The sequence below is a fragment of the Flintibacter porci genome, assembly GCF_041925195.1.
In the GTDB taxonomy this organism is placed as follows: domain Bacteria; phylum Bacillota; class Clostridia; order Oscillospirales; family Oscillospiraceae; genus Lawsonibacter; species Lawsonibacter porci.
Window position 1 is genome coordinate 1 of record NZ_JBHEVB010000017.1, and the last position, 56,196, is coordinate 56,196.

At 57.6% G+C, this 56,196-nt stretch carries 56 protein-coding genes, 1 tRNA gene, 1 other RNA gene, 1 pseudogene and 1 riboswitch (1 of these 60 only partly in view); of the genes and pseudogenes, 23 read left to right on the plus strand and 36 right to left on the minus strand.

The window, feature by feature from the left end:
- Positions 1-100: 100 nt before the first annotated feature.
- Positions 101-1,237: a M20 metallopeptidase family protein gene (locus ACEVJL_RS14215; protein WP_374738218.1), complete on the minus strand. Its 1,137-nt coding sequence runs from the start codon at positions 1,235-1,237 to the stop codon at positions 101-103.
- A 211-nt stretch (positions 1,238-1,448) separates the two neighbouring features.
- Between ACEVJL_RS14215 and ACEVJL_RS14220 the strand changes: the two genes are divergently transcribed.
- The gene (locus ACEVJL_RS14220) at positions 1,449-2,339 is read left to right on the plus strand and encodes a LysR family transcriptional regulator (RefSeq protein WP_325208014.1); all 891 of its coding nucleotides are present in this window, start codon (positions 1,449-1,451) and stop codon (positions 2,337-2,339) included.
- Complete coding sequence (locus ACEVJL_RS14225) at positions 2,326-3,111, plus strand: creatininase family protein (protein ID WP_325208015.1); 786 nt, start codon at positions 2,326-2,328, stop codon at positions 3,109-3,111. The genes ACEVJL_RS14220 and ACEVJL_RS14225 overlap by 14 nt, the downstream gene beginning before the upstream one ends.
- Before the next feature lie 95 nt (positions 3,112-3,206).
- Here the strand turns inward: ACEVJL_RS14225 and yqeC are convergent, their stop codons facing one another.
- Positions 3,207-3,884 (minus strand): selenium cofactor biosynthesis protein YqeC, encoded by a 678-nt coding sequence (gene yqeC / locus ACEVJL_RS14230; protein ID WP_374738219.1) that lies wholly within the window; start codon positions 3,882-3,884, stop codon positions 3,207-3,209.
- Between the two features lie 142 nt (positions 3,885-4,026).
- Here yqeC and yedF point away from each other — a divergent pair, with 142 nt between their 5' ends.
- The 14 genes and pseudogenes from yedF (at position 4,027) to ACEVJL_RS14300 (ending at position 14,037) form a co-directional block, all read left to right on the plus strand.
- Positions 4,027-4,629, plus strand: a complete 603-nt coding sequence (gene yedF, locus ACEVJL_RS14235) for a sulfurtransferase-like selenium metabolism protein YedF (RefSeq protein ID WP_302667641.1) — start codon at positions 4,027-4,029, stop codon at positions 4,627-4,629.
- Positions 4,626-5,759 carry an aminotransferase class V-fold PLP-dependent enzyme gene (locus tag ACEVJL_RS14240; protein ID WP_374738220.1) on the plus strand — a complete coding sequence of 378 codons (1,134 nt, stop codon included), beginning with the start codon at positions 4,626-4,628 and terminating at the stop codon, positions 5,757-5,759. Before yedF ends, ACEVJL_RS14240 begins: the two co-directional genes overlap by 4 nt.
- Entirely contained in the window at positions 5,756-5,983 is a 228-nt protein-coding gene (locus ACEVJL_RS14245) for a putative Se/S carrier protein (protein ID WP_325208018.1), read from the plus strand. The genes ACEVJL_RS14240 and ACEVJL_RS14245 overlap by 4 nt, the downstream gene beginning before the upstream one ends.
- 20 nt (positions 5,984-6,003) lie before the next feature.
- Positions 6,004-6,798 (plus strand): selenium-dependent molybdenum cofactor biosynthesis protein YqeB, encoded by a 795-nt coding sequence (yqeB, locus tag ACEVJL_RS14250; protein WP_374738221.1) that lies wholly within the window; start codon positions 6,004-6,006, stop codon positions 6,796-6,798.
- Positions 6,795-7,841 (plus strand): selenide, water dikinase SelD, encoded by a 1,047-nt coding sequence (gene selD, locus ACEVJL_RS14255; protein ID WP_374738249.1) that lies wholly within the window; start codon positions 6,795-6,797, stop codon positions 7,839-7,841. The genes yqeB and selD overlap by 4 nt, the downstream gene beginning before the upstream one ends.
- A gap of 9 nt (positions 7,842-7,850) precedes the next feature.
- Complete coding sequence (locus ACEVJL_RS14260; protein WP_374738222.1) at positions 7,851-8,858, plus strand: XdhC family protein; 1,008 nt, start codon at positions 7,851-7,853, stop codon at positions 8,856-8,858.
- Between the two features lie 262 nt (positions 8,859-9,120).
- On the plus strand, positions 9,121-9,252 hold the full coding sequence (locus ACEVJL_RS14265; protein ID WP_374738223.1) for a hypothetical protein: 132 nt from the start codon (positions 9,121-9,123) through the stop codon (positions 9,250-9,252).
- Positions 9,242-9,805, plus strand: a pseudogene (locus ACEVJL_RS14270) (RNA polymerase sigma factor); the annotation flags it as partial. The gene ACEVJL_RS14265 and the pseudogene ACEVJL_RS14270, both read left to right, overlap by 11 nt.
- Before the next feature lie 40 nt (positions 9,806-9,845).
- Positions 9,846-11,066, plus strand: a complete 1,221-nt coding sequence (locus tag ACEVJL_RS14275; protein ID WP_374738252.1) for a hypothetical protein — start codon at positions 9,846-9,848, stop codon at positions 11,064-11,066.
- Positions 11,067-11,079: 13 nt separating this feature from the next.
- Complete coding sequence (locus tag ACEVJL_RS14280; RefSeq protein ID WP_374738224.1) at positions 11,080-11,577, plus strand: hypothetical protein; 498 nt, start codon at positions 11,080-11,082, stop codon at positions 11,575-11,577.
- Positions 11,578-11,638: 61 nt separating this feature from the next.
- Positions 11,639-12,076, plus strand: a complete 438-nt coding sequence (locus ACEVJL_RS14285; RefSeq protein ID WP_374738225.1) for a hypothetical protein — start codon at positions 11,639-11,641, stop codon at positions 12,074-12,076.
- Positions 12,031-12,567, plus strand: a complete 537-nt coding sequence (locus ACEVJL_RS14290) for a hypothetical protein (RefSeq protein ID WP_374738226.1) — start codon at positions 12,031-12,033, stop codon at positions 12,565-12,567. Before ACEVJL_RS14285 ends, ACEVJL_RS14290 begins: the two co-directional genes overlap by 46 nt.
- A gap of 21 nt (positions 12,568-12,588) precedes the next feature.
- On the plus strand, positions 12,589-12,822 hold the full coding sequence (locus ACEVJL_RS14295) for a hypothetical protein (protein ID WP_374738227.1): 234 nt from the start codon (positions 12,589-12,591) through the stop codon (positions 12,820-12,822).
- Between the two features lie 12 nt (positions 12,823-12,834).
- Complete coding sequence (locus ACEVJL_RS14300) at positions 12,835-14,037, plus strand: OmpA family protein (RefSeq protein WP_374738228.1); 1,203 nt, start codon at positions 12,835-12,837, stop codon at positions 14,035-14,037.
- A 113-nt stretch (positions 14,038-14,150) separates the two neighbouring features.
- Here ACEVJL_RS14300 and ACEVJL_RS14305 read toward each other — a convergent pair whose 3' ends face one another.
- Positions 14,151-14,789, minus strand: coding sequence for a manganese catalase family protein (locus ACEVJL_RS14305; protein WP_374738229.1), 639 nt, complete (start codon positions 14,787-14,789; stop codon positions 14,151-14,153).
- 1 nt (position 14,790) lies between these two features.
- On the minus strand, positions 14,791-15,438 hold the full coding sequence (locus ACEVJL_RS14310; RefSeq protein ID WP_235396769.1) for a spore coat protein CotJB: 648 nt from the start codon (positions 15,436-15,438) through the stop codon (positions 14,791-14,793).
- A 145-nt stretch (positions 15,439-15,583) separates the two neighbouring features.
- Between ACEVJL_RS14310 and ACEVJL_RS14315 the strand changes: the two genes are divergently transcribed.
- A complete protein-coding gene (locus ACEVJL_RS14315) occupies positions 15,584-16,273 on the plus strand; it encodes an N-acetylmuramoyl-L-alanine amidase (protein WP_325208248.1) in 690 nt (229 codons plus the stop codon).
- A gap of 44 nt (positions 16,274-16,317) precedes the next feature.
- Here the strand turns inward: ACEVJL_RS14315 and ACEVJL_RS14320 are convergent, their stop codons facing one another.
- Entirely contained in the window at positions 16,318-16,665 is a 348-nt protein-coding gene (locus tag ACEVJL_RS14320) for an SdpI family protein (protein WP_325208249.1), read from the minus strand.
- A gap of 189 nt (positions 16,666-16,854) precedes the next feature.
- Here ACEVJL_RS14320 and ACEVJL_RS14325 point away from each other — a divergent pair, with 189 nt between their 5' ends.
- From ACEVJL_RS14325 to ACEVJL_RS14335, 3 genes are all read left to right on the plus strand, one after another.
- Positions 16,855-17,412, plus strand: a complete 558-nt coding sequence (locus ACEVJL_RS14325; protein WP_325208250.1) for an RNA polymerase sigma factor — start codon at positions 16,855-16,857, stop codon at positions 17,410-17,412.
- Entirely contained in the window at positions 17,409-18,938 is a 1,530-nt protein-coding gene (locus ACEVJL_RS14330; protein ID WP_374738230.1) for a hypothetical protein, read from the plus strand. The genes ACEVJL_RS14325 and ACEVJL_RS14330 overlap by 4 nt, the downstream gene beginning before the upstream one ends.
- A gap of 130 nt (positions 18,939-19,068) precedes the next feature.
- Positions 19,069-20,373 carry a Na+/H+ antiporter NhaC family protein gene (locus ACEVJL_RS14335; protein ID WP_374738231.1) on the plus strand — a complete coding sequence of 435 codons (1,305 nt, stop codon included), beginning with the start codon at positions 19,069-19,071 and terminating at the stop codon, positions 20,371-20,373.
- Between the two features lie 56 nt (positions 20,374-20,429).
- On the opposite strand, the gene ACEVJL_RS14340 is transcribed toward ACEVJL_RS14335, so the two are convergent.
- From ACEVJL_RS14340 to murD, 11 genes are all read right to left on the minus strand, one after another.
- On the minus strand, positions 20,430-21,458 hold the full coding sequence (locus ACEVJL_RS14340; protein WP_374738232.1) for a tyrosine-type recombinase/integrase: 1,029 nt from the start codon (positions 21,456-21,458) through the stop codon (positions 20,430-20,432).
- 356 nt (positions 21,459-21,814) lie between these two features.
- The gene (gene radA, locus ACEVJL_RS14345; RefSeq protein WP_325208254.1) at positions 21,815-23,185 is read right to left on the minus strand and encodes a DNA repair protein RadA; all 1,371 of its coding nucleotides are present in this window, start codon (positions 23,183-23,185) and stop codon (positions 21,815-21,817) included.
- A gap of 98 nt (positions 23,186-23,283) precedes the next feature.
- On the minus strand, positions 23,284-24,414 hold the full coding sequence (locus ACEVJL_RS14350; protein ID WP_110440507.1) for a DUF362 domain-containing protein: 1,131 nt from the start codon (positions 24,412-24,414) through the stop codon (positions 23,284-23,286).
- Between the two features lie 31 nt (positions 24,415-24,445).
- Positions 24,446-25,399 carry a DMT family transporter gene (locus ACEVJL_RS14355; protein ID WP_235396728.1) on the minus strand — a complete coding sequence of 318 codons (954 nt, stop codon included), beginning with the start codon at positions 25,397-25,399 and terminating at the stop codon, positions 24,446-24,448.
- A 67-nt stretch (positions 25,400-25,466) separates the two neighbouring features.
- Entirely contained in the window at positions 25,467-27,440 is a 1,974-nt protein-coding gene (gene ligA / locus ACEVJL_RS14360; RefSeq protein WP_374738233.1) for an NAD-dependent DNA ligase LigA, read from the minus strand.
- 16 nt (positions 27,441-27,456) lie between these two features.
- Entirely contained in the window at positions 27,457-28,137 is a 681-nt protein-coding gene (yunB, locus tag ACEVJL_RS14365; RefSeq protein WP_374738234.1) for a sporulation protein YunB, read from the minus strand.
- A gap of 44 nt (positions 28,138-28,181) precedes the next feature.
- Positions 28,182-29,435, minus strand: a complete 1,254-nt coding sequence (locus ACEVJL_RS14370; protein WP_374738235.1) for a methionine gamma-lyase family protein — start codon at positions 29,433-29,435, stop codon at positions 28,182-28,184.
- 26 nt (positions 29,436-29,461) lie between these two features.
- Positions 29,462-30,466: a M42 family metallopeptidase gene (locus tag ACEVJL_RS14375; protein WP_374738236.1), complete on the minus strand. Its 1,005-nt coding sequence runs from the start codon at positions 30,464-30,466 to the stop codon at positions 29,462-29,464.
- Positions 30,467-30,477: 11 nt separating this feature from the next.
- The gene (locus ACEVJL_RS14380; RefSeq protein WP_235396721.1) at positions 30,478-31,500 is read right to left on the minus strand and encodes a M42 family metallopeptidase; all 1,023 of its coding nucleotides are present in this window, start codon (positions 31,498-31,500) and stop codon (positions 30,478-30,480) included.
- Complete coding sequence (locus ACEVJL_RS14385; RefSeq protein WP_374738237.1) at positions 31,497-32,528, minus strand: zinc-binding metallopeptidase family protein; 1,032 nt, start codon at positions 32,526-32,528, stop codon at positions 31,497-31,499. The genes ACEVJL_RS14380 and ACEVJL_RS14385 overlap by 4 nt, the downstream gene beginning before the upstream one ends.
- Before the next feature lie 26 nt (positions 32,529-32,554).
- A complete protein-coding gene (murD, locus tag ACEVJL_RS14390) occupies positions 32,555-33,937 on the minus strand; it encodes a UDP-N-acetylmuramoyl-L-alanine--D-glutamate ligase (protein WP_302668682.1) in 1,383 nt (460 codons plus the stop codon).
- A gap of 199 nt (positions 33,938-34,136) precedes the next feature.
- On the opposite strand from murD, the gene rnpB reads away from it, so the two are divergent.
- An RNA gene (rnpB, locus tag ACEVJL_RS14395) (RNase P RNA component class A) lies at positions 34,137-34,488 on the plus strand.
- Between the two features lie 39 nt (positions 34,489-34,527).
- On the opposite strand, the gene ACEVJL_RS14400 is transcribed toward rnpB, so the two are convergent.
- On the minus strand, positions 34,528-34,917 hold the full coding sequence (locus ACEVJL_RS14400; RefSeq protein ID WP_235396717.1) for a DUF6291 domain-containing protein: 390 nt from the start codon (positions 34,915-34,917) through the stop codon (positions 34,528-34,530).
- Between the two features lie 263 nt (positions 34,918-35,180).
- Here ACEVJL_RS14400 and ACEVJL_RS14405 point away from each other — a divergent pair, with 263 nt between their 5' ends.
- Positions 35,181-35,924, plus strand: coding sequence for a PepSY domain-containing protein (locus ACEVJL_RS14405; RefSeq protein ID WP_374738238.1), 744 nt, complete (start codon positions 35,181-35,183; stop codon positions 35,922-35,924).
- A gap of 169 nt (positions 35,925-36,093) precedes the next feature.
- Here ACEVJL_RS14405 and ACEVJL_RS14410 read toward each other — a convergent pair whose 3' ends face one another.
- From ACEVJL_RS14410 to ACEVJL_RS14430, 5 genes are all read right to left on the minus strand, one after another.
- Positions 36,094-36,819 (minus strand): YebC/PmpR family DNA-binding transcriptional regulator, encoded by a 726-nt coding sequence (locus ACEVJL_RS14410; RefSeq protein WP_008980812.1) that lies wholly within the window; start codon positions 36,817-36,819, stop codon positions 36,094-36,096.
- Between the two features lie 93 nt (positions 36,820-36,912).
- Complete coding sequence (locus ACEVJL_RS14415) at positions 36,913-37,578, minus strand: TIGR03936 family radical SAM-associated protein (RefSeq protein WP_008980811.1); 666 nt, start codon at positions 37,576-37,578, stop codon at positions 36,913-36,915.
- Positions 37,571-39,415 (minus strand): TIGR03960 family B12-binding radical SAM protein, encoded by a 1,845-nt coding sequence (locus ACEVJL_RS14420; protein ID WP_302668684.1) that lies wholly within the window; start codon positions 39,413-39,415, stop codon positions 37,571-37,573. The genes ACEVJL_RS14415 and ACEVJL_RS14420 overlap by 8 nt, the downstream gene beginning before the upstream one ends.
- A 36-nt stretch (positions 39,416-39,451) precedes the next feature.
- Complete coding sequence (locus ACEVJL_RS14425; RefSeq protein ID WP_302670956.1) at positions 39,452-40,015, minus strand: metalloprotease; 564 nt, start codon at positions 40,013-40,015, stop codon at positions 39,452-39,454.
- Between the two features lie 39 nt (positions 40,016-40,054).
- On the minus strand, positions 40,055-41,104 hold the full coding sequence (locus ACEVJL_RS14430; RefSeq protein WP_374738239.1) for a M23 family metallopeptidase: 1,050 nt from the start codon (positions 41,102-41,104) through the stop codon (positions 40,055-40,057).
- Between the two features lie 129 nt (positions 41,105-41,233).
- On the opposite strand from ACEVJL_RS14430, the gene ACEVJL_RS14435 reads away from it, so the two are divergent.
- Positions 41,234-41,309, plus strand: a tRNA-Pro gene (locus ACEVJL_RS14435).
- 66 nt (positions 41,310-41,375) lie between these two features.
- On the opposite strand, the gene ACEVJL_RS14440 is transcribed toward ACEVJL_RS14435, so the two are convergent.
- From ACEVJL_RS14440 to ACEVJL_RS14505, 14 genes are all read right to left on the minus strand, one after another.
- On the minus strand, positions 41,376-42,989 hold the full coding sequence (locus ACEVJL_RS14440) for a recombinase family protein (protein ID WP_374738250.1): 1,614 nt from the start codon (positions 42,987-42,989) through the stop codon (positions 41,376-41,378).
- Between the two features lie 121 nt (positions 42,990-43,110).
- The gene (locus tag ACEVJL_RS14445; protein WP_038259266.1) at positions 43,111-44,220 is read right to left on the minus strand and encodes an ABC transporter ATP-binding protein; all 1,110 of its coding nucleotides are present in this window, start codon (positions 44,218-44,220) and stop codon (positions 43,111-43,113) included.
- 6 nt (positions 44,221-44,226) lie between these two features.
- On the minus strand, positions 44,227-45,240 hold the full coding sequence (locus ACEVJL_RS14450; RefSeq protein WP_235396245.1) for a FecCD family ABC transporter permease: 1,014 nt from the start codon (positions 45,238-45,240) through the stop codon (positions 44,227-44,229).
- A gap of 9 nt (positions 45,241-45,249) precedes the next feature.
- The gene (locus tag ACEVJL_RS14455) at positions 45,250-46,395 is read right to left on the minus strand and encodes an ABC transporter substrate-binding protein (RefSeq protein WP_002596137.1); all 1,146 of its coding nucleotides are present in this window, start codon (positions 46,393-46,395) and stop codon (positions 45,250-45,252) included.
- 1 nt (position 46,396) lies between these two features.
- Positions 46,397-46,942, minus strand: a complete 546-nt coding sequence (locus tag ACEVJL_RS14460) for a hypothetical protein (protein WP_302666156.1) — start codon at positions 46,940-46,942, stop codon at positions 46,397-46,399.
- A 62-nt stretch (positions 46,943-47,004) separates the two neighbouring features.
- Positions 47,005-47,508 carry a hypothetical protein gene (locus ACEVJL_RS14465; protein WP_374738240.1) on the minus strand — a complete coding sequence of 168 codons (504 nt, stop codon included), beginning with the start codon at positions 47,506-47,508 and terminating at the stop codon, positions 47,005-47,007.
- A gap of 15 nt (positions 47,509-47,523) precedes the next feature.
- Complete coding sequence (locus ACEVJL_RS14470) at positions 47,524-48,729, minus strand: sirohydrochlorin cobaltochelatase (RefSeq protein WP_374738241.1); 1,206 nt, start codon at positions 48,727-48,729, stop codon at positions 47,524-47,526.
- A gap of 176 nt (positions 48,730-48,905) precedes the next feature.
- A riboswitch (cobalamin riboswitch) is annotated at positions 48,906-49,112 on the minus strand.
- A gap of 96 nt (positions 49,113-49,208) precedes the next feature.
- Positions 49,209-50,906: a MobQ family relaxase gene (mobQ, locus tag ACEVJL_RS14475; protein WP_374738242.1), complete on the minus strand. Its 1,698-nt coding sequence runs from the start codon at positions 50,904-50,906 to the stop codon at positions 49,209-49,211.
- Between the two features lie 429 nt (positions 50,907-51,335).
- Positions 51,336-51,542 (minus strand): hypothetical protein, encoded by a 207-nt coding sequence (locus ACEVJL_RS14480; protein ID WP_002596142.1) that lies wholly within the window; start codon positions 51,540-51,542, stop codon positions 51,336-51,338.
- A 4-nt stretch (positions 51,543-51,546) separates the two neighbouring features.
- Complete coding sequence (locus ACEVJL_RS14485) at positions 51,547-51,756, minus strand: LLM class flavin-dependent oxidoreductase (RefSeq protein ID WP_425475198.1); 210 nt, start codon at positions 51,754-51,756, stop codon at positions 51,547-51,549.
- Positions 51,757-52,148: 392 nt separating this feature from the next.
- Positions 52,149-53,528 (minus strand): DNA primase family protein, encoded by a 1,380-nt coding sequence (locus tag ACEVJL_RS14490; RefSeq protein WP_374738243.1) that lies wholly within the window; start codon positions 53,526-53,528, stop codon positions 52,149-52,151.
- Positions 53,506-54,126 carry a CHC2 zinc finger domain-containing protein gene (locus ACEVJL_RS14495; protein WP_374738244.1) on the minus strand — a complete coding sequence of 207 codons (621 nt, stop codon included), beginning with the start codon at positions 54,124-54,126 and terminating at the stop codon, positions 53,506-53,508. The genes ACEVJL_RS14490 and ACEVJL_RS14495 overlap by 23 nt, the downstream gene beginning before the upstream one ends.
- A gap of 66 nt (positions 54,127-54,192) precedes the next feature.
- Positions 54,193-56,112, minus strand: a complete 1,920-nt coding sequence (locus ACEVJL_RS14500; RefSeq protein ID WP_374738245.1) for a DUF4368 domain-containing protein — start codon at positions 56,110-56,112, stop codon at positions 54,193-54,195.
- A gap of 1 nt (position 56,113) precedes the next feature.
- Positions 56,114-56,196, minus strand: the end of a protein-coding gene (locus tag ACEVJL_RS14505; RefSeq protein WP_002595096.1) for a transposon-encoded TnpW family protein. Its footprint extends 121 nt past the window's final position; the window shows 83 of its 204 coding nt (coding positions 122-204); the start codon falls outside the window, past its right edge; it ends in the stop codon at positions 56,114-56,116.

A 56,196-nucleotide genomic window follows, 5' to 3' on the forward strand; every position in this document is an offset into this window, starting at 1 on the left:
ACTCACTCCAGCTGGTGGAAGTCTTTTCTCCAGCTTGATTTGTTGCGCTTTTTTGATCTCGCAAACTTTGCGGGATTTTTTTCATTTTAGGACTTGACTTTTATTTGCAGGACTCCTCATCAAAGATTATGTGGGCATTGTGCAGGGGCAGACAGCTCTGATCGGATTGGTTTGCCGTGCCGATCCGGAACATTGCGCCGGGAGCCAGGGTAAGGTAGCGTGCAAAATCTTCCGAGCCCATGGAAGGACGGGGAAGAAACGCGACCCGCTTTTCGCCAAGCTGCGCCTTAGCTGCCCGTTCCAAGATAGAGACTGCCTGGGCATCGCAGTCCAGGGCAGGCATACCGTGTATGTAATCTACCTCACATTCTGCACCCATTGCCTGGGCGCAGCTGTGGCAGATGGTACGGATCCGCTCTTCTACCAAGGGCTGCATATGACCGTTTGCAATGCGAACTGTGCCGCCCATTTGGACCTCATCGGGAATGACGTTGTTTACTGTACCCGCCGACAGGGTGCCGATGGTGATGACCACCGACTCCAGGGGATCGATGGAGCGGGATACAATGGATTGAAGCTGCGTGATGATGTAGGCCGCCGTGACGACAGGGTCGATACTCTTGTGTGGATGGGCCCCGTGACCGCCCTTTCCTTTGACGCGGATATGCAGGGTGTCGGAGGCCGCCATAAAGCTGCCCACGCGCAATCCCACCGAGCCGGCGGGGAGATCGGGCCAGCAGTGGGCGCCCAGAACCAGGTCAGGGGGATAGCGCTCCAGCAATCCGGAATCGATCACCGCTTTGGAGCCCTGACCAGTTTCCTCGGCAGGCTGAAAGAGCAGGATCACTCTGCCGCGCCGGGGCTGCTCCAGGGTGGAGAGGATGCGTGCGCACAGGAGAAGGGCAGAGGTATGGATATCATGTCCGCAGCTGTGGCACACTCCGGAATGTTGTGAGGCAAAGGGCAGAGCCGATTTTTCCTCCATGGGCAGAGCGTCGATGTCTGCGCGGAGAAGAAGGGTTTTTCCCGGTTCCTTTCCCTCCAGAATAGCTGCGGCACCGGTGAGAAGAGAATAATCCTCCATGCAGCGTATGCCGTATTGTTCCAGTGTCTCCCGGATTACCCGGGTTGTGTTTGTTTCCTGCATGGACAGCTCAGGCGACTGATGCAGTTTTCTGCGAAGAGAAATGGCATCGCCTTTGTAGCGGTCAAGCAGATCCTGAATCGGTTGGTTCAAGCAGATTACCCACCTTTCCTGTTTTGCAGAGAGGAAGCTTCCTGCCAAATCAGAAGTCTCCTTTGCAAGAATGGAGCTGTTTTGCTATAATACACAAAATAAGAAGTTCGTGATTCAATAGTAACATGCACTCCGACCAGGAGGGAAATGAAAAAAGCGTGCATCGTAACACGTTTTTTGCATAGCATACGGAAAGATTGGAAGCTATCTTATGGATATTGAAAACATCAAATGTTTCATCAGTCTGGCGGAATGCCTGAATTTTACCAAGGCAGCGGAAAAGGAGCATACCACCCAGACGTCAATGAGCCGAAAGATCAACAGTTTGGAAAGTGAGCTCCATGTCACTTTGTTTCACCGGGACCGGCGCAGTGTAAAGCTGACCAGCGCGGGTACGGAATTTTACACCCAGGCCAAGAAACTGATTGAGTTATACGATCAGTCCGTTCAGACCGTGCAGAACATTCACTGCGGGTTGATCCGGGAACTGAAGATCGGTTTGGGCCTTTATGAGGATGCGTTGATCCAGTCCTATATTGACTCCTACATGGCACAAAATCCTTCTGTACGTGTGAGCTGCCTTCAGTTTCGCTATCATCAGCTGCTGGAACAGTTTCAGGAGAATATGCTGGATATTATCCTGACAAGTGATCAGTTTCTTAATGAATTGCCTCCCGGACAGGCGGAACAGTATCTCATCCATGATGCTCCGTGGATGATCGCCTGGAGCTGCCGCAACCCACTGTGTGAGCAGGAGCGGATTTCCCGGCAGCAGATGAGCGATCAGAACCTGGTCACCATGTATGAGGGCAGCATTTCTCAACTTTTTGACTACTACTGCCGCAACCTGCCGGTGCGCGGTTTTGTTCATGTCAATACGCTGAATACCAAGATCATGCTGGTGCGGGCCAATGTGGGCATCGCGCTGCTGCCCTCGTTTGTCCCTCTGCAGCAGTATCCGGGGGTTTGTTTTCGTCCTCTGGAGGAGGACTATACGCCGCGCAAATTTTATATTCTTTGTAAAAAGGACAATCCAAGCCAGGCGGTACATGATTTTGTGCGAAATTGTGCCAAAAGCCTGTACCCGCATGGCAACGGCTAAGAGAAAAGGAGCGATACTTATTCAAGCCTATATTCGAAACATGACAGGAGAGCAGTATCTGGCGGCCATTGCCAGAGAGCCGTCGGTTATCATTCCCACAGGGTCCTGTGAGATTTATGGTCCCCATCTTCCTATGGGCACGGATCTGCTGGCTGCCCAGGGGATTGCAGAACGCATTGCCCAACGCACCGGGTTTCTGATTGCACCTGCCATAGAAATGGGGGAGTCCAGCGCCTTGAGTGCCTTCCCCTGTACCTTTGCCATGCCCCGCCATATTCTGGAGGATTACCTGGACTTTCTGGTGGGGAAACTGGTGTCCGACGGGGTCAAGCGCATCGTATTTCTCACCGGCCATGCCGGCAACGTAGACACGGTAAGCTATATTGCAAAGAAGTATCTGCATACCCATGGGCTTCAGTCATGTCAGATCGACTGGTGGCGTTTTGCACGCACACACAGCGATGGTATCCTCACCAACACGGGCAGCATGGCCCATGGACATGCCAGCGAGTGCGGCACCAGTGTCATGCTCCATCTCTATCCTGATTTGGTGGATCGCCGGAGTGCCCTTCCAGTCACGGTACCTACCGATGATGCCTTTCCCGATGTGATCCAGTACGCACCATTCTCTGCCAGAACGGAGAATGGGTGTATTGGCGCGGCGGTAGATGCCAGTGCGGAGAAGGGGGCGCAGTTGGTGGAGGTATGTGTAAAGCGTATCCTTGCCTATCTGGAGACTGTGTGGGACATTACTGTGGCCCCAGGCGACTAAAATATATCTGTGCCATTATAACAATTGGCGGAGCAAGGAATTTTCCTTTCTCCGCCAATTACTACATAGGGATCAAGAATCTGCTTAGAGAATTCTCAGGCATCAGGAAGAGGAGAAAGACTCCTTTGATGAAGGCTCCCGGCAAACACCTGGATTCCGCTTCCTTGCAAAGCGCGGGCAAACTGCTCTGCCTGTGCCCAGTCCGACCGGGATTCCACCTGGTTTAAAAATACCTGGCGTGCCAGACCTTCCCAGGCAATGGCCCGGGCGACCAGCTCCGGGGTGACCAGGTCCTGGAGCTGCGCTCCGGTGAGGGTACAAAAGCGCTCCGGGCGGTGGACTGCCTTTGAGATAGGGGCACCGAAGCCTGAGGCGCCCGCCACCAGAATGGTGTGGCTGCTCTCTGGGGGGATCACCGGCTCGTAGGAGGCATGGGCTTTCAGAGGCAGCCGCTTGGAGCCGTCCGCCTCCACCAGCACCCAGGAGGCCAGCTCCCGGAGCAGAGAAAAGGACAGGGCAGGGGCGGTGAGCTTGCCGTCTTTGCCGGGCTGTCCCAGGCACACGACCCGGGAGCGGGCCAGAGCAGCGTTCAGCGCGCCGGCATCTTCCCCGGAAATCAGGGGATACTCCGAAAAGGGGAAGATATGGGTGGTGGTGCACAGAATCACCGGACCGGGCAGCTCCCGGGCCAGGGTGGAGAGTAGGGTGGTTTTGCCGCCGCTGCCAATGACCGACACCACCCCGGGCTTTAGACCGAATATCTGAGAAAACAAAGTGAACTCCCTTCTCCCGCAAGGACCTTCCGTTGACGGTGGGCCTGAAGCTATTATATAATAAACTAAATTTCATCGGAAATTTTCTCTGGTCCCATTATACGGGATCGGGATGAAACATACAAGGCAGGAGGAGAAACGTATGACCATTGATGCAAGAGGAAAGGCCTGTCCCCAGCCCGTGGTGCTGGCCCTGCACGCTCTGGCAGAGCTGAAAGAAGGAGAAAACCTGGAGGTATGGGTGGACAACGACGCGGCGGTGGAGAACTTAAAGCGCATGGCCGCCCAGAAGGGCCGTGCCGCCTCTGTGCAGAAGGAGTCCGACTACTGGCGGGTGATAATTGGTGAAGGAGCCCAGGACGCTCCCCAGAGTGCCCCGCAGCCCAGCTGCGGCTGCACCATCATGGGCGCGGACGCTGTGGTGGCCATCGGCAGCGACACCATGGGCCGGGGGAGCGAAGAACTGGGCCACGCCTTGCTCAAAAGTTTCCTGTATGCGTTGGCTCAGCTGGAGACGCCGCCCCGCACCATGCTGTTTTTTAACGGGGGAGCCAAATGGACGGTGGAGGGCAGCCCCTCTCTGGAGGACCTGCGGGAGCTGGAGAGCCGGGGCACGGAGATCCTTACCTGCGGCACCTGCCTGGACTACTATGGACTAAAGGAGAAGCTGGCGGTGGGAAGTGTCACCAACATGTACCGCATCGCCGAGATCCTCACCCAGGCCGACCGCCTGGTAAACCTGTGATCTACCTCAACAACGCAGCCACCACCCTGCAAAAGCCCCCCTGTGTGGTGCAGGCGGTGGTAGAGGCTATAAACGGACAGGGCAGCTGCGGCCGGGGAAGCTATACCAGCGAGTTGTCCGCAGCCCGCACCATTTTCCATACCCGGGAAGCGCTAGCAAGGATTTTTACTTTCCGCCATCCGGAGCGCGTGGTGTTCACCGCCAACGCGACTCAGGCCCTGAATGCCGCTTTGTGGGGGCTGCTAAACCCTGGTGACCACGTCATCGCCACCGACTGGGATCACAACTCGGTGCTGCGGCCCCTCCACACCCTTGCAAAAGAACGAGGGGTAAAGGTGGATTACCTGTCGGCAGACCGGAAGGGACGGCTGGAGTATGACCAGTTGGAGGGGATCCTGCACCCCAGTACAAAACTGCTGGTGGGCACCCACGCCTCTAACCTGACGGGCAATCTCCTGGATGTGGTGCGCATGTCCGCCTTTGCCCAAAAGCACGGCCTTGTTTTCCTGCTGGACGCTGCCCAGACGGCGGGGAGCACCCCCATTTCCATGGAGGAGATGGGGGTCCATCTGCTGGCCTTTACCGGCCATAAGGGGCTGATGGGGCCTCAGGGTACCGGCGGGCTGTGCGTGGCTCCCGGGGTGGAGCTTTGGCCTTTGCTCTCCGGAGGTACGGGGGTGCGTTCCTTTGAGGAGGAGCAGCCTCAGGAGTACCCGGAGCACCTGGAGGCGGGTACCCTCAACGGCCACGGATTGGCTGGTCTGGGTGCGGCGGTGGACTTCATTCTGGAGACCGGAGTGGAGACCATCCACGCCCATGAGCTTGCATTGACGGAGCGCTTTGTCCGGGGACTCCGGGACATTCCCGGCGTGACCCTCTACGGCGACTTCTCAGGTGACCGTGCCCCGGTGGTGGCCCTCAACCTGGAGGGCTGGGACCCGGCCTCTGCCGCCGATGAGCTTTCGGTGCAGTACGATATCGCCGTGCGGCCCGGCATCCACTGTGCGCCCCGGATGCACCGGGCGCTGGGTACTCAGGACACCGGCTGTCTGCGCTTCTCCTTTGGCTGGTACACCACGGAGGAGGACATCGACGCGGCCCTGGCCGCTTTAAGGGAGATGACACAATGAGAGCAAAGCGACCCACCCTGGTCATCACCTTTCCGACCACTACCGCCGCACTGAGTTGGGAGCGTCATTGTATGGAACAGGACATTCCCGGGCGGCTCATCCCCGTGCCGGTGACTATCACCGCTGACTGCGGGCTGGCCTGGGCCATGCCGCCGGCGGAACGCGGGCGGCTGTCAGAGCTGGATGGGCTGTCTTATTCTGCTCTTTTTGAGATGGAGCTGTAAATCACAAAGGAGAGAAACACATGCTGGTTGTTATTCGCGGCGCGGGGGACATTGCATCGGGCATTGCCCTGCGCCTGTATCGTGCCGGGATTCGTTTGGTGCTCACAGATCTGCCTAACCCCACAGCGGTGCGGCGCACCGTCTGCTTCTCCGAGGCCATCCGTCTGGGGGAGGTGCAGGTGGAGGGCCTCACCGGACGCCTGGCCCACAGCCCCCAGGAGGCCCTGGAGCTGACAAAGCAGGGCATTGTCCCGGTGCTGGCCGACCCGGAGGGGGCGTGCATTGCGGCCCTGAAACCAGATGCAGTGGTGGACGCCATCCTGGCCAAGAAGAACTTGGGCACCCACATGGACATGGCTCCGGCGGTTATCGCCGTGGGGCCGGGCTTTACTGCCGGGGTGGACTGCCACGCAGCGGTGGAGACCATGCGGGGCCACACTCTGGGCCGGGTGCTGTATACCGGCTCTCCCATTCCCAACACCGGCGTGCCGGGGAACATCGGGGGCTATACCGTGGAGCGTGTGCTCCGCGCCCCTGCCAGCGGCGTGTTCAAGCCCTGCCTGGAGATCGGGGCTATGGTGAAAGCGGGCGACGTGGCCGCTCTGGTGGGGGACACGCCAATGCTGTGTACCATCGACGGCTGTCTGCGGGGACTGCTCCAGGACGGCATTGAGGTATATGAGGGCATGAAGTGCGGGGACATTGACCCCCGGTGTAAGCCGGACCACTGCCTGTGCGCCTCGGACAAGGCTTTGGCCGTAGGCGGCGGTGTGCTGGAGGCCCTGCTCCACCTGACCCATGCATTGGAGGGCTGAGAATGGACGAAATCAAACTGACCAAACTGGCCGAGTGCGCCGGATGCGGCGCGAAAGTGGGGGCGGGGGAGCTCAGCAAGCTTCTGGAAGGACTGAAGGTCCGCCAGGACCCCAATCTGCTGGTGGGCTACGACCGCAGCGACGACGCGTCGGTGTACAAGCTCTCCGATGAACTGGCCCTGGTGCAGACTGTAGATTTCTTTCCCCCTATTGCTGACGATCCTTATACCTTCGGGGCCATCGCCGCGGCCAACGCCCTGTCCGACGTGTACGCCATGGGCGGAGAGCCCAAGCTGGCTCTCAACGTGATGGCGGTGCCCGAGGACATGCCCAAGGAGGCGGTTCACGCCATTCTCCGGGGTGGCTACGAGAAGGCCTACGAGGCGGGCGCCATCATCACCGGCGGCCACAGCATCTATGACAAGGAGCCCAAGTACGGCATGGCCGTCACCGGCTTTGTCCATCCCGACAAGCTGCTCACCAATTCCGGTGCCCAGAGCGGGGATGTGCTCATCTACACCAAGCCCGTTGGTATCGGGGTGCTCACTGCCGGTATCAAGGGCGGCCTGACCGACGAGGAGACAAGAACCTTTGCCGAGGGGCTGATGATGACCCTCAACAAGTACGCCCGGGATATTATGGTAAAGTACCGGGTCCATGCCTGCACCGATGTCACCGGCTTCGGCATGCTGGGCCATCTGCTGGAGATGGCCCAGGGGAGCGAGGCGGAGATCCATCTGGATCTATCCGGCATCACCTTCATCCCACAGGCCCTGGAGCTGGCCCGGCTGGGGGTGCTGCCTGCTGGAGTGTACCGCAACCGCCACTTTGCCGAGCAGTGGGTGGAGGCGGGAGAGACCGAGCTGGCCGTTCAGGACCTCCTGTACGACCCCCAGACCTCCGGCGGCCTGATGATGGCCGTCCACCCGGAGAACGCACCGGCTCTGCTGGAAGAGCTGCGGCAGGACAACCGGGTGCCTGCGCCCCAACTGGTGGGCCGGGTGGCTCCCTATCAGGGCGACAAGCGGATCTACTTGCACTAGGAGGAAATCATGACCGATTATACCTTTTTTTCTGCTCTTACAGACTGTATCTGCCAGGGCGGCGCGCCGGTGCTGTGTACCATCGTAGACAGTGCGGGTTCCGCGCCCCGGGGAGCTGGGGCACGGATGGCGCTGCTGTCCAACGGGACCTGGATTGGCACCGTGGGCGGCGGCGCAGTAGAGAACCTAGTCCAGCAGCGGGCTTCTGCTGTGATGGACGGCACAGCCCAGGGCGGCCTGGAACACTACTCCCTGGGGGGCGAGGCCAGCCGGACCGGCATGGTGTGCGGCGGGGCGGTGACGGTGTGTATCCAGACTCTGGGGGAAAAGCAGCTGCCTGACCTGGAGCGCCTGATTGGATTCTTGACAGGTGGAACTCCTTGCCTACTTTTAATTTATAATAATGAGCAAGTATATGACCTTGCGGTCTATGGAGAGGGAGAACTGCCGGAAACGCTGGCCAAGCGTCCTCAGACCGCCCCGCTTTTTGAGGACGGGATGTACACCGAACCCATGGGCCGGGACGGAGTGCTGTATCTCTTCGGCGGCGGCCATGTGGGACAGGCTCTGGTCCCCATGCTCTCTCAAGTAGGGTTCCGGGTGGTGGTCTTTGACAGCCGGGAGGAGATCGCCCAGCCCCAGAACTTCCCCGGCGCGGAACTGGTGGTGCTTGGTTCCTTTGAGAACATCGGGGAGCAGATACAGCTCACCAGCCGGGACTATGCGGTGATCATGTCGCCGGGCCACCAGCACGACCTGGAGGTCCTGTGTCAGGTGCTGGAGCAGCGTCCCTGCTATGTAGGCTGCATGGGCAGTCGCAAAAAGAAAGCCTTTCTGTGGGGAGAACTGGAGCGCCGGGGCTTCTCCCGGGAGCAGATCGAGTCCATCCGTCTTCCCATCGGCCTGGATATTGGCGGAGAGACCCCGGCGGAGATCGCCGTGAGCGTCACCGCTCAGCTTATCCAGGTGCGCGCCGGACGCCTGGGCCACTCCGGCGGAGGGCTGTGCCCGGCATAGCACTGGAAATTTCTAAATATAAAGGAAGCCGCCTGGACGAAGGGTCCAGGCGGCATTTTCTTATCCCTTGAGACACGTGGCAACATGTGCTAGAATAGGAAAAAAGCGGGGATAGCTTTCATCTGTTTTACCGGTCTCAGGTAGAACAAAATTTTTTTGCAAAAAAATAAAAAAGGATGCAACCGGACAGTCTCCGGATTCGTTACATGGGTGTTAGGAACCTGACAATCAGGGAAATCCCTATGAAACGGAGGAAACAGAATTGGAACAGATCATACGGAGAATCATCCGGGCTGCGGTGGAATCCTTCCCCATTGACCGAACGAAAAAAGTAGAGATCCTGCAGAAGCTCACCAAAGAAAACTTACATGGAGGCGAACACCATGAACTGTGATCGGTGCGGAAGACCCATTCCAGAGGGAAATAAAGCCTGTCCTTTCTGCGCGTCTGGAGGGGAGCAAGCGGGAGACGGGCTGGCCGGTTTGGTGGCTCTGGCCCGGGAAGGGAACCAGAATGCCCTGGCTGCCCTGTACGAGAAGACCTACAACGAGGTGTTCTACACCATCAAGTCCATGATCAAGGACGAGGATACGGTCCTGGACATTCTTCAGGATACCTACGTTAAGGCCTTTACCTACTTGGACCGCTTCCAGGGCGACAGCAAGTTTTCTCCCTGGGTGCGGCAGATTGGGGCCAATACGGCCCGGGACTATTTGAAAAAGAAGAAGCCCATGCTCTTTACTGACCTGGTTGCCGGGGAGGAGCCAGACGAGCCGGTGGAGGAGCATTTTGCCGATCTCGATGCCGGGAACCTCCCTGATGAGGTGCTGGACCGGGCGGAGACCACCCGGTTGGTCCGTGAGATCATCGACGGTTTGCCGGAGGACCAGCGGGCGGTCATCGGTATGTACTACTACCAGGAGATGCCGGTAAAGGAGATCGCCGCTGCCCTGGGGGCAGCTGCCAAACGGTCAGATCCTCCAGAATGTGCTGGCAAGCGCCGGTCAGGCCGGAGCGGCTGGAGCTGGTACTGCCTCCGCCACGGGTGCCGGGGCGGCATCCAAGGGCGGAACGGAGGCTGCCGTTGGAGCCAAAGCGGCTGCCAGCGGCCTGGGAGCGGCCAAGCTGGGTCTCATTGCCGTCGCCGCTGTGGCGGTGATCGGCGCAGGCGTGTACGGTGTCAGCCGCCTGTCTCAGCCCACCGCCGGGCCGGGGGAGAACTCCAATTCCTCTGTGAGCGTCTCGGACGGTTCCGCTCCTGTTCAGACCGAGGAGGACCCGGCAGACCAGGCCTTGGAACAGGCTCTGGAGCAGTACCGCCTCATCGTCTCTCAGGCGGACAGCTATTCCTATTCACCCTATCCCGTGACCCCCACCGGCAGCTACCGCTATGCTCTGGTTCAACTGGAGACCGACGACCCGGTGCCCACGCTGCTTCTCTCCCAGGAGGGGGACGATTACAGTGATCGGGTGCGGCTGTTTCAGTACGACCCTGACACCGACCAGGTGATCCAGCCGGAGGAGTCGCTGGAGGAGTACAGCGGGGGCGGCGGCTACGCCTCCGGCCTTTCCCTCCAGGGCGATGGAATGGGACTGCGCTTGACGGAGATATCAGGCGGGACCGGAAGCACCGATATTACTCGGATCACCCTTTCAAATGGCTCCCTGGTGCGGGAGAAACAGTGGTCCGGACGCATGGATGCCATTCCTCAGGAGCTGAGTTTCATAGATATCCCCTGGCATGACATTGCCGATACTGCTGCGCTGGACAGCTGGACGCCGGAGAACGGGACGACTCAGCCGGACGGTTCATCTGATTCATCTGCCGACAATGGGACAGAGGGTGAGCTTCCCACCGACGGAGACCGCATCGTCTTTACCGGAACCATTGATACTTACAGCTATGAAGAAGTCATTGCCCTTCAGGGCTGCCCTGATCCCAACGCTCCCTGGTCTGACCCCAGCCAGACCTTCCACCTCATTGTGCTGGATACTCCCCAGGAGATGGAATTGCAGTCGGGCGATCCGGTGGGTGCTCCAAGAAGCGATACCGTGCGTGTGATCTCAGTTGCCTACGCAGAGGGGCTGGAGCAATATGACGGTCAGCATCTGACCTTCAGCATTGATCCTGAGGCCACCTATTGGCCCAGCGACACCTCCATGCCGGTGGGACAGCCAGGTACACGGGATGTCCACATTTTGGAGTAAAGGAGAGCATAGTATGAACTTTATTGCAAAATTGGTCGGAAAATGTTTTCGATACTTCATGCTGTTTGCCTTGATCCTAATCGGATTTGAAAGCGTAAACGTCTTTTTGGAGGGCCAGGGGAGCTTCTTTGAACTGCTTGCTGCATTGGCCATGCTGTACCTGATCTACAAATTCCTGGTGCCTCTGGCAGAGCGGTTTTTAGTCTTCTTCACCAAGGCGAACGTGGCTCCGCAGCAGCGGCAGGCTCCGCGGAGACGAGTGGGCGTGGTGGAGCGCTTTGCAGACAGCACCGGAAAAGCGGTCGGCGATTGGATCATGGGCTCCAACGCTCCGGTCTCCAGCTCCGGTCCGGATCCCTATCGGGAGGCGAATGAGCGGGCTTGGCGGCAATATCAGGCAAAGGATCGGGCCATCTTCCATGAAAGTCGAGCAAAAACATATGCCGGTACCTATGATGGCTATGTGGCATCCAACCGGGCCAAGCAGGCCAGAGATGATGCCAAACGATAATGATCGGCTGCCCGCAATGGGCGAAGAAATAAGAGAGAATACCGGAAGGGAGAAACACAGTATGACAAAAAAGAATCTGGTATCCCTGGTGCTGGTGTCCGCGCTGCTGCTGACGCTGGCCGCCTGCGGGGAGAAAGCGCCAAGCGGCAGCGGGAGCGGCTCGGGGGCGGAGAGTACATCATCCTCCGGCTCTCAGGCGGAGCAGCCCAAAGTGGCAGAGGTGACCGGGGGAAGCGAGCGGGAGAGTGCCGAGGAGATTCCTCTGGATACCAAGCTGAAAGGTAAGACCGTCCGGGAGGAGACCCAGTGGTTCTCCTTTACCACCGATGAGACAGAAAATGCCACCTATGCCATTACTTTGGTCAATCAGACGCCGGAGACCAGCGACTTGAGACTGAGCGTCTATGATGAAGAAGAAAATCAGCTCAATCAGTATCCGTTGGACGCCGGACAGTGGGGAGGGGCAGCAACCCTCTGCCTGAGACCACCTACTATATGAAGGTCTGGGCCGACAAGGGAGATGTCATCTCCTATTCCCTGATTCTCCGCAGCCAGGAGGGGCAAGAGCCGGAGAACAACGTGGCACAGCCTGGGCCTGAGGCAAAGGACGAGCTGGAGATTTTTGCTGCAACCAACCAGGATGACGCCCAGCTCATCCCCCTGAGCGCCCGGCTGGATGGCAAGGTGAGCCGGGGAGAGGGCCAGTGGTACGCCTTCTCCACCAATTCCGCTGAAAATGCCACCTACCGCCTGACCACCGTGAACATGACCCGGGGAACGGGAGCACTGAATCTGAAGGTCCTTAACCAATATGGAGAGCAAATGCATCAATATACTCTGAATGCGGAACAAAGTGGAAAGGCATCCACCCTGGACCTGGAACTGCCCCCTGACACCACCTATTACATCTATCTCGCGGCGGAGAAGGGTGATACCATCCAATACTCTCTGACAGTCCACGCTCCGGAAGACGGAGCCGTGCAGAGATAACCGGGAAGGGAGAGAAAAAACATGAAAAAGACAGCTGCATGGATACTGGCTGTGACGCTGGTTTTGTCCCTGACCGCCTGCGGTGGGAAAAATGCGTCAGATACCTCGTCCCAGGGAGCGGGCAGCTCCCAACCCACGGAGGACGTTTCAACGCAGGAAAATAATAAGCCGGATAACGGCTCGCTGATTGTGGCAGCAGACGGACTGGAGTCTATGGGTGAGGCCACTGAGATGCTCCGGGGCGGAACCAATTAAAATGAGGCAGTATTGCTGCCCCTGAACACCAAGCTCACCGGAAAGACCACCCAGGATGGCGGCCTGTGGTATGCCTTTACCACCAGCTCCACCGAGAATGCCACCTACCGGATCACCACCGTAAACAAGACCTTGGATACTAGCGATCTCTGCTTGAGTATCTACAATGCCTATGGTGAGAAGATGCACTCGTACACTTTGGATGCCAATCAAGCGGGACGTGCTTCCACGCTGGATCTGGAATTGCCCGCCAGCACTACCTATTACATCTATATCTGGGCGGAAAAGGGAGATATCATCTCCTATTCCCTCATCATCCGGGACCCGGAGGAGCAGAAGTCCGGTTATTCCACCGCCGGAAGCGTGTCCGAGTCGGTGGGAGCCGTGGCTGGACAGGAGATCCTTGCCGGTACCAACCAGGACGAAGGCGGCATGATCCCTCTGGAGACGGAGGTCTCTGGCAAGGTGAGCGACGGACGGGGGCAGTGGTATGCATTTACTACCAACTCGGTGGAGAACGCCACCTATGAAGTCACCACGGTGAACAAAACGCCTGGAACCGGTGATTTTTGTCTGCGTGTCTATAATATGTATGGTGAAACGATGCACTGGTATAGTCTAAACGCAAATCAGAGCGGAGAGGCGGCCACGGAGAGTATGCAGTTGTCTCCCAAGACCACCTATTACATCTATGTCTGGGCAGATAAAAAGGACACCATTCAGTATACCCTCAAAATCCACGGCCCGGAGGAGCAGAGTGCCGCCGGTTCGGTCACCGTGGAGGAAGAACCTCTGGTCTTTGAAACCCCCTTTGAGCTCAACTCCACCCAGGTGATGTTCAAGGCGGAAAGTGATGCCTTCCTGGATGAGGCGGCCGCAAAGGAGGCACTCAAGCCTGTGGCCGAGGTCATCCTTGCCCATCCGGACCATCCCATTCTGCTGGCCGGGACTACGGCTACCGACGGAGATCAGCAGGCCCGGGTAGACCTGTCCAACCGCCGGGCAGCTGCGGTAAAGAATCTGCTGGTCAGTGCCTTCGGCATTCCCGAGGACCAGCTGACAACCATCGGACTGGGCTTTGAAGCGGATCCCTTTGTCCGGGGACAGGACCGGGATGCCAACGGCAAGTTTGTGGAGAGCGAGGGCGCTAAAAATCGGCGCGTCATTGTTATGGATGCCAACGACCCCATTGCGCAGGAATTGCTGGGCGCGTGAGAGATATCAAAGGGATGAGATAAAAGCACTCACCGGAACACATAAGAGGCCGGGAGGCACTCCAAATGGAGCGCCTCCCGGCCTTGTGCGTTTGAAATTCAGTTTCGTTGAGGTCAGCCCTTTGCCATACCGGTGCGGGGTTGAGGAGCAGGAGAGCTGTCAAAGGCGGGGTTGGTAAAATAGACATTTTTCGCGTCCATCTTCTCTTTGCACAGCCGCAGGCACTCGCCAAAGCGCTGGAAGTGGACGATCTCCCGCTCCCGCAGGAAGCGGATGACGTTGTTCACGTCAGGATCATCGCTGAGACGCAGGATGTTATCGTATGTGACGCGGGCTTTCTGTTCCGCGGCAAGGTCCTCGGTGAGGTCGGCGATCACGTCGCCGGTGGACTGCATGCCTCCCGCGCTCCAGGGGAAACCGGAAGCGGCGGTGGGGTAGACGCCGGTGGTGTGGTCTACAAAGTAGGGGGCGAAGGAGGCGTTATTGCGCACCTCCTCGTCGCTCAGGTTCCGGGTGAGCTGATGGACCAGGGCGGCTACCATCTCCATGTGGCCCAGCTCCTCTGTGCCGATGTCGGTGAGCAGGCCTTTGGCTTCCGCATAGGGCATGGCGTAGCGCTGGGAGAGGTAGCGCATAGCCGCACCCAACTCGCCGTCGGGGCCGCCGTACTGGCTGATGATGAAGGAGGCCAGCTTGGGGTTGGGAGTGGCCACCTTTACCGGGAACTGCAGCTTTTTCTCATAAAGAAACATGTCACTTCACCTCGTTTTGCGCATAGTTCCAGGGCCAGGGCTCCTTGAGCCACTGGTAATTCTCCCCGTTAGCGGAGGCGCTCTGGGTCAGAGGGCCAAACTTGGCCTGATAGGTCTCCCGGGCGCTCTTCTCCATGGCGACGTACTTCTGAAACAGGTCGAAGGCCTCCTGGTCGCTGGGGTGTGTATCCAGATACATACCAAGCTCCGCGACCACAAACTCCAGAGCCTGGAGCTCGGCCAGGGGACCGGCGGGGACGGTGCTGCCCTCCACTTTCAGGCGGAAGGGAAGATTCAGGCCGGGAAACAGAGTGCCGTTGCTCAGCGCGTCGCTCTGACTATATTTCTGAGAACCTTCCTGTTGGAAGGGAACATAGGGCACCGACAGACCCGCGCAGGACGGCAGAGTGCCGTAGCGGTCCGGGCAGCTGGGCAGAGGGCAGGAGCTGCCATTTTCCATATTCAAGATCATTCCTCCTCGGTTGGGATTGGGAGGCTGAGCGGCCTCCCGGTGCATCCTATGCACCTCAGGGCGGGAGGGTCCATACATAGTCGGCCTCCCCGCGGGCACCGACAGACCCGCGCAGGACGGCAGAGTGCCATAGCGGTCCGGGCAGCTGGGCAGGGGACAGGAGCTGCCATTTTCCATATTCAAGATCATTCCTCCTCGGTTGGGATTGGGAGGTTGAGCGGCCTCCCGGTGCATCCTATGCACCTCAGGGCGGGAGGGTCCATACATAGTCGACCTCCCCGCTCCATAGAATACGGGGAGGGGGGATGTGCGGTTGAAGAGGATGAGATGGTGGTCCCTGCTGATTTTAGCGGGGCTGTTGGCGGTGCTGAGTGCGGGAATGTTGGTGCAGACCTATCTGGGCGCGGTTGCTCCGGCGGCTTCCTGGCCGGAAGGAGAGCGGGTTTGGGTGGTCGATCCGGGGCACGGCGGGGAAGACGGAGGTGCGGTGTCGGTGACCGGCGTGCCGGAGAGCCAGATCAATCTGGCCATTGCCAAACGGCTGGACGCCCTGCTGGGCTTTTACGGGGAAAACAGTTACCTAATGCGGGAGGAGGATATCTCCCTGCACGACCAGGAGGCGGAGACGTTACGGGAGAAGAAGGTTTCCGACCTGCACAACCGGGCCGAGACCGTGCAGGCACTGGAGGGAGCGGTATTGGTGAGTATCCACCAGAATATCTTCTCCCAGAGTCAATACCACGGCTCACAGGTTTTCTATGCTCCCACCCAGGATTCCCAGGCCCTGGCGGAGTCCTTCCAGCAGGCCATTCAGACCAATTTGCAGCCCGATAACAGCCGTCAGGCCAAGCCCATCGGCGACAATGTGTACCTGATGAATCACGTGGACTGCCCGGCGGTGTTGGTGGAGTGCGGCTTTCTCTCCAATCCAGAGGAGGAGGCGATGCTCCGTCAGGAGGGCTACCAGACCAAACTGGCCGCCGTATTGGCCCAGGTCTGCCTGGCTTCATAGACAAAAGCGGCCCGTCCGACTATGCCGGACGGGCCACTTCTTACTTATTCTTCAAAATTTGCTTTCAGCAGGGCGTCCACCAGGAAGGCGGAGACACAGAACAGAGCCATCTCGCCCGCCAGGATCCAGATCAGGAAGGTCTGGTAGTCCTGGTCCCGCAGCAGGTACATAGCAATGCCCGCAGCCGCAGTCAGTATCACGCCCATGCGCACCCACAGCCGGGCGCAGTGCTTGTGGGCGAAAGCCCACGCCTCTGGGCTCTTGGTAGACAGCTGGGTGCGGTAGGCCAGACCTTTTCCATCCATCTTAGGGGGAGATACCTTCCACCAGATACCCACGATCAGCATAGCCACCGGGGGCAGCAGAGCAATCAAAACATAGACGGGATACATAAATAAACCCTCTTTTCTGAAAAATTTCCAAATATCAGGATAAATTGTAGCACAGGGAAGGTCGTTTCGCAATGGCGGGACGAGAGCATTGGCAGGATTTTTCTCCCATGGTACAATAAAAGAAAGAATTTTGGTCATATTCCCCGGGCAATTCCGTCTGAATAGGTGAAGGGAAAAGGGGGGACCCACATGGAGGACAAGCAGATCGTGGCCTGGTATTGGCAGCGGGAGGAGCGGGCCATTACCGCCTCGGAGGAGAAGTACGGCCCGGTGTGCCGCAGCGTCTCCTACAACATTCTGCAAAGCCGGCCCGACGCGGAGGAGTGCGTCAACGACACCTGGCACCGGGCCTGGAATACCATGCCGCCTCAGCGGCCCAACAGTCTGCGGGCTTACCTGTGCCGCATCGTGCGCAACCTATCCATCGACCGCTGGCGGCAGCGGTACAGCGCCAAGCGGGGCGGGGGAATGGAGGCGTTGGTGTTGGAGCTGGAGGAGTGCGTCCCGGCGGTGCCCAGCGCGGAGGAGCAGTGGGAGGCCCAGGAGGTGGCCCGGGCGGTGGAGCGGTGGCTTCGGACTCTGGATGAGAAGGAGCGGGATTTGTTTCTCCGCCGGTACTGGTGCGGAGAGGCAGTCAAAGAACTGGCGGCCGGACTAGGCTGTTCCTCCAACGGACTGGCCCAACGGCTGCGGCGGCTGCGCCAGAGCCTGCGCCAGGCGCTGGAGAAGGAGGGCGTGGTGTTATGAGCAAACAGAGCGAGCGCCTCTTTGAGGCCATCAGCCACCTGAACGATGAGATACTTGACCCGGCCCTGGAACCCAGAAGGAGAAAAACAAAATATCACTGGAAACGATGGGCCGCTCTGGCCGCCTGTGTGTGTCTGGTGGTGGGCGTGGTGCGGCTGCTGCCTCTGCTGGGCGGGCGCAGCGGCAGTGACAGTGGAGCCAGCGGCGCGTCTGCGTTTCAGTCCTACGCCGGGCCGGTGCTTCCCATGACATTGCGGGAGGAAAATGAAACGATCACCGCCCAGCGGGCTATTACCTTGGACTTTGCCCCGTGGATACCGGTGTGGGATGAGGAATTGGAGCTGGAGCGGTACGACGACCACATCCTGGTTACCGACGCGTATACTCTGACGAACCATGGGGAAACGGATCAGGACATCACCCTGCTCTACCCCTTTGTCACCTCACTGCACAGCCTGGAGCTTCCGGTGCTGACTGTGGACGGGAGCGAGGTGGAAACCGATCTGTATCTGGGCTCCTATGCCGGAGCGTTTGAAGGGGGCGGAGGTCTGCTGGAAGGCGAGGAGGGAGGCAGCATCAATCTGGATGCCCCAGAGAGTTGGGAGAACTACCGGGATCTGCTCTCCGACGGCAGCTATCTGGCCCGTGCCCTGGGGACGGCCCCCGATGTAAGCGGAATCTCTGTGACGGTCTATCAATTCACTGACCCCTACGCGCCCGAGGACAGAGGAGAGACATCCAATCCCACCATTCGTGCAGCCTTTGATCTGGATTACAATAAAACCCGTGTTTTGACCTATGGCTTCCATGCCTGCCGGTATGATCCGGAGAGCGGCGCTATGGTCCAGGGCTTCTCCATCCCGGAAGAGCGGGAGTCCAACTATGGGGAACCTTTCTATCTGCTGGTGATCGGGGAGGACATTAAGAATCTGACCGTGGGAGGCTATGTCACCGGCGGCGTGGATGAGGATACCCCACAGCTGGAGGGGTGCGGCGTCACCGTGGAGCGGTACGAGAGCGACCTTGATACCATGCTGCGGGAGGTGCTGACCCGGATGACCAATGGCCGGGAAACCCAGGTGGACTTTGAACTCTATTACCGTGTGGTTTTAGAACAGCTGCTGGCCTATGGCGGGCTGACTGCCCAGGAAAAATCGCGATACAGTTCCGGTTGGCTGGAGGATGTGGCCTCCGACGCGGAGGGCATCCAGCGGGTGTGCTGGCTGGAAACCCAGGTAACGGTCCCCGCCGGGGGCAGCCTCACGGTGACCGTATCCATGGAAAAAGAGGCCAGCTACGATTATAGCTGCGACCGGGCCAATCAGGGAACACGGGGCTACGACCTGATGACCACCCTGGGCTCTAAACTCGTGTGTACGGAGCAGACTGCCACCCTGGAGGACCGGGGACAGATCGAAATTTTGTGGCAGAACTTCGGCTTTGACCTGGACGCAGGCATCAAGACCGTGGAGCTGGATGCGGAGACAGAGCACTATTTCCTTACCGTCCGGCGGGCAGATTCATAACAGAATGCCTTACGATTGACCGCGCCGGGAATCTGGAGAACATCCAGGTTCCCGGCGCGCTTGTCTGCCCTCTTTTCATTTGGAGCTGGGTGTGCTATGCTAATTGGCAGGAGAGAGGGGAGATGGAGACGTGGAAACGCTGACGCTGCTGCTGTTTTGTGCTGCTCTGGTGATGTGCGTGGCTCTGAACTGGTCCATTCTGTACGCTCTGGCGGTTGGATTAGTCATCTTTTTGGCTTACGGACGCAGGCGGGGCTATGTCTGGCGGGAGCTGGGGAGTATGTGTCTGGACGGAGTCAAAACCGCCCGGAACATTCTGGTCACATTCCTGCTCATCGGCGTGCTCACCGCCCTGTGGCGGGCCTCGGGTACCATTCCGGCCATCATCAGCTACACCACGCCGTTTATTCAGCCCTCGGTGTTCCTTTTGATGACCTTTCTGCTTAACTGTCTGGTTTCGGTGCTCACCGGAACCGCCTTTGGCGCGGCGGCCACCATGGGAGTCATCTGCGCCACTCTGGGCACAGCCATGGGAGTACCTCTGGTGCTGATCGGAGGCGCAGTACTCTCCGGTGTGTTCTTCGGAGACCGGTGTTCTCCTGTGTCCACCAGCGCTCTGCTGGTGGCGGAGCTCACCCAGACCAGCATCTTTGATAACATCCGGGCCATGCTGCGCACCGCCTGGCTGCCCTTTGTGGTGACCAGTCTGCTGTACCTTTTTGTGGGCATGGCCACACCACACACCCAGACCTCTTTGGATCTGGCTGCTTTGTTTGAGACGGAATTTCAACTGCATTGGATCGCGCTGCTGCCCGCTCTGGTGATTTTCGCGCTGGCGCTGGGCCGGGTGCCGGTGAAGTGGGCCATGGGGGCCAGTATTCTCTCTGCTATTCCCATCTGCCTGCTTCTCCAGCGGGTCCAGCCGGTGGAGCTGCTGCACTGCGCCCTGCTTGGTTACCAGGCCAGGGAGGAGGCGGTGGGGGCCATGCTTAACGGCGGCGGAGTCATTTCTATGGTGAAGGTTGCCGTCATCGTGTGCATCTCCTCGGCTTACTCGGGCATTTTCCAAAAAACCGGGCTGCTGGACGGGCTGCAGCAGGCCATTCTGACTCTCAGCCGGCGCATCACCCCCTACGGAGCCATGCTGTGCACCGGCGTGCTGGCCTCTGCCGTGGCCTGCAATCAGACGCTGGCTATCATTCTGACCCACCAGCTGTGCAAGGACGCCCAGCCCAGCCGGGAGGAGACCGCCATCGCCCTGGAGGATACGGCGGTGGTAGCGGCGCCGCTGATCCCCTGGTCTATCGCAGCCGGAGTGCCGCTGGCCTCGGTGGGAGCGCCTATGGTCAGCATCTGCTTTGCCTTTTTCCTCTATTTGCTGCCCCTTTGGCGGCTGGGAACGGAGCTAGTAAAGGTAAAATGTAAGAGGGGATAGGGAAGAGGTAATGCGCCGGAAACTTGGTAGAACCAAGTTTCCGGCGCATTTTTTTATTATGATTCGTCTTTTTTCTTCTCTTTTGCTGTTTTCCGCACCTTAGCCAGGGGATTTGCCCGGGCGGCGGTGCGCAGATCATCGTTGTCCACGTGGGTGTAGATCTGGGTGGTGTTCAGGTGGTCGTGGCCCAGCACCTCCTGAAGGGTGCGCACGTCCACGCCGTTTTGCAGCATCAGGGTGGCGGCAGTGTGGCGCAGCTTGTGGGAGGAGTACTTGGTGCTGTCCAGCCCCGCGGCGGACAGGTGCTTTTTTACCAGCTTATGGACCGCCGCCCGGGTGATGCGCTGGTGGTTGCGGGGGGTGACAAACAGGGCGTTTTGATCCAGCAGGGTGAGGGTGGAGCGCTCCGTCATCCAGTCGTCCAGGGCAGAGCGGCAGGCCTCGTTCAAAAAGAGAACACGCTCTTTGTTACCCTTGCCTAACACGCGCAGTTGATCACCGCGCACATCGGTGACGTTCAGGCCGATGAGCTCGGAGATTCGCAGGCCGCAGTTGAGAAACAGAGTTAGGATGCAGTAATCACGCACCTGGTTGGGGCCGTCCACATGACTGAGCAGTTCCACGCTCTCATCCAGATTCAGGTAACGGGGCAGCGTCTTTTTCAGCCGCGGCGCGTCCAGGTCCTGCATGGGGTTTTCGGTGATGAGCTTGGCCTTGCTGGAGAGATATTTATAAAAGGAACGGATGGCGGCGGCTTTGCGGGCACGGGCGGCAGGCGCCAGGCCGTAATGGGCGTCGGAACTGTTAGGATGGACCGCACGGTCCCGGGACAGATAGTTCATATAGGCGTACACATCGCTAAGCGTAACGCCGCGGACCAGATCCAGATCCACGTCGTCAATGGAGATCTCATCAAACGGCGTGTCCTTGTCCACGCGGCCTTTGTCCAGCTTGAGAAAGCGGAAAAAGCTGCGCAGGTCCAGAAAGTATTCGTCAACCGTGGCCCGGGAGTGGCCCTGAATGGTCTCGTGATAAACAAGAAAATCACGTAAAATAGGTGGTGCTTCGGTACGATAATCTATCATATTGCGGCGGCCGCCGGGATGGCCGAAAACCGGCCAAAATCGGGCAAATCCAGGGCAGAGGCCGTTTTAGCCTCCACTCTAGTCAACAAAATTTTTATTTTGTTGACTTATAAGTTTGCCCAAAAACAGGCCACAGCGGCCCCTCCTTTCGGATGATCTGTCCCGCCGGATAAAGCGGCGGCGCGGCGGACATACTTTGGACACCCGTTTTTTGGAGGTGTGTGTCCATGAGTTTGATCCACTGCACCGACCCCTGCGTCTATCAGCGGGACGGGCTATGTGAATTGGTCCGGGCCGGCTCTTGGGGCCGGCCCGGCTATGGCTGTGTCAACTTTGTGCCCTTGGCTAGTCAGCCCTTACAGCAAGGCCGCCAGAGCCTCCCGGATGTTAGCCACCCGGATGAGCTCCAGCCCCTCCGGCACTACCAGCTTCCCCTGGGTGCGCTTGGGGATCAGACATTTGGTGAAGCCAAGACGCCGCACCTCGGACAGCCTCTGCCCCAAGGTGTTCACGGCACGCAGCTCTCCGGTTAGTCCAACCTCACCGATGGCGGCCAGGTCGCTGGGCACCGGCTTGTCTCGAAAACTGGACGCCATGGCCATCATGGCGGCAAGGTCGGCGGCAGGCTCGTCCAACGACAGTCCGCCGATCACGTTCAAATAGGCGTCACAGTTCCCCAGCAGCAGGCCGCCTCGTTTCTCCAGCACGGCCAGCAGCAGCATGGCCCGGTTATACTCAAAGCCGTTGCTCACCCGCCGGGGATTGCCCAGGCTGCTGGGTACCACCAGGGCCTGCACCTCAGCCAATACCGGACGCACGCCCTCCATCACGCAGGTGACGCAGGAGCCGGGCACGCCCTCCGGCCGTCCGGCCAGCAGGGTTTCCGAGGGATTGGGCACCTCGCTGAGCCCGCCGTCCTCCATCTCAAACACGCCAATTTCATTGGTGGCACCGAAACGGTTTTTGGCCGCCCGGAGAATGCGGTAGGACATGTGCCGCTCGCCCTCGAAGTACAGCACACAGTCGACCATGTGCTCCAGCACCTTGGGTCCGGCGATGGAGCCCTCCTTATTGACGTGGCCGATGACAAAAATGGTGAGCCCCTCCCCTTTTGCCAGCTGCATCAGGGCCATGGTGCACTCCTTCACCTGGCTCACGCTGCCCGGCGAGGCGGACAAATCCCCGTGGTAGAGGGTCTGGATGGAGTCGACAATCAGAATGTCCGGCTTCAATTCGTGGACAGCATCCACTAGGTTATCCAGGCTGGTCTCGGACAGGAGGTACAGCCCCTCCCCACCTACTTTGAGCCGTTCGGCCCGCAGCTTGATCTGCCGCTCGGATTCCTCGCCGGAGACGTACAGCACGCTGGCAAACCGGCACAGAGAGCCGCAGATCTGGAGCATCAGGGTAGACTTACCGATGCCCGGCGCACCGCCCACCAGGACCAGGGAACCCTTCACGGCTCCCCCGCCCAGCACCCGGTCCAGTTCTCCCATTCCGGTGGGAAAGCGCAGCTCGTCGGTGGTCTCCACCTGGGCGATGGGCTTGGGGCGGTTCACCGCCACCCCCAGGCCGCTGCCCACTGAGCGCACCGGTCCCTTTTTGGAGGCCTTCTCCGCCGGGCGCTCCACAATCGTATTCCAAGCCCCGCAGGCCGGGCACTTGCCCTGCCACTTGGGGGTCTCATTTCCGCATTCGGTACAATAATAAAGGATCTTCTCTTTCATGACAGCCTCCCTTTGCCCTTTGATTGTACCAGACTTTCGGGGCAAAGTAAACAGAAAACGCCCCGCCTGGCTCTCCAGACGGGGCAAGTTTCTATCCTTTACATCTCAATCAGTTCATACTCCCGGGAGCCCAGGCCGATCTTGGCCGCGTGCTCCAGGCAGCTCTTCCACTCCGACTCGGGGGTGGAGTTGGTGAAGTGGTCGTGGTGGTCGTGGAAGTTGGGGTCGGCCAGATGCTTGGCCAGCTGGCTGCCCGGCATGGGCTGAGCGGCCAGGCAGGCGTCCACGCAGGCCTGATCCAGGGCCAGGGGGTCAAAGGAGGCGAACATGCCGATGTTGGGCAGGATGGGGATGTCGTTCTCCCCGTGGCAGTCGCAGTTGGGAGACACATCCACCACCAGAGAGATATGGAAGTTGGGACGGCCGTCCAGCACCGCCTTGGTATACTCAGCCATGCGGCAGTTCAGGGTGGAGTTGGCGTTGTCGTTGACAAAGTAGATGGCGTCAAAGTTGCAGGCGCCAAGGCAACGGCCGCAGCCTACGCAGTTGTTCTGATCCACGGTCATCTTCCGGGCTTCCTTGTCAAAGACCAGGCCGCCGTTGGCGCACTCCTTCTGGCAGCGGGTGCAGCCCCGGCACAGCTTGGGGTCGATCTGGGGCTTGCCGCTGGCGTGCTGCTCGGTCTTGCCGGCCCGGGAGCCGCAGCCCATGCCGATGTTCTTGATGGTGCCGCCAAATCCGGTCATCTCGTGGCCCTTGAAGTGGGTCAGGGAGATAAACACGTCGGCGTCCATCACAGCCCGGCCGATCTTGGCCTTCTCCACGTACTCACCGCCCACCACGGGCACCTCCACATCGTCGGTGCCCTTCAGACCGTCACCGATGAGGATGGGGCAGCCCACAGTCAGGGGCGTAAAGCCGTTCTGCCAGGCGCACTCCAGGTGCTCCAGGGCGTTCTTCCGGCTGCCGGGATACATGGTGTTACAGTCGGTGAGGAAGGGCTTGCCGCCCAGCTCCTTCACCACGTCTACCACCGCACGGGCGTAGTTGGGGCGCAGGTAGCTGATGTTGCCCAGCTCGCCGAAGTGCATCTTGATGGCAACAAACTTACCCTCCAGGTCCAGGTCGGCAATGCCGGCCCGCTTGATCAGCTTTTTCAGCTTGGTAGGCAGGCCGTCGCCGAAGGCCTCAGTATGAAAATCAGTAAAGTAAACTTTGGATACGGACATGATGTTTCCCCTCACTCATATGTAGAATATCTTACTTATGCAAAGAAACTCGCTTTGCTTCCAGAATACCCGGGATAATGGCACACAGAGAACCGGCCACGATGAGCACGATGCCCAGCAGCATATTGGGTGCGATGATCTCGCCGTGAACCATCCAGGCCAGCACCGGCGCCAGAGCCGGCTTGAAGAAATAGACCAGGGAGACCACGCTGGCGGGCTGGTACTCCATGGCAAGGAAATAGCAGCAAAAGCCGATGCCCGCCACACCCACCGACACAAACAGCACGTAGGGCAGGTTTTGCAGGGTGTACCCCGCGAAGATAGGGATGTTGGCAAACTCGCTGAGCCCAGCCCCGGTGAGCATCTGCGCCAGGGCGGGAATGTGGGACAGGAGAATGAACACCAGCAAAATCAGGCTGCCAAAGAAGAAGCTGAAGCAGGTGACTACTGCCCCGCCGTACTGGGCGCACTTGCGCTTGCCCATGACTCCGTAAAAGGAGAACAGAATGGTGGACAGCAGAGCCAGCCCTGTCCCCAACAGGTTCACCGAGGTCTGGAAGGGATTGATGATGGCGATGGTGCCCGCCACCTCCAGCACCAGGGCGGCAATATGCCGGGGCAAAATGGGCTCTTTCAGCAAAAAGAAGGCCAAAAAGGTGACAAATACCGGGTTGCAGCTAAACAGCACCGCCGCTACCGACGAGCCGGCGTAGTTCACCGACACGTGGAGGATGGGCATACTCAGGGCGATGCCCAGGAGACCCAGCAGGGCGAAGTAGGCCACACTCTTGCCATCCAGCCGCTCTCCCCTCTTTTTCAGGGTGTGAAGGGCCAGGGGCAGCAGAATGAGGAAACCCACCGAAAACCGGCACAGAGTCAGCTGCATGGAGTTGAGCTGCCCAGAGATAAATTTCAATACCACCTCATAGGAGGTGAACATCAGGATGGTGACGACAATAAAAAAGTAACCCTTTTTTGCCCCCATGGCAGCCCCTTCTTCCTATTTTTTATTATATGGTTCAGTATAGCACATGTTACCAGGAGAAACAAGGTCACTCCATCAGAGCCAGAAATTCCTCCTGGGTAAGCACGGGCACCCCCAGCTCCTGGGCCTTGCGCAGCTTGGACCCGGCGGCCTCTCCCGCCACCACATAAGTCGTCTTTTTGGACACGGAACCCGCGGCCTTGCCGCCCCGGTCCTCGATCATCTTGGTGGCCTCGGCACGGGTAAAGCGGTCCAGCGTGCCGGTGAGCACAAAGGTCTTGCCGGCGAAGCGCTGGTCCTCCCCCTTCTGCTCGGCCTGCATGTTCACCCCGGCCTCCTTGAGGCGGGCGATGAGGTGCTGACTCTGGGGGCTGGCAAACCAGTCCACAATGCTCTGGGCGGTGATGGCGCCGATGTCGTCCACCTGGGTCAGCTCCTCCACCGTGGCCGCCTGGAGGTTGTCCAAGGAGCCGAAGCGCTGGGCCAGGATCTTGCCCGCCTTCTGCCCCACCTGGCGGATGCCGAAGGCAAAGAGCAGCCGGGACAGGTCCTGGCTCTTGGACTTCTCGATGGCGGAGAGCAGGTTCTGGGCGGATTTTTTGCCCATGCGCTCCAGCTCGGCCACGTCCTCCTCGCGGAGGAAATACAGGTCGCCGGGGGTCTTGACCAGCCCCGCCTTCACCAGGTTCTCCACCACCGCGATGCCCAGACCCTCAATGTCCATGGCGTCCCGGCTGGCAAAGTGGGCCAGGTTGCGCAGCAGTTGAGCGGGACACTCGGCTCCGGTACAGCGGATGTGGGCGCCGTCCTCATCCCGGGCTACCGGCGCGCCGCACTCGGGGCACACCTCCGGGAAGCGGTAGGGCACGGCGTCATCGGGCCGCTTTTCCATCACCACGGACAGCACCTCGGGGATGATCTCCCCCGCCTTGCGCACCAGCACGGTGTCGCCGATGCGGATGTCCTTCTCGGTGATAAAATCCTGGTTGTGGAGGGTGGCATTGGTCACCGTGGTGCCGGCCAAACGCACCGGCTCCAGCACCGCCTTGGGGGTGAGCACGCCGGTGCGGCCCACCTGGATCACAATATCGGTAAGGCGGGAAGGCTTTACTTCCGGGGGGTACTTATAGGCGGCAGCCCACCGGGGGAACTTGGCTGTGGAGCCCAAGGTCTGGCGCTGGGCCAGATTGTCCACCTTGATGACCGCCCCGTCGATGTCAAAGGGGTAGTTCTCCCGGCCCTCCCCGATGGCCTTCACCTGCTCTACCGCCTCCTCAATGGTGGAACAGATGACATGGGGAATCACCTTAAAGCCCTTGTCCGCCAGGTAGTTGATTCCTTCAGTGTGGCTGTGGAAGTCCTCGTTTTCCGCCCACTGGATGTTGAATACCGCAATGTCCAGCCGACGCTGGGCGGCAATCTTCGGGTCCAACTGCCGCAAGGACCCGGCGGCGGCGTTGCGGGGATTGGCAAACAGGGCCTCTCCCCGCTTCTCCCGTTCCTCGTTGAGGGCGTGGAACACCTTCTTGGGCATATAGACCTCGCCCCGGACAATGAGAGTTCCAGGTACATCAGGGATAGACAAGGGAATAGACTTTACAGTCTTTAAATTCTCCGTCACGTCCTCGCCCACCAGGCCGTCGCCCCGGGTGGCTCCCCGGACAAACTGGCCGTCCTGGTACTCCAGCGCCACAGACAGGCCGTCCACCTTGGGCTCCACGGAGTAGCTTACCTTGGGCTCTACCCCCCGCACCCGCTGGTCAAAGGCGCGCAGCTCGTCAAAGTCGAACACGTCCTGAAGGGACTCCAGAGGCACCCGGTGGGTGACCTGGGTGAAGGACTCCAGGGCCTTGCCACCCACCCGCTGGGTGGGTGAGTCGAGGGTGACCAGTTCGGGGTGTGCCCCCTCCAGCTCCTCCAGACGGCGCAGCTTATGGTCGTAGTCGTAGTCGGACATGGTGGGGTCATCCTTGACGTAGTATTCGTAGTTGGCCTGGTTGAGCTCACGGCGCAGTTCCAGGATCTCTTGTGCGTCTGACATGGGTTCCTCCCTTTCTTCATTGCCCGGCATCCAGATAGGTCTGGGGCACCTGGCCCACAATCACCGTCTCGGCCACGCACAGCTCGGTCTCGCTCACCGTCTCCACCGCCCCGCCGGGCAGCATCAGGGTCAGAGGTACGGTCAGCTTCAGGCAGATGCGGTGGAGGGTCTGGTTAACCCCGGCGGAGGTGAACTCACTGAAAAATTCCCCGTCCACCGTGCCCACCGTCATGGCGTGGACCTTTAAGGTGGGGCCTAAGCCCCAAAGAATATCCAGATCCACCAGACTGCCCAGAGGCACCTGGATCTGGGACACGTCCACCCCCTCCAGGGCCTCCAGCACATCGGCCACCAGCTGAGCCCGCAGGAGATTCAGGGCAGCCATGTCGGTGGTCAGGGCGGTGATGGTGCCGCTGCTGTCCCGCTGGATGGTGACAAAGTCATCATAGCTCACCCCGCGCTGGGCCAGGTCCTCCACCACCGTCTCCTCGGCCACGGCGGTGATGGCATTCTGGGCCTGAGCCTGGGCGGCGAGTACCACCATGGGGCGCAGACGGGCCTCCAGGACGGCGGTACATACCAATGCCACAACCGCGGCGACTCCCAAGGTAATCATCAAGGGGGCAAGCTGTTTTCCTTGTCGTCTATTATGCCGCAAACGGTAGCGCACCATACAGCGGCGAATTTCCCGGCGCATCCCAACACCCCCCTCAGGGCAGGGTATGCGCCGGGAAGCTTGGCTTATTCGTGTTCGCCCAGCAGCTCCTCCACCGCCAGCAGCACGCCCAGCCGGCCGGACTCAAAGGTCAGGCCGCCCTGGAGATAGACGGTGTAGGGCTCCCGCATGGGGGCATCAGCGGACAGCTCGATGGACGCGCCCTGAATGAAAGCGCCTGCCGCCATGATGACGGGGCAGTCGTAACCCGGCATGTCCCAGGGCTCAGGGGTGACGTAGGAGTCCACCGGGGCACCGAACTGGATGCCCTTACAGAACTTCTTCAGGGCCTCCGGCTCCCGCATGTGGATCATCTGAATGATATCGTGGCGCACCTGGCTGGAGTGGGGCTCAGTCTGGTAGCCCAGCAGCTCCATCACCCGGGCGGCAAACACGGCGGTCTTTACCGCCTGGGCCACCGTGTGAGGGGCCAGGAACAGGCCCTGGTACAGCAGCCGGTTGTTGCCCAGGGTGGAGCCGCACTCAGCACCGATGCCGGGCACGGTGAGGCGCATGGCTGCCCCCTCCACCAAGTCCTTGCGCCCAGCGATATAGCCGCCGGTGGGAGCCAGGCCACCGCCGGGGTTCTTGATGAGAGAGCCTACCACCAGGTCGGCCCCTACATGGGTGGGCTCCAGGGTCTCCACAAACTCGCCGTAGCAGTTGTCCACCAGGATGGCGGCGTTGGGGTTGGCAGCCTTGATGACCTTGCACATCTCCCCGATCTCGGCCACAGACAAAGAAGCACGGGTGGCGTAGCCCTTGGAGCGCTGGATCAGCACTGCCTTCACCCGGGGATCGGCGGCCGCTTTGGCCATGCCCTCCAGGTCAGGTTTGTTGTCAAGCAGTTCTACTTGCCGATACTCGACGCCGTAGTCTTTCAGAGAGCCGTGGCCCTTGTCCACCACTCCGATGACCCCGAGCATGGTATCGTAGGGCGCACCCACAGCGGATACCAGCACGTCCCCCGCCTTCAGGCAGCCGTACAGGGCGCTGGCGATGGCGTGGGTGCCGTTGACAAACTGGATGCGCACCAGAGCGGCCTCGGTGCCGAAAATCTGGGCATAGATCTCGTCCAGCTTGTCCCGGCCCAGGTCGTCGTAGCCGTAGCCGGTGGTTCCGGCAAAGTAGGCATCGGCCACCCGGTGGTCCTGGAACGCCTCCAGCACCCGCTGGGTGTTCTCCTGGGCGATGGCGTCAATGCGGGCAAACTGCTCCCGCAGCTCGGCCTGGGCCTGCTCGCCCAGCTGACGCACTTGCTTGCTAATGTGTAAAGCCATTTTCCTTCTCAGTCCTTATTCTTTCTTTATTTGATCGGTTCCAGCTTCCGGCACACAAAGGCCAGCAGCAGGTCGGCGCAGTGTTTAGCGTCGTTTAAGTCGGCCATCTCCACGGGGGTGTGGATGTACCGGCAGGGGATGCTGACCCCTCCGGTGAGCACGCCCAGGCGGGTGGTGTGAATGGCACCGGCATCGGTGCCGCCCGCCCGCATAATATCCTTCTGGACAGGGATGTCTGCGGTCTGGGCGGCCTCCTCCAGAGCGGAGACCACAGCGGGGTGGCAGATGACGGAGGAATCCATTACCTTGATAGCTGCACCCTTGCCCAGCTGGACAGTGCCGCAGCGCTCGCTGCCGGGGGTATCGTCCACGTCGGTGACGTCCACTGCCAGGGCGTAGTCCGGGTCGATGGCCCAGGCCGCCGTCTTGGCTCCCCGCAGGCCCACCTCCTCCTGAACGGAGAAGACCAAGTACAGGTCGTTGGGGCAGTCCTCCAGCCGCGCCAGCACGTCCAGGAGGACAGCGCAGGCAATGCGGTTGTCTAGGTAAGGGGAAATTACTTTATCCCCATTGCGAATGGTGGGCGTGTCGTATACCGCCGTATCCCCTACCTGGACCAGCTTCTTGATGGCCTCCTGGTCGGCAGCGCCGATATCCACATAGCAGGAGTCCAACTTGAGTCCCTTGAGCTCCGCTTTCTCCTCCTTGGCAAATACCCCCCGCACTCCGTTTTTAAAGCGTACCGGGGTGTACAGGGCCTCGCTGGCGGCAATGCCGCCCACCCGGCCCAGACGGAGGAAACCCTCCTTCTCGATGTGGGTGACGATAAAGCCGATGGAGTCCATGTGGGCGCACAGCATCACTCGGGGGCCGGAGCCCTTCTTGTGGACGATGAGGTTGCCCAGGGTGTCGGTAGTCACCTCGTCGGCGTAAGGGGCGGCCAGACGGGTGATAGTCTCCCGCACCTCCCCCTCGTCCCCGGATGGGCCGTGGGCGGCATTGAGGGTTTTGATCCGTTCAAACAGTTCCATGGAAAAACCTCCTATTTCATGGCCTGATCGGCCAGAAACAGCCGGGTCAGCTTCAGCATATTTTCAAAGTCGGCAAAACTACCCACGCTGGCCGGGGCGTGGAGGTATCGCACGGCGGCAGACATAGCCGCCACCCGCACGCCGGCCTTGGTGCGCTGGATGGTGCGGGCGTCATTGCCTCCGGCCAGGTACTCCTTGGTCTGCCAGGGAATGCCGTTGTCCTCCGCCAGGCGGCGCAGGTCCTCAAAGAGTCCCCGGTCATAGATGGTGCCCCCATCCATGTAGGAGATCACCGGGCCCTTCCCCGGGGCGCACACCTTCCGGTGCTCCTCCACGGCGGGGCTGTCGGCAGCGGTGGTGGTCTCCAGAACCAAAGCCACCTCCGGGGTCACGGAAAAGGCGGCGGCGAAGGCACCGCGAGTGCCCACCTCCTCCTGGGCAGTGAAAGCGAAGGTCACGTCCAGGGGCAGCTCCTCCTGGAGAAGTTTCAGCATGATAGCGCAGCCCACCCGGTCGTCGATGGCCTTGGCCTTGAAGAAATCACTGCCAAGGGATTCTCCTTCACAGACAAAGGAGCCGTAAGTGCCGGGCTCTGCCATCTCCTCGGCCTCCTCCCGGCTGGAGGCGCCGATGTCGATATAAAGAGACTCGGTCTTGGGCACCTTCTTCATGTCCTCCCGGGAGAGCATGTGGATGGCCTTCATGCCGATGACGCCGGGGATTTTCTTGGGACCCAGCACTACCGGCTTGCCCAAAGCCACCCGGCGGTCCACGCCGCCCACGAAGTCAAAGCGGAGGAAGCCGTCCTCGGTAGCCCGGGTAATGATGAGGCCCACCTCGTCCATATGGGCGGCCAGCAACAGCCGGTTGCCCGTGGACTTTTTGCCCTTTTTAAAGACAATGAGGTTGCCCAGGGCATCGGTGCGGATGGAGTCGGCGTAGGGCTCGGCCTGGCTGCGGATGAAGTCCCGCACGGCTCCCTCGTCTCCGGACACGCCGTTGAGGGCGCAAAGCTCTTTCAGCAGCTCTCTCACAGGGCTCCCTCCTTTCCCACCCGGCGGATAAACTCAGCCAGCAGCCGGGCGGTGTCCTCCATGTCGCCCTGGTGGGCGGTCTCGATAGGGGTGTGCATATAGCGAAGGGGCAGAGACAGCACCCCGGTGGCGATGCCCTCCCGGCTCACCTGGAGTGGCCAGCCGTTAGTGCCGCTGGAGCCCGACATGACCTCCAGCTGGACAGACAGGTCCATTTCCTTGGCGCACCGGCGCATGAGGTCGGAGATCCACTTGGTGCAGTTGGGTCCCAGGCCGATGACCGGCCCCTTCCCCAGGGGGAAGGTCTTGTCCTTGGAGGCATCTGGGCTGTCCCCGTGGGTCACGTCCACCACCACGCACAGATCGGGCTGGAGCCCATAGGCGGCGGTGATGGCTCCGGTGGAGTGGGTCTCCTCCTGGGTGGAGCCCAGGACGACCAGGTCCACGTCCAGCTCCTCCCCCTCCAGCAGATCCAGGGTCCGGAGCAAAATGACAAAGCAGGCCCGGTCGTCCAGGGCCTTGCCGCTCAAAAGGTCCTTACCCAGGGCAAGACACCCCGTCCGGTAAACGGCCGGGGTGCCGATGGAGATGGCCTTGGCCTCCTCTTCCGTAAGGCCCAGGTCCAGATACAGTTCCGAGATAGGCTGGGATTTGTCCATGTCCTCCCGGCTCTGGATGTGTGGGGGCAGACAGGCCACCACACCAAGCCGGGGCGGATTTGTCAGGACGGTGAGCTCCCGGTCGGGGAGCATCCGGGGGTCAACGCCCCCCAGAGGGGCAAAGCGGAGGTAGCCCTCCTCCTGCCCGGTGATGATAAACCCGATCTCGTCCAGGTGGGCGTCCAGCAGGACCTTTTTTGCCCCCGGCTTGCCGCAGGGCCGCAAACCCACCACATTACCCATGCGGTCCAGATAGGCCTCCTCCACCAGGGGGCTCAGCATATCCAGCGCCACACGGGCCACCGCCCCCTCAAACCCACTGGGGCCGGGGGCGGCGGAGAGACGGTTGATAACGGAAAGATAGTTCAACGCAGTTTGCCTCCTTGGCAGCTTCCTTACAGTTCCTGGACCAGCTTTTTGAATACCTGGCCGCGCTCCATAAAGTTCTTGAAGTGGTCAAAGGCAGCGCAGGCGGGAGAGAGCACCACCACGTCACCCGGCTTTGCCGCCTGGCGGGCGGCGGCCACAGCGGCGGCCAGGTCCTCGGTCTCGGCCAGGATCATGCCGCTCTCGGCGTAGCCGGGAGCCTGCTCCACCGCCTGACGGATGGCTCCGGCGGTGTTGCCGGTGAGGAACAGGGCCTTTACGTGGCCCACGATCTCCACGCCAAGCTGAGTAAAGGGCACACCCTTGTCGTAGCCGCCGGCAATCAGAATGATCTTCTGGTTGAAGGACTCCAGGCAGGCGGTGGTGCGGCTGGGGCTGGTGCCGATGGAGTCGTTGTAGTACTTCACGCCGTCCAGCTCCCGCACCAGCTCGATGCGGTGCTCCACGCCGTGGAAGCGGCGGGCCACGGCCCGCACGCACTTGTCGGGGACCAGACCGTCCACCGCAGCGATGGCGGCCATGTAGTTTTCAATGTTGTGCACGCCGGGCAGCTGGATGTCGCTGAGAGGCAGCACTTCCCGGCTGCCCATCTCGTTGGTCAGCCAGATGGCGTTGTCCCGGAGATAGACGCCCTCCTCCAGGCGCTCCTTGCGGCTGAACCAAGTCACCGGGCACACCGCCTCAGCGGCCATGGAACGGGTGACCTCGTTGTCATAATTGAGGATGAGCCGGTCGCCCTCCCCCTGGTGCAGGAAGATGTTCTTCTTGGCGTTGGTGTACTCCTCCATGGTGTGGTGGTAGTCCAGGTGGTTGGGGGCCAGGTTGGTGATGACAGCGATGTTGGGGCTCTGCTCCATGGTCATTAGCTGGAAGGAGGACAGCTCCAGCACGGCATAGTCCTCCGGGTCCATGTCGGCCACGTCAGGCAGCAGAGGCTTGCCGATGTTGCCGCCTACATAGACGGTCTTGCCCGCCTCCTTCAAAAATTCCGAGATAATGGTAGTGGTAGTCGTCTTGCCGTCGCTGCCCGTCACGGCCACCAGGTGGCTGGGGCAGGTCTGGAAGAAGACTTCCATCTCCGAGCTCAGGGCGGCTCCGTTCTCCACGGCCTGAGCCAGCTCCGGGGTGTTGGGGCTGAGGCCCGGGGTGCGGAAGATAAGCTCCCCGCCCAGGTCCTTCAGATAGTCCGGGCCAAGCACCAGAGTGGCCCCCAGGCTCTCCAGCTCCTGGGCCAGGTCGGACACTTTCTCCCGGTTTGCCTTGTCACGCACGGTGACCTTCACGCCCGCGCGCAGCAGCATTTTGATCAGGGGCACATTGCTGATGCCCATACCGATCACCGTTACCGGCCGGCCGCTGAGTTCCTCTAAATATTCCGTAATGGTGGACATACACGTCCTCCTCCCATCGAAGTGATTTCAGATTCTTTGGATGCCTGGTCTCTAGCCAAGCATACCTAAAAATATATTATCACACCCCTGGAAAAATTTCAATCAGGAAGGGGGCGCTGGAACTGCTTTGTCCTCATTTTTCCCCCGAAAGACGGAATTTTATTTGACAGAATGGTTTTTTTCCTGTATCATAGCTTGGCAAGCAAGCTGGACAGCCGCGCGGGCGGGGCGAAAGGCCCGTCTGTGAGGAAAGTCCGGGCTCCACAGGGCAAGGATAACGGATAACATCCGCCGGGGGCGACCCTAGGAAAAGTGCAACAGAGATATACCGCTGGCGGCTTGCCGCCAGTAAGGGTGGAAAGGCGAGGTAAGAGCTCACCCGATGGCTGGGAACAGCCCATCGCTGTAAACTCTATCCGGAGCAACGCCGTGGAGGGACAATAGGTTGGCCCGACCGTCCCGGGGAGGCGGCTGGAGCGCGTCGGCAACGGCGCGTCGAGATAGATGGCTGTCTTAAAAGACAGAACCCGGCTTACAGGCTTACTTGTACCAAAAACAGGCATGCGCAGATGCGCATGCCTGTTTTTTGCTTATTGGATGCCTTTGGACAATTCCAGCACTCGGCGCAGGCGCTCCCGTTCCGCCTGTTCCTGAAGTGCCTGAGCAGAACAAGCCGCAGACGAAGACGGCCTCTCCCCTTCCCTGGTCCGACGGCGCTCCTCTCCGGCTCTTTGGCGTTGGAGCCAGCGCTGGGTGTCGCGGTCTATTGTGGATGCAATAAACCGGAAAACCATCTGAGCTTGAGAATCGAGCTGTGGATAGAGCGAAAGCGCAGTTTCAGAGGTTAGATTTTCACGGCTTACCCGGGATCCATAGTCCAGTAGAGCAGAAAACAGCCAGCCTCTCTGTTCCGGAGGCAAGCCGTTGATCATAGGAGCATTATCAAAGTAAATTAAAAAACTCTTTTTTTCATTGCGCAAAATATGTTCTCCTTTCCTTCTTTTACCTTAGGAGAAATATCCTGCTTTGTTGTACGATTTCGTGCAGTAACAGTCCCTGTTACAGTAATAGTGAAAGCAAAAGTCAATGTCTCTGTAATAGTCAGTGCGCCCCGGTGGGGCTGCTTTGCGGCCAGAGAAAAAATTTTTTCAGAAATTTTTCAGCTTGTGCAATAAAATCCTCTCCTGGTGCATTTCATAATCAGAAGCGCAAAACAACACACAAGGAAAGAGAGGAACTTACTATGAAGAAATCTTATATCGCCGCCGCTCTGGCTCTCATCAGCTGCCTGGTCCTGGGGACCGCCGCCGCCAGCCAGTCCAAGACTGTGACCGCTACCTTCCGCCCCGACATGACCCTGAAGGTCAACGGCACCACCTACACCGTCCGGGACACCACCGGAGTCCGGGTCTCCCCCCTGGTCTACAACGGAACCACCTACCTGCCCCTAGCCTCCCTGAGCCAGCTGCTGGGAGCGGAGGTCTCCTGGGACCAGAACACCCAGACCATCCTCATCCACGACGATGATTCCGCCTCCGACTACATCGGCGAGGCCAAGGCCAAGGAGATCGCCCTGAGCCACGCCGGGCTGTCCGCCGGCAAGGCCACCTTCCTGGAGCTGAAGCTGGACCGGGAGGACGGCCGGATGGTCTATGAGGTGGAGTTCTACTCCGGCAACAAGGAGTACGACTACGAGATCGATGCCGCCACCGGCTCCATCGTGGGCTATGACTACGACATTGAGAACTACACCATCCCCTCCTCCGACAACGCGGGCACCAGCTCCGGCAACTATATTTCCCGGGAGAAGGCCCAGCAGCTTGCCCAGGCCAAGGCTCCCAATGCCACCCTGGTCAAGCTGGAGTTCGACTTTGACGATGGCCGGGCCGTGTATGAGGGCGAGCTGCGGGAAGGCCGCACCGAGTACGACTTTGAAATTGACGCTGCCACCGGCAACTTCATCAAGTGGGAGCAGGACTGGGACTGAGTGTCTATCAAGCGGCAAAGAGAGACAGATAACGAAACAGGGACCCGCCGGTTGGCGGGTCCCTGTGTTTTACCTTACGAAGCAGAGGCGAAACGAAGTTTCGCACAAAGTTCTTTGCCAAGCTTTCTTTCAAGAAAGCGGTGCCTACTTTTTTCTCGAAAAAAGTAGGTTACTGCTCCCAGTTGTGGTACACGTTCTGGACGTCGTCGTTGTCCTCCAGAGCGTCGATGAGCTTCTCCATGTTCTTGATGTCGGCCTCGTCGGTGAGCTTGACGTAGTTCTGAGGCACCATCTGCACGGAAGCCTCCAGGAAGGTGTAGCCCTTGGCCTCCAGAGCCTCGGAGACGGCGGGGAAAGCGTCGGGATCGGTGTAGATCTCAAAGACCTCGTCGTCGGCCTGCATATCGTCGGCACCGGCCTCCAGAGCGTCCATCATCACGGTATCCTCGTCCAGGTCCTCGCTGTCCAGGACGATGACGCCCTTGCGGTCGAAGCTCCAGGACACGCAGCCGGTGGCGCCCAGACCCTTGCCGTACTTGTCCAGCAGGTGACGTACTTCGGGGGCAGTGCGCTGGCGGTTATCGGTCAGAGCGTCCACGATGACGGCCACGCCGTTGGGGCCGTAGCCCTCGTACACCACGCTCTCGAAGTTGTCGGTGTTGCCCGCGCCCAGAGCCTTGTCGATGGTGCGCTTGATGTTGTCGTTGGGCATGTTGGCAGCCTTGGCCTTGGCGATAACGGCGGCCAGGCGGGAGTTGTTGGCAGGATCGCCGCTGCCGCCGGTCTTGACGGCCACGATCATCTCACGGGCGATCTTGGTAAAAATCTGAGAGCGCTTGGCGTCGGCCGCGCCCTTGGTCTTTTGAATATTGTGCCACTTGGAATGTCCGGACATAGTATCGTTCCCTTCTCTTTTTTCGGTTCAAATAGCGGAGGTATTATACCACTCCCCCGGGCGTTTGACAACCCCGTGGGGAGAAAGAAGCCATCATCTAAACGGTTTTCCGTCGATATCCAGTACCTCACGGCGGTGGAAGGTGACAAAATCGGGGGCGTACTCGGGGTAGGCCTGACAGAAGGCCGCCCGGATGAGCTCCGGGTTGAGTCCCGGATTCTGGGCGCACAGCACCGCGTCCAGGGTGAGGGTGTCACTCTGGCACTCCAGATTGAAGCCCTTGATGAGGGGGATGAGGTCCACCTCGGTGTAGCCCTTTTTGGACTTGTTGGACTTCTTCTGCATCACCAGGCTCTCCCGGCTCAGCAGCTCCCGCATGGCGGGTTCCGAGGCCTGAGGACGGCCCTCGGAGTACTCAAAGTTGATGATGTAGTTCACATAGGCCAGCTCCTTGAGCTTGCGCTCGGCGGGGTAGCACTGGTGAATGATGATGCCCTCAGGCATGGCCGCAGTAAGCCGGGCAGGCACCTCCTCGGCGGTGGCTCCCCCCACCAGGCCAAACTCCAGAATCTCACACTGGCTGGAGTAGCCCACCGACAGGGGCAGAGCGATGGACACGAAGGGGTGCTTATGGAAGCCCTGGGTGTGCTTGATTTCAATGCCAGCCCGGGTAAAGGCCCGCTGGAAGGTGCGCATCAGGTCCAGGTGGGAGATATACTTGGCCCGGCCGGTCTTGGAAAAGAGCAGACGGTCAGCCATTGCACACCCCTCCTTTCAGCAGGCGGTTGGCTCCACAGCCGGAACAGCGGGTGCGGCAGTCCGGGGTGGTCTGGGACTGGTAGCACAGCTCCCGCTCATGCCACAGGAAGGCGGGGGTGACCATGGGGTCGATGCGGCACCAGGGGAATACCTCGTCCCGGGGCCGCTCCCGGTGGGCGTAGAAGTCGCCGTCCAGACCGCAGGCGGACAGGGCGTCCATCCAACGCTGGAAGTCAAAATACTCGCTCCAGGAGTCGAACTTAGCGCCGTTCTGCCAGGCGTGCTCCAGCACGTCGGCCAGGCGGCGGTCGCCCCGGGAGAAGATGGCCTCCAGATAGCTGGTCTGGGGGTCATGCCAGTTGTAGGTGATGGAACGGTCCCGCTTCAGAGCGTCCCGCAGCAGGTTCACCCGCCGCTGGTACTCCTCCACCGGGATCTGAGCGTCCCACTGGAAGGCGGTGTGGGGCTTGGGTACAAACCAGGAGGTGGACACGGTGATGCGTACCCCGCGGGCGCGGTTGGGAGTGCACTCCCGCCAGCACTGGTACACCTTCCGGGCCAGGTCGGCGATACCCAGCACGTCCTCGTCAGTCTCGGTGGGCAGGCCCAGCATGAAGTAGAGCTTCACGCCGCTCCAGCCGCCGGAGAAGGCGGTGCGGCAGGACTGCAGCAGGTCCTCCTCCCGCAGGTTCTTATTGATGGCGTCACGCAGACGCTGTGTGCCCGCCTCCGGGGCAAAGGTCAGACCGCCCTTGCGTACCCGCTGCAGGCGCTCCATCAGGTTCATAGAGAAGGTGTCTGCCCGCAGAGAGGGCAGGGATACGCCGATGTCCTTGGGCGCGCAGTAGTCCAGCAGATCGTCACACAGCTCCAGCAGGCAGGGGTAGTCGGTGGAGCTGAGGCTGGACAGGGTCATCTCCTGGTAGCCGGAATCCTGGCAGGCCGCCTTGCCGTACTCGGCCAGCAGCTGAGGATTGCGGTTACGCACCGGGCGGTACACATAGCCCGCCTGGCAGAACCGGCAGCCCCGGATGCAGCCACGGAACAGCTCCAGCATGACGCGGTCGTGGACGATCTCGGTGGAGGGGATGATGGTCTTGACCGGGAAGTAGGCCTTGTCCATGTCCTGCACCACCCGCTTGCGCACCTGCTCCGGCGCGCCGGAGCCCTCCTTGATACGCATTTCCTCCAGGGTGCCATCAGGACGGTAGACGGGCTCATAGAAGGACGGGACGTAGATGCCCTCGATCTGGGCGGCCTCCCGCAAAAACTCCTCCTTGCTCCAGCACTCCTCCTTGGCCTGGCGGTACAGGGCGATGTACTCCAGAGTGACCTCCTCCCCTTCGCCCAGGACAAACAGGTCCACGAAGGGGGCCAGAGGCTCCGGGTTATAGCAGCAGGTGCCGCCCGCCACGATGAGAGGCGTGAGTTCCGGCCGCTGCTCGCTGCGCAGAGGCAGCCCCGCCAGGTCCAGCATGTTCAGGACATTGGTGTAGGCCATCTCATAGCCCAGCGAGAAGCCGATGATATCAAAGTCAGAAATAGGGTCGCCGCTCTCCAGGGCGTAGAGCAGCAACCCCTCCCGGCGCATTTCCTCCTCCATATCTCCCCAGGGGGCGTAGCAGCGCTCGCACCACAGCCCCTCCTGCTCGTTCATCAGGCCGTACAAAATACGGCAGCCCAGGTTGGACATGCCGATCTCATAGGTGTCCGGAAAGCAAAGGGCAAAGCGGGTGTCTACCGTGCGTTTGTCTTTTACCACGGCGTTATATTCTCCACCCGTGTAGCGGGCGGGTTTTTGTACTTTGGGCAAAATATGCTCCAGCGTGCGATTCATGTCGTTCCCCCAGTTCTATCTTGAGACGCGGTAGAACTATTTTACTCGTTTCACCCCTATCTGGCAACCCCTTTTTCCTTCCTTTTCACGCCAAATGGAAGAAAATAGCCATCCTGCGGTAAAAAGCAGGGTGATGCTGCCCCCCTTCCAGGCCAAAATGACCCCTCCGGCTACCAGTACACCTACCAAAAATCCGTCCAGAAGGCCGGCTGTCCGCTCCGCTGCCTCCGGTCCGGCCAGGGCGCACAGGGCGCAGTGGAGTACCCTCCCTCCGTCCAGGCCGCTCACCGGCAGCAGGTTAAAGAGGGCCAGCACCAGGTTGATGCCCGCAAACAGAGCGCCGCCGGGCAGGAAATGTCCCAGCCAGGCCAGAGCCAGGCTTACCCCCGGCCCAGCCAGGGCGCACAGGGCCTCCCTGGAGTAGGACAGAGGACGGCCCAGCTCCATCTCTGCTCCCGCGATTCCCAGCCGCATGCGCCTCACCTTGCCGCCTACGGCCTGGATGGCCAGCCAATGTCCCGCCTCGTGCAGCGAACAGGAGGCGATGGCCTGGGGGATCAGCCCCTGGGTATCGGTATAGTTGAGCCAGGCCAGCAGCAAAAGAAAGCCGCCGCTGGCCTCTACCCTGCCCAGACGCACTCAGTCGGTAAGGAAGGTGACGTAGTAGGCCGGGTCCACGTGCACCCCGTTGCATTTGATCTCCAGATGCAGGTGAGGGCCGGTAGATACCCCGGTAGAGCCAACCAGGGCCACCGTCTCCTCTGCCGCCACAGTCTGGCCCTGGGAGACACACAGCTTGCTGCAGTGGGCATAGAAGCTCTTAACTCCGTTGCCGTGGTCGATCTGCAGATACAGCCCGTGGTCGTCGTTCTCGCCTATGTACTCCACCGTCCCGGCGGCAAAGGCACCGATGGGGTCCCCCATCTGTCCGCCGATGTCCACCCCGTTGTGGAATTTATACTCCCCGTCCACCGGGTGGTCCCGGTAGCCATACACTGAGTTGAGGTGGCCCAGAATGGGATTGACGGTCTCCAGCGCCCCCAGGGACAGTTTATCCATAGTATAATTGTTGGGCAGTGCCGGGCCTTCGTAGTTTGCCGACAGCAGCACCGTGCCTACCGCCGGCACGGTCTCTTCTGGCTGGGCTGCCGCCGTCTCGGGCTGAGCTTGGGCCTGAGGCTCTGGTGTTGTCTCCGGGGTCTCCGACACAACCTCTCCCCCGCTCAGCCAGTCCTGAGGCATATCCTCCAGGCGCAGGTAGTGGGCGGCCAGGTCGGCGGATGAGGCCCCGGCATTGAGAAAGGCCTGCTCCTGCTGAGTCTGGCTCTGACCCTCCAAATCGTCACCGGTTCCGGAAGGCTGGATGCCGAAGACCTCCACGCAGAAGTCCTCCAGCTCCCCCAGCACCGAGTCCTGGGTTCCCAGGGACTCCCCTAACTTGGAAAACGCGGCGCGGAAGTCGGTGTCTGCCGTCAGCGCCGACACCAGCTTGTTTTGAATCTGGGCCAGCTGCTGCGGGAAGGCTCCCTTCCCCACAAACACCGCCAGAAACAGCACCAGGCACACGCACAGCTGTACCAGGCGCACCCGCTCCTTGGGCGAGAGCCCGCTTTGATTGCCTCGGTTCCGCCTGGCAGCGGAACGGCCGCTTGTCCGGTATACGCGGTAGGATGCGCTGGTATGCTCCATCCCCACTCCCCCTTTTGATGTTTTTGATAAAATAGGATATTCCACGGAGAATTCCATTATTCCTCTTGACATCGTCAGGGAAGAAATTTATAATGTATAAGCTATGGTCGTGAAAACGACAATCAGCATCCGGGTGTAGCGCAGTTGGTAGCGCGCATGGTTCGGGTCCATGAGGCCGTGGGTTCAAATCCCGCCACTCGGACCATGCGGAGTATCATCAAAGGATCTGAAAGGGTCTGCTGATGATACTCCGCATTTTTTATTCCCAAGTTTATATAGCAATCTGTGCGGGGGCGTAGCTTAGTGCTACGCCTTTTCTCGTTTCCATCAGAATGTCCCGCTCGGGGATCTTCCGGCGATCCGGCACCTCAAAAGCACCGATGCAGTTGTAGTGGATCGTCACCCGCTGATTGGTAATGCCGTCCTCCTTGACCGCAGGATAGACCTCGATGTACTGAATGAGCTCGGCAACCATGCGTTTGGTGATGGTGGTGGCGTCGGTGTAGCGACGCACCGTTTCCAGAAAGGTGTCCACATCCATCCGCTTATCTTCCAGCTTTTTCAGCTCAAGTCGCAGAGCCTTGATCCGTCCGGCGTTCTCGCCCTGCTCCTGCTCATACCGCTTGGACATTTTGGAAAACCGGGCATCGTCGATTTTGCCGGACACATTGTCCTCATAGAGCCGTTCAAAGAGCATATCCAGCTCCCTGTCCCGGGCCAGCAGCCCATCCAGCTCCCGCTTCTTGCGTACCCGGTCATTTTCCGCCACCTTTGCCGAGCGGCCAACCATCGCCTTGATAAAGTCATTTTCATACTCATTGGCGAAACAGGCCAGCCGGTGTACCTCGTAAAGCACCACCTGTTCCAAGAAGTCCAGCCGGATATAGTGGGTAGACGAGCATTTGCGGAGCCCGGAATTGTGGTTGTTGCAGCTAAAGAACTTGATGTCGTGGTTGCCCTGGTTGAAGTGGAAAGTCAGATTGCCGCCGCACTCCGGGCATTTCAGATAGCCGCAAAAGGCGCTGGACTCCTTTGTTACGGTAGGCCGCCTGCGCCGGGTGGTTTGCAGGCTTTGCACCTTTTCCCAAGTCACTCGGTCAATGATGTGCTCATGGACATTGAGAAAGATTGCCCGGTTTTCTTCCGGGTTTTCAATCCGGCGCTTCATCTTGTAGGATTTGGAGTAGGTTTTGAAGTTAATCACATCGCCGCAGTATTCCTGCAAGGTGAGGATTTTCTTGACAGTGGTATGGTTCCACTTGGTAGGCTCTAGCGTGCTTTTGGAGCCGCCCTTGCTGATCCCCTTGCTGGTTCGATAGGCCGAGGGGTTCAGCGCCCCCATCGTCCCCAGCGCCGTGGCGATCTGCAAGGGGCCGTTGCCCTCCAAGGCCAGACGGTAGATACAGCGCACCACCTCGGCGGCCTCCGGGTCAATGACCCAAAACCGGGGATCGTCCGGGTTTTTCATGTAGCCATAGGGCGGCGGGGAGAGCGGAATCCCGGCGTTGCCTTTCATCTTATTGACGATCCTGCGCTTCTTGGAAATGTCCTTGGCGTAGTATTCATTCATAATGTTCTTGAACGGGGTAAAATCGTCCTCGCCTTCGTCGCTGTCCACGCCATCGGAAACGGCCACCAGCCGCACATCATGGAGCGGGAAAAACTCTTCGGTGAGCTTGCCCACCTCAATGTAGTTTCGGCCCAGCCGGGAAAGGTCTTTTACAAATACCGCCGAGATGTATCCGGCCTCGATTGCAGCGATCATTTTCTGAAAGCCGGGGCGCTTCATGGTGGTTCCGGTGATGCCGTCATCCACGAAAAAGATAGTGTCCGTATAGCCTTTGTCCTTGGCAGCCTTTTGAAGTATTTTCTTTTGGAAAGAGATTTGTCAAGGGTGTTTTCCCCAAACAATCACATTCATCCCCGTGGAAACAACACATAACCGGTTTTCCACGGGGTATTTTTCGTAAATTTCACAATCTTTACCTTTCTGCCAATCCATCAATCTATGGATACGTTATCAGTTTGCCCTTTATCTTTGCATACTCTGCTAAATTGCTTAGAGCTTTCGCAAAACCGACCATATCTGATTCTTTTAATGTACAAATAACGGATTCACATTCATTGATCCATTTCTTTGTCTGCTTTATTTGCTCATCTGAAATATAATGAAAGGCAGGTACAGAAATTACTTCTGCCGCCAATGATTTAGCCGAAGCAAAGTCTATATCGTTTTCCCACAGGATTCCCGTTGCAAACGCTTTTCTTTCACGCTGCAATCTGCGAAATATGCTGGTTCCGGTGCCATTTCCTGCAATGACAAAAATCTCAGGTTTCTCCTGCACCGATGGCAGTTCCAAATCGCCGGTCAGTTCATCATAAGAGCCGGTTGTCATCTGATAAAGCTGAGGAATATATCCTTGGGTAAAGATTTCTTCGGGCGTCCCAAACCGGTCGATTCGATCCCCCTGTACGCAAGCAATCTTGTCCGAGATACGCCCGGCAAGGTCAAGTTCATGCAGCGACATAAGCACTGTCAGATTCCGCTTTCTGGACATCTCCTGCAAAATAGATAAGAACTCCAGTTTGTAACGGATATCCAGGAAAGAAGTCGGTTCATCCAAAACGATCACATCAGGCTGCTGGCATAGTGCTCTTGCCAGCATAACCCGCTGCTTTTGCCCGTCACTGATTTTATTGAAATCTCGGTTGGCCAGCTCCGTTATGCGCACCAGCTCCATGGATTCACGCACGATCTTCCAATCTTCTTGGGATAGAATGCCGAATTTCCCCGTATAAGGATATCGGCCAGTTGCCACAACATCTTCGCAATTCATCATCTCAGGATTTACCCGTTCGGTCAATACAACGGACAGCCTTTGCGCCATTTCTTTGCCCGGCATTTTCTCCGCCTGTTGTCCATCTAACCATACAACGCCACACACGGGTGGCAACTGCTGGATAATACTGCGCAAAATAGTTGTTTTTCCTGCACCGTTTGGTCCTATCAATGTAACAATTTCGCCTTTATTTATTTCAAGCTGAATATTGCGGATGAGCGGTATACCATTATAACCAACAGTTAAATCTTTTGTATATAGATAGCCATGATTCATTCCCGATTACCCCATCTTTTCTCTTTTCCGGCGTAGCATAATGTAGATAACCACCGGAGCGCCCAAAATTGCAGTTACCGTGCTGATCGACAACTCGGTGGGAGTAAATACTGTTCTTGCCAGCAAATCGCAGAACAGGCAGAATGACGCACCTCCTAAGAAGCAAGCTGGAATCATTAAAATCGGCTGTGTTGTACCAAACAAGCCTTTGACAAGGTGAGGAACGGCGATTCCGACGAAGGATACCGGTCCAGCAAATGCAGTTACACAGGCCGAAAGGATACTGGACAGGATCACCAGCACAATACGGAAACGTGATACATTAAGCCCCATATTCTGCGCATAGGCTTCACCCATCTGATAGGCGCTAATTGGTTTGGATAACAGAAACACAAAAAACATCGTAATAAGCACTACGATTGCCATAACTTTTACATTGTCCCAGTTAATCCCCGAAAAGCTGCCCAGAGACCAATTGTGCAGATTTACAATATCCGCATCATCCGCAAATGTAACAACAAAGTCAGTCACAGCAGAACAGATATAGCCGATCATGACGCCGCTGACAATGAGCATTGCCATCTGATTGATGACTTTGGACATTAGAATAACAAAACCCATGCATAACATGGAACCGGCAAAGGCCGCAAGAATCATCAGCCATGAACCGAGCTGTACTGAAAATTGCAGGGACGCTACCATCACCAATGCGACAATCAGCTTTGCACCGGATGAAACGCCCAGCGTAAACGGGGTTGCGATTGGATTGTGGAAAAAGGTTTGCAGCAGATATCCGGATAATGCGAGGGCACCTCCCAAAATCACCGCTGCAAATGCTCTTGGCGCTCGGACCTGCGTAACAATTTCTGTGTAGGTTTCATCCGTTCCGATTCCTTGAAGGATTTTAGGAATCTCAGAAAATGGAATATTAACGCTTCCGATACATAGGTTCATGACCAGAAACAAAAGCAGAAGCACAAATAAAACAACAAATGCAGCAAAATATCGTTTTTTCTTCATCTGTTTGTATCACTCCAACTTGTAAATATAGGTAAGGCTCTGATCATCTCCTTGCAGCATGTTATGGATATCTGCGATGATGGTGCCAAGTTCCATAGTGGACTGGTAAATGTTCTGGGTTGTACAATAAACATTTCCATTCTGCACAGCCTTGAAGTTCTCTAAAAGCTGACTTTTCGTTAATAATTCATCCCGAGATTTGAGTTCCCCGTCTACTGTGCTGTTATAGATGATATAATCGGCATCCTTTGCCTGTGCATAAAAAGCTTCCATCTCCATGCTCATGGTGGAAGATTTACTTTCATCATCGGGATCTTGTTCCAAAATATAGGTTCCACCAGCCATTTCAATCATTTTCGCCAGATAATCGGACGGTCTGCGTACGTTAGCCTCGCCATTGGTTGTGATATAAAAAAATGCAACTGTTTTTCCGGTAGGCTGTGCTCCGCTGACAGACTCAAACGCCTGTTTTTCTGCATTGAACGCTGACTCAGCAGCTTCCTGCTGTCCGGTCAGCAATCCATAGAGTTTTACCCATTCTGTTCTGCCGAGAGGGTGAGACTCATAACTGGAATAATCCACCAAAACCGGGATTCCAAACTTCTCCAGCTGTTCCTTCACTTCGGGCGTATGAAAAATCATAGTGTTCTCAATCGCCAAGCTGCAATTCTCATCAATGAGGTGCTCATAATCCGGAGCGGAATATTTGCCAGCATATAGAATATTTCCAGATTCCATTGCCGCACGCACTGGTTCAATATACCAGCCATCGCTTTTCAGCGCACTGAAACGGATCGTATCCAACGCATCCATCGAAACAAACATATCCATCACAGCCGAGGCAACTAAATAAATGTTTTGGATCGGTTGGTGCAGCTGCACAATGTTTTCATCCAAACCGGATGGCTCTGGTTTTCCCTCTGGGATTACCAGATACTGCGTACCATTGGAGATGGTAATAAGCGCATATCCATCATTGTAATAGTCCACTGCAAATTCCTCAGCATAATCGAGAGGCATACTGTGATCGAAGGTTAAATCCGGACTGATATCAGTATTACGTGTTTCCAGCAAATCAGCTTCAGAAGGTGAACCGCAGGAGGATACAGTAAATATGAGGATAAAACACAATAAAACTACTGCCATTTTTCTCATTTTATTTGCTCCTCCGTTTCTTATGAATCCCAAAAAAGGAGATAATTACGACTATGGCAATTACAATTACCGTTCCTGCAACCATAGCCATCATTTCAAAAGATGTGTCTTGTTTTATGGTGTCTTGGAGGAAGGTTAATGTATATTCGATTTCATGTGGTGTGCTCATTGCTGTGGTATTCGCAACGACCGCTATTGGCATATCAAAATCTATAATCGGAAGTTCAAAAGTGGAATTTCCAGCCTCCTGGAGTGGTTTAAAAGTTTTATTTTCTACCTTCATGTAGTCATAGTTCGGGCTGCTCCATTCAATCTGAACATAACCCTTTCCACCCCGTACAGTCATAATTGCCGGAGATGTAATAGTCGCCCGTCCGCTTCCACCCTCCAGTATGACTTCTATGGAATATTCACCATCCTCCAGATCAACCGTTGCTGCTTCCGCAGATGCTGAAGCAGGAAATACCATAATGGATGTGATACACATCACCATCAATAGCCCAAGACAAAATTTTTTCACCAGATAGGGAAATATGCTTCTCCTCATATTCGTCCTCCTCTCCAGATACAAATCTGTCCCTGCCGTTAAGAGCAGGGACAGAGCATGGTTTATTCAAGTTTTTCTGGGTTCGATACAATTACCTCATGATCGTACCACTTTCCCTTTGTACCGATTAGCGCAAGGTTAAACGGCTCGTCCAGAACCGGAACTGGAACATCAAAACCGTTGACCTCTTCGCTTATTCCATCCTCATAAGTTACAGTATCCACAGTAGGCTGCAAAAGTTCTGCCCCATCTTTCTGGGCATCCTCTGCGGTGCCTGGGAAAAGATTGACAATATTCTGAGAGGTAAGCGAAATGTGAATGGTCATTTTACCGTCCTGAACCGTCAGCTTTCCTTTACCATCGCATGTCTCGTTGACACGGAACATGCTGCTGTCCGTTTCAAAATCAGCAGAATAGATGCCATCTTCCAGAGTTGTTTGTTGTTCCAGCGAAACAGCTGGAGGGCTGGAGCCGTCCTGAGCAGATGTATCCGTCTGATTGCTGCATCCAACGGCGAAAACAGCGACCAAAGCAGCCATACACAGGAGTATCGTTCTTTTTTTCATGCTCGATCTGTTCCTTTATTGATTGATTACAGCACCAGTATGTGCAACATATAGCTCCTGAATGGCTGGAATCTGACCGAGGCCTGCAATCTGAGTATCAACGCTCTCAAAAGCGCCGGATGCGTTGAACATACTCTTCCAGGAATCAGCATCATCGCCTGCCATATCATTGTTTGCATGGTCACCTGCAACGACCATCAGAGGACGAAGGATGACTTTCTTATAACCAGCTTCTTTGATGCTTTCAATAACAGCTTCGCAGGCGGTTTCTTCCGGTTCACCCTCAACGGTACCGATAAATACATTGTTGTATCCCAGAGCCTCCATCTGAGCCTGCATCTGGCTGTAAGATACCTTTGCTGTGTGGGAAGTACCGTGACCCATAAATACGAATGCAACGCCGTCTGCCTTTGCTTCATCCAGAGTCTGGTATCCAGCTGTCTTAACCGCTTCTGCGGTAACAGCCTCTGCAACAGCTTTTTTATCTTCATTGATGACAGTTGCATCGGTACCGACATCGCCCAGAAGAGGAGCAGCGATCTGAACCGATTCAAATTTATCCTGATAAGCTCCTACGGTTTCTGCCAGCTCATCATACTCAGCACCATACATCAGATGGGTAGGCTGAATCACCAGATTCTTAACACCATTTTCTACCGCACGGTCAAGTGCCTGCTGGACGTTATCGATCTTTTCTCCGTCACGAGCCTGCACATGATTGATAATGATCTGGGCGGTAAATGCTCTTCTGACCGACCAGTCCGGATAGGCTTCCTGCAAAGCGTCCTCAATGCTCTTGATATCAGCAACACGGCTGTCATTAAAAGAGGTTCCGAAGCTGACTACGAGCAGTTCATTTTCGCCGATTTCATCACCGTTGAGGGGATCATCTTTAGAAGCATCACCAGTATCCCGTCCAAAATAGTCTGGATCTGCAAATTCGCCGGAAACCAATTCCTTTTGGGCATCCGTCAGGGCATCCCAGGCAGCCTTTGCGGCCTCACATTGTTCATCCGTGTTTTCGTTTCGTTCTTGCACATAGATTGCGTCAATCAGCTTGGCCACCTCATCAGCAGCAGCTTGATCGTCAGAGACTGGATTGGTAGAAGACACCTCGCCTAAGTTGTCTGATGTCTCACTTTCCTGAGAACCGCAGGCAGCAAGAGATGTTGCAATGCACATCGCAAGCAGGAGTGCTACAAATTTTTTCATGTTCTTCATTTTACTTTCCTCCATTGATTTATATCTTTTTGTGGTTTAAGCCACGAAAAAGCAATAGTAAAGTAAAATGGAGAAAAGTATGCTAAAGATATGCAAAAAAAGCAGCAGTCATACATGACTGCTGCTGCCGTTTTTTCGCAACAAAATAGCCCATTTCTCCATAACTCGAGAGCAAATAGACTTTAACAACCTGAGCAGGTCTCCTGACTTGCGTATCATAAGCCTTCCGCACAGCCTTCTCAGGATTAACTCCCAATGACCGACTTTCGTCATGTGCGGTGCCTCCGCGCATACAGTGGCGGTACCGTTCCGGATTCCAACCGGATTCACTATTCTCCATCAACACTATACGAAATTGATGGCACTCAGATATCATATTTACTTAGGATAAAAGTATCATAGTAATGCATATTTGTCAAGCAACTAACAGACGATAAAAATTCTTATTAGTAAAACTTCAATATATTTTATAACATCAATTAGCGCTCTTGTTCCTTGCGCTTTCCCTTGTTGGAAATCTGCTGCTCCTTCTGCACCTGCCGCACCATCCTCCGCACAGCCTGCCGCTCCATATCCTCATGCAGCATCCGGGAAACCGTCTTTTTGCTGTCAAACATCAGAAGCGGGCTGTATTTCTCACCGTAAACCTGCTGTGCCCGGTTCTCCGCTTCCTGCTCCTTGTCGGGGCGGATGGCCTGTCTTGCTTCATACAGCTGCACTGGGTCGAAGCCCTGGGCCTGCTCCCGAAGCCCGGCATACTCGTTCAGGGCAGCGTCCAACTCGGCGGAATATTTCTGTTCCTGTTCTTCCAGCCGTTTCAGGCTCTGCTCCATGGTGGCGATGTCTTTAGGGAATTGTTCGGCAGCATCTTCCTCGGTATATGCCAGCGACGCCAGAAGCAGATTTTTCTCCGAACGCAGTTCCTCCAAATCCTCTGTCAGCGCCGCAATCTTTGCCGCCAGTTCCCGGTGCCGGAACACATGGACCGCAGAGAGCGCCTTTTTCTCGGACAGCAGGCTGCGGCGCTCTTTTGTCTTATCCCGAATGTCCTTTGCCAGCTGATGGTACTGTGTGAGGGCAGGGCGCAGCGTATTCAGCGAAGCATTCAGGCGTTCCTTGCCCTTGCGGAGATACCCCAGCTGATAGCAGAATAGCAGCAGATTTTTTCGCAGATTTTCCATGGCCTCGGCAAGTGCCGGGATGGTATTTTTAACTGCCTGCGCCAGCTTTTTGACCTGTCCCCTCAGCTCCCGGAGCAGGGCATTGTCGGCCTTGATCTGCCGGTTCAGCTCGCACCGGTCAGAGATGATACCCTTTTTTTCCATGGCTCTGGCAACCACACCCTCATGGACCGTGGGCCGCTCCAGCAGACCACGCTCGGCATGGCTGCGGTGGTAGATGCGTTCCTCATGTCCGGTGCGCTCCAGATGGCGGTTTGCCACATCTGCCCATGCAGCCCGCCACAGAACAAGTTGCTCATCGCTGTTCCAGCGTTCCGTGATGGGATTCTGTCTGCCATATTTGGTACTTTTGGGATACTTGGATACCCGTTCATAATCCTGGGCCTGCGCTGCGGACGGGGTCATATACACCTTCTTTTTGCCCACCTTGTACTGATACTGCTTCTCCCATCCGTCGGCCTGTGCCTGTTTGAACTCAGCGGCAGTAAAGCCCCGTTCCTCGCCGTCTTTGATGCAGAGATATTCTTTCTCAGTCTTGTACTGCCATTTTCCCTTTTCATCCAGTGGGCGCACCGTCAGCAGGATATGGGCATGGGGATTGTGTCCGGGAGGATATGGGTCATGGATGGCAGCATCAGCGCACATCCCGTCTGCCACGAACTGCTCCTTGATGAAATCTTGCAGGAGCTGGATTTGTTCCTCTCGGCTCAGTTCTATGGGCAACGCCGCCACAAATTCACGGGCGAGGCGGCTATCCTTTGCGGTTTCGGTTTCCTCCACGGCGTTCCACAGGTTTTCCCGATCCTGCCACTCTGCGGGGGCGGTGGCTGGCAGAAAAACCTGCCGCCACCCAAGGCCCTGTTTGCGGGTGTAGTCGTGCTGCACCCCGTCATACTCGTTGAGCATCCGGGAACAGCTCAGATAGGCCGCAGCAGCTACGACGGAGCGTCCGGCTCCACGGCTGACTATCTTAGCCTCCAAATGATAAATCGCCATAAATCACCTTGTCCTTTCTGAAAGGGGTGCCCCGAAACAGGGCACCCTTGTTTTCGCTCAGTGCGTCGTGAAATACGACGCACCACCAGCAGGGGCGGAACGATTCGTTCCACCCCTGTATCTGTGTCAAGCTGCCGGTGGCAGGTTGACGCAGGCAGGCGGCGGGATGGGGTGGCAATATACCACCCCATGAACAGGGGCTTCCAAAACGGAAACCCCTGCGTCGACTGCATGGGCAAGGCTGGCAGTTTGGCAGAAATGCAGCCTTGTCCAGCGGCTCCCGCAGGAGTCGCAATCCCCCTCGGAGAGCGCACGTGCCCGACCAACGGGAGGGCTACCACCGCCTGCTTTAGCAGGTGGTGAGTAAGTGCGCCCTTCGGGATAAAAAAGAGGAAGGCCCCCGGTTTCCCGGAGACCTCCCAGCAGTTTTCAATCGTGTCCTGCCAGCTTTCGCCGCAGGTACTCTTCCAGATTATCAAGCCCTACCGCCTGTACTTCCGGCAGCACTTTTTCCAGTACAGCGCCCTCCTGAATGAGCCGCCTTGTCCGGGCTTTTCGCTCCTTCACCCGGTCCCGTGCCTGGGCTTCCTCCAAGCGGTGCTTTGCCTGCAACAGTTTCTTTTCTTCACTTGTCATGGGATTACCTCCGCTTCTGCCAGATCAGGTCATAGCCCAGCACATCGGCCAGTTCCACAACCTCCTTGTAGCGGATGGATTCCCGCTGGAGCTTGGCCGACAGGTTGGAAACGCTGTCCGACCAGTCGTATTCCTCATGGAGCCGGTCAACTACCTCCTGCATGGTGTATCCCGCCCGGACGATCTGTGCCTTAATCTCATTGCGTACCGTCATCATCAAAAATCCTCCTAAATTTTCTTGATAAAAAAGCGAAGTCGGCACGCCTTCTGGCATAACCGCTTCGCTGTGTGGTGAAAAATCTCCTTGTCACCAAATCCGTTCAGAATTGCCGGTGTGATGTCCTGCCCATAGGTCGCACCTTCCGACTTTTCCGTTACGTGTGACTCGGCTTGAAACCGTGCATTTCCCCATGATTCCATGCACCCGGTTCACCGGGGCGAGAAGCACGGTTTCGCAAAATGATTTCTTCCAATAGGCAAATACTTTTCGATTTCCACTTGCCTTGATTTAACATGGGATTTGACCGGTGATTCTGACTGACATAGCCGCTGAATTGCTATAAAAGGGAGAACAACGGTCAATCAAAGCGTACGTACGTACATGGCTCAGCGCCGCCACTCCTCCGGCACATCTTCCGGTACGTACGTACGCATCGAATCACCGGAAAACACTGATATATGATTTCTCACCAGTACCTCAATCCCCAGAAAGCCACGCACCCGCCGCCCGGCTGCATTGGTCACATTGTTGCAGTATTCCAGATTGTAGCGGCTCTGGCAGGCAATCAGGGCTTCGCTGAAGCTGCGTGGCTTCAGGGCAGGCAGGTTGTTTTCGGTGCAGTAAATCTGGTATGCCTCGTACAGTTCTTTGGAGCTGGCAGATAGATCCGCTTTCAGGCGAACATACCCGTCAGAATCCAGAAAATCATAGACATTGTTGTTGTCCCGTTTGACTGCTTCCCGGTTGTCTTTGGTGCGCTGGCTCTCGGTGAACTTGAAGTTGTTTGCGGCCAGCCGCTGCAATCCCTCAAAAGCCCACAGCAGAATGCCCTCCACCTCGGCTTTCATCTTCTCGGCAAGGTCAGGATCATCCACACGGCCAGCCGGTTTTTCTTTCGTGGTTAGCACCAGCTGGCGGCGATAAAATCCGTCGCTCCGGTCAAACAGCGCCTGCAAATCTCCGTTGGAGAAGGCCAGCAGCCGGGCGCACATCCATCCCTGATAGCTCTGCTTGCCCTTGCGCTCCAGATCCATTTTGCCCTGGGCGGTGACGATGGATTTTACATAGTTGGTCTGGCGCAGGGCCTCCATTCGCATATCGTCATCCACGCACAGGAGGATATGTTCCAAATCGGCACGGGCAAACCGGTTCTCGGATATTTTCCCGATGCTGCCATCCTTCATGTTGGAACCGAACAAAGTTCCCAGCACAGCGCCGATCTGCGACTTGCCCTCGCCGCCGCTGCCTTTAATAACCATCATCCGCTGTCCCTTGTTGCTGGGAATCAGGCAGTAGCCGATATATTCCTGCAAGGTGGGGATGTCCTCCGGGTAGAGCAGGCCATCCAGAAATTGCAGCCAGAGAACAGGTTTCGGGGCGTTGGGCTTGTAGGACACGGGGAAGCGGTTGCGGACGATTTTCGGCTTTCCCTCCACAAAGGTTCCGTCCAGAAAAAGAGTCCCGTTGGAAAGATGAATCCGATCCGGCTCCGGGGGGAAATCCTCCACCAACGCCGCCAGCTTCATCAGCTCCACAATGTTGCTGATTTTGCGGGGAATGTTGCTGACCGCACAGCATTTCAGCTCCTCAAAAATTTCTCCCCGCAGGGGCAGTTCATCGGTCACACGGCCTTCGGGCGTGAAAAAAGCCCCGTTTGTGAAGATGATCTTGTGCGTCTGCAAGAACTCCTCACAAAACAGGGCTTCGTTGATGCTTTTGCCATCGAACCAGACGGGCATCCCGTCAAGCTGCGCTTTGTTTTTCATGGGCGTCGTCCTCCTTTTTCAGCCTGTCCAGCCGTTCCTCCAAACCGGCGATCAGGCCATCCTTGTTCAGCATTTCTACGATTTTTACCCGCTGTTCCAGCTCGGCGGCAATCAGCAAATCCGCCAGATACTCAACATAGTCCAGCATCTGGCAGGCTTCCACAAACCGGTCATCTAAACTGTCATCTGGATTGGCTGGGGCATAGTTCTGTTTCCAACCTTCCAGAAGATGCAGATAATCGCACAATACCCGCAGACAGCGCACTTCCTCCTGCCGGTATGCTTTCAGCAGAGGACGCTCCGGTTTGGGCAGGGCAGCTGCCGCAGGGGGCTTGTCCGGGCCAATCCCAAAATCCTGTGCCAGCTTCTGCACTGCTTCGTAACTGCTCAGGTCAAATAACCTCGCCACAAGGTCGATCACATCGCCGGTGGCTCCGCAGCCGAAGCAGTAAAAATACCGTTCGTTCAGCTTCATGCTGGGGTGCCGGTCCTCATGGAACGGACAGCTGCACATCCCGTTTCGGCTGACTTGCAGCCCATAGTGTTCCGCCGCATCCGGCACACAAATATTCTGTTTTACCAGTTCAAAGAGTGTCATAAAAATCCCTCCGTTTCAGGGCATAAAAATGCGGCCTGCCCGGTTTATTTGGGCAGGCCACAGTCCTTATGCAGTTTGTGATGTTTCCGTTTCTTTGGCTTTCCGCTTCTCCTGCCGGTAGAACTTCTCCCGACAGGCGGGTTTGCAGAATTTAGCGTTGGGGCGGACAGACTGGAACGGCTCTCCGCAGCACTGGCACACCAGCTGGTACGGTTCGCCCGGAACGATCAACCCCTCGGCAATCTTCTGTTTGCGATCCTTCTGGCGCAGATATTTTTCATGGTCACGGATGCGCTTCTGGCGGCGCTTTTCCTCCGCAGCCAGTTCTTCCTCGGTGGGTTCGGGCATGGGCACTTCAAATTTCCCGATAAAGTTCAGGTAAATCTCAATTTCCTGCACCCGTTCTCCGGTGCTTCTGTCCGGGGCATGGACTAAAATTTTCTCCACAAATTCATGGAGCATGGGGGCGGTCAACTCGGTGAAATCCGTATATTTCTGTGCCAGCGCCAGAAAGTGGCTGGCACGGTCCGTATCCTCGTGAAACTGATCCAGCTGTGCTTGCTCGGAGGCAAGCAGCTGTTCCAGCTCCGCCTGTTCCTTCTCATATTCAGCACACAGCAGTTCGAACCGTTTTTCCTCCAACTTGCCCATGGCATAGGTTTCATACAATTTTTTAATCAGCACATCCAGCTCGGCGCTGCGCCTGCGCTCCTTGGCGACCTTGCGTTTGAGCTCCTTGGCCGCTTCCTGCTGGCGAACCTGTGAAATGCTGCGAACCTTCTGAATAAATTCCTCCTTGTTCTGGATGGCATAGCTGGCGGTAGTGCGGATGGTTTCCAGAATCAGAGCATTCAGAGCCTTAGTGCTGACCGTGTGGGAAAAACACATCTGGGTTTCCCGCTCAAAGGTCAGGGTGTAGGTGGAGCAGTTATAAAAGTCGGTTCCATACTCCCGCCCGTCCTTTTTGCGTTTGCCCCGGTGGTTATACATCTTGGCTCCGCAGTCGGCACAGAACACAAGGCCGGTCAGGGGATTGGCAACGCCGGTGGTATCTGTCCGGCGCACCGTCCGTTTCACCTGCTGGGCCAGCTGCCAGGTTTCCGGGTCAACGATGGCCTCGTGGGTGTTCTCAAAAATCATCCAGTCGGACGGGTCATTTTTTACCCGCTTATCCCGGTAGGACTTTTTGGAGGAACGGAAATTCACGGTGTGCCCCATATACTCCGGCTTGGTCAGCATAGAACTGACCGTGAAGCCGTACCAGTCATAGGGGCGGCTGGTGTCCACGGTGTTCTTACGGCTGCCTCTGCCGTTGCGAGCCAGATAATAGGCGGGGCACTCCACCTTTTCCTGTGTGAGTATCTTGGCAATCTCATGGGGGCCGTGCCCCTCCACCGCAAGCCGGAAGATCCGCCGCACCACGGCGGCGGCTTCCTCGTCCACCAGCCAGTGGTCCTTGTCCTCTGGGTCTTTTTTGTAGCCATAGATGGCGTTGTTGGTGGTTGGCTTGCCCGCCTTGCCCTTGACACGGTATGCTGCCGAAACCTTTTTGGACTGGTCACGCAGATACCATTCGTTCATGATATTAAGAAAGGGGGCAAACTCGCCGCTGTCCTGTTCCTCGCTGTCAATGTTATTGGCGACAGCAACAAAATGAACCCCATTCTGCCGGAACATTACCTCGGTGTAAAAGCCGGTTTGCAGGTAGTTTCTGCCGATCCGACTTAGGTCCTTACACAGCAGGTGGGCCACCTTGCCCGCCTCGATGTCAGCCACAAGGCGCTTCCATGCGGGACGGTCAAAGTTGCCGCCGGACCACCCATCGTCTGTGTAGTGGACGATATTGGTGTAGCCCCGCTGTGCTGCATAGCTTTCGAGATAACGTTTCTGGTTCAGAATGGAGTTCGAGTCGCCCGTGAGGTCATCGTCACGGGACAGGCGCTCATAGAGCGCAGTGATTTTTTCTTCCGTCTGTCTGTTTGCCATATCAGGCGCTCCTTTCAGACGGACGGCTCATTTGTGGCAGTTCCATTATACCACATTCCGGCTGGTTTGCCAGCCCATCGTTGC

Excerpts from the sequence above, each read along its gene's own strand:
- ACEVJL_RS14500 (WP_374738245.1), bottom strand. The coding sequence starts at position 56,112 with ATGGCAAACAGACAGACGGAAGAAAAAATCACTGCGCTCTATGAGCGC.
- yunB (WP_374738234.1), bottom strand. The coding sequence starts at position 28,137 with ATGCGCCGGGAAATTCGCCGCTGTATGGTGCGCTACCGTTTGCGGCAT.
- ACEVJL_RS14460 (WP_302666156.1), bottom strand. The coding sequence starts at position 46,942 with ATGAGGAGAAGCATATTTCCCTATCTGGTGAAAAAATTTTGTCTTGGG.
- ACEVJL_RS14355 (WP_235396728.1), bottom strand. The coding sequence starts at position 25,399 with ATGGGGGCAAAAAAGGGTTACTTTTTTATTGTCGTCACCATCCTGATG.
- ACEVJL_RS14280 (WP_374738224.1), top strand. The coding sequence starts at position 11,080 with ATGAACTTTATTGCAAAATTGGTCGGAAAATGTTTTCGATACTTCATG.
- ACEVJL_RS14225 (WP_325208015.1), top strand. The coding sequence starts at position 2,326 with ATGGCAACGGCTAAGAGAAAAGGAGCGATACTTATTCAAGCCTATATT.
- ACEVJL_RS14350 (WP_110440507.1), bottom strand. The coding sequence starts at position 24,414 with ATGTCCGTATCCAAAGTTTACTTTACTGATTTTCATACTGAGGCCTTC.
- ACEVJL_RS14480 (WP_002596142.1), bottom strand. The coding sequence starts at position 51,542 with ATGACAAGTGAAGAAAAGAAACTGTTGCAGGCAAAGCACCGCTTGGAG.
- ACEVJL_RS14410 (WP_008980812.1), bottom strand. The coding sequence starts at position 36,819 with ATGTCCGGACATTCCAAGTGGCACAATATTCAAAAGACCAAGGGCGCG.
- ACEVJL_RS14245 (WP_325208018.1), top strand. The coding sequence starts at position 5,756 with ATGAGAGCAAAGCGACCCACCCTGGTCATCACCTTTCCGACCACTACC.
- ACEVJL_RS14375 (WP_374738236.1), bottom strand. The coding sequence starts at position 30,466 with ATGGAACTGTTTGAACGGATCAAAACCCTCAATGCCGCCCACGGCCCA.
- ACEVJL_RS14430 (WP_374738239.1), bottom strand. The coding sequence starts at position 41,104 with ATGGAGCATACCAGCGCATCCTACCGCGTATACCGGACAAGCGGCCGT.
- ligA (WP_374738233.1), bottom strand. The coding sequence starts at position 27,440 with ATGTCAGACGCACAAGAGATCCTGGAACTGCGCCGTGAGCTCAACCAG.
- ACEVJL_RS14465 (WP_374738240.1), bottom strand. The coding sequence starts at position 47,508 with ATGAAAAAAAGAACGATACTCCTGTGTATGGCTGCTTTGGTCGCTGTT.
- ACEVJL_RS14470 (WP_374738241.1), bottom strand. The coding sequence starts at position 48,729 with ATGAAGAACATGAAAAAATTTGTAGCACTCCTGCTTGCGATGTGCATT.
- ACEVJL_RS14445 (WP_038259266.1), bottom strand. The coding sequence starts at position 44,220 with ATGAATCATGGCTATCTATATACAAAAGATTTAACTGTTGGTTATAAT.
- ACEVJL_RS14420 (WP_302668684.1), bottom strand. The coding sequence starts at position 39,415 with ATGAATCGCACGCTGGAGCATATTTTGCCCAAAGTACAAAAACCCGCC.
- murD (WP_302668682.1), bottom strand. The coding sequence starts at position 33,937 with ATGTCCACCATTACGGAATATTTAGAGGAACTCAGCGGCCGGCCGGTA.
- ACEVJL_RS14330 (WP_374738230.1), top strand. The coding sequence starts at position 17,409 with ATGAGCAAACAGAGCGAGCGCCTCTTTGAGGCCATCAGCCACCTGAAC.
- ACEVJL_RS14320 (WP_325208249.1), bottom strand. The coding sequence starts at position 16,665 with ATGTATCCCGTCTATGTTTTGATTGCTCTGCTGCCCCCGGTGGCTATG.
- ACEVJL_RS14370 (WP_374738235.1), bottom strand. The coding sequence starts at position 29,435 with ATGGCTTTACACATTAGCAAGCAAGTGCGTCAGCTGGGCGAGCAGGCC.
- ACEVJL_RS14285 (WP_374738225.1), top strand. The coding sequence starts at position 11,639 with ATGACAAAAAAGAATCTGGTATCCCTGGTGCTGGTGTCCGCGCTGCTG.
- ACEVJL_RS14295 (WP_374738227.1), top strand. The coding sequence starts at position 12,589 with ATGAAAAAGACAGCTGCATGGATACTGGCTGTGACGCTGGTTTTGTCC.
- ACEVJL_RS14305 (WP_374738229.1), bottom strand. The coding sequence starts at position 14,789 with ATGTTTCTTTATGAGAAAAAGCTGCAGTTCCCGGTAAAGGTGGCCACT.
- ACEVJL_RS14315 (WP_325208248.1), top strand. The coding sequence starts at position 15,584 with ATGAGATGGTGGTCCCTGCTGATTTTAGCGGGGCTGTTGGCGGTGCTG.
- mobQ (WP_374738242.1), bottom strand. The coding sequence starts at position 50,906 with ATGGCGATTTATCATTTGGAGGCTAAGATAGTCAGCCGTGGAGCCGGA.
- ACEVJL_RS14485 (WP_425475198.1), bottom strand. The coding sequence starts at position 51,756 with ATGACGGTACGCAATGAGATTAAGGCACAGATCGTCCGGGCGGGATAC.
- yqeB (WP_374738221.1), top strand. The coding sequence starts at position 6,004 with ATGCTGGTTGTTATTCGCGGCGCGGGGGACATTGCATCGGGCATTGCC.
- ACEVJL_RS14450 (WP_235396245.1), bottom strand. The coding sequence starts at position 45,240 with ATGAAGAAAAAACGATATTTTGCTGCATTTGTTGTTTTATTTGTGCTT.
- yedF (WP_302667641.1), top strand. The coding sequence starts at position 4,027 with ATGACCATTGATGCAAGAGGAAAGGCCTGTCCCCAGCCCGTGGTGCTG.
- ACEVJL_RS14325 (WP_325208250.1), top strand. The coding sequence starts at position 16,855 with ATGGAGGACAAGCAGATCGTGGCCTGGTATTGGCAGCGGGAGGAGCGG.
- radA (WP_325208254.1), bottom strand. The coding sequence starts at position 23,185 with ATGAAAGAGAAGATCCTTTATTATTGTACCGAATGCGGAAATGAGACC.
- ACEVJL_RS14340 (WP_374738232.1), bottom strand. The coding sequence starts at position 21,458 with ATGATAGATTATCGTACCGAAGCACCACCTATTTTACGTGATTTTCTT.
- ACEVJL_RS14455 (WP_002596137.1), bottom strand. The coding sequence starts at position 46,395 with ATGAGAAAAATGGCAGTAGTTTTATTGTGTTTTATCCTCATATTTACT.
- ACEVJL_RS14405 (WP_374738238.1), top strand. The coding sequence starts at position 35,181 with ATGAAGAAATCTTATATCGCCGCCGCTCTGGCTCTCATCAGCTGCCTG.
- ACEVJL_RS14415 (WP_008980811.1), bottom strand. The coding sequence starts at position 37,578 with ATGGCTGACCGTCTGCTCTTTTCCAAGACCGGCCGGGCCAAGTATATC.
- ACEVJL_RS14490 (WP_374738243.1), bottom strand. The coding sequence starts at position 53,528 with ATGAAAAACAAAGCGCAGCTTGACGGGATGCCCGTCTGGTTCGATGGC.
- ACEVJL_RS14220 (WP_325208014.1), top strand. The coding sequence starts at position 1,449 with ATGGATATTGAAAACATCAAATGTTTCATCAGTCTGGCGGAATGCCTG.
- ACEVJL_RS14310 (WP_235396769.1), bottom strand. The coding sequence starts at position 15,438 with ATGGAAAATGGCAGCTCCTGTCCCCTGCCCAGCTGCCCGGACCGCTAT.
- ACEVJL_RS14495 (WP_374738244.1), bottom strand. The coding sequence starts at position 54,126 with ATGACACTCTTTGAACTGGTAAAACAGAATATTTGTGTGCCGGATGCG.
- ACEVJL_RS14260 (WP_374738222.1), top strand. The coding sequence starts at position 7,851 with ATGACCGATTATACCTTTTTTTCTGCTCTTACAGACTGTATCTGCCAG.